The organism is Paenibacillus sp. MY03, from assembly GCF_002165585.1.
Lineage (GTDB): Bacteria > Bacillota > Bacilli > Paenibacillales > Paenibacillaceae > Pristimantibacillus > Pristimantibacillus agaridevorans.
Window position 1 is genome coordinate 1 of sequence record NZ_MXQD01000068.1, and the last position, 47,552, is coordinate 47,552.

The window sequence follows — 47,552 nt, forward strand, 5'->3', positions numbered from 1 at the left end:
AGCATGGGAACATTAATGCAACGCTAGTGGATTATCTGCATTCAAAAAGAAATAACGGATATCCCTTTGCATATAATACTTATTTATCATTAATTTGTCTCTAAAAGATAAATGACTGCTTAAATTCTCAAAACTTTCATTTAATAATTTCATTGAAAACAAAACATTTACAAAACCATATTCAAGCACATCCCCAATTGATCTATCTTGCATCTCAATAGTTTTTTCTAAATTAGTTAGCATATTGGGCATCACATTTTCCCAATGTTCTTTTTCATTAATCACAATTTCTATGGCAGATGTTTCTTGCTTTAATCCTTGTCCCTTCTTTCAGTTAAATAGCCTTCTTTTTATGTAAGCAATCTTGCTGTCTAAACAATAAACGCTACTTAATAGTTTAGGCTTTTAATGGGTATCTGGCAATTTAGAAATGTCATGGAAGTCGGGATGCCTGAATAAAAAAAGAAAGGCATCATGCCTTTCTTCACAAGCGTCGTGTCAGCTAACAAGCTAATATCTACATTATTCTTGGACACGTTTTTAGGTTAATACCCACTGCAACCTTACTTCAAAGCTAATTCGGTAATCACTTTCATCCCGTTTCTTCCTCTTTCAAGAATAAATCGTTTTTGAAACACCATAAATTGACCTCTGAGTTTGTTTATAACATCTTGACGATATGTACACAACCCGATGTCAATCATAGTAACCATCTTATTCAAACATGGTCATGCCAGGGTTAACTTCTCTAAAAAAACTTGTTGTCCTCATATCACTTGATAACCACTCAAATAGTACTATCTGCAATCTCTTCCAAAACGCCGCGAAGCCCTAAAATCATCTGCTCGTCACTTGGCAAGCGGACTAATCGACGCTTCTGCACGACGTTCTCGACATGCGCCACTAACAGATTGTTCGCAAACTGGCGATGGTTGTTGGATGCAAACATGTCCTTCAGCGTAGCTCCCGTCAACTCGTTCTTCAGCGACTCGACAACCTGTTCCACCTCGCTGCCGCTCAGCAAGTAATCCTCCGCAATCTGTTTAAACCGCTCCTCCATAATCCACAGCATCTTGTTGACGTCATCTTCTATAAACATGCCCAACAGGGAGTCCGATGCTTTGCCTGCGAGACTTCCACCTGCGAATGCGCCGGCCAATCCGCCGACAAGACCGCCGATGGCCGTTCCGATGAACGGAACGGCCGAGCCCAAGGCCGCACCAGCGGCTGCTCCGCCTACCCAGCCCGCCGTTCCACCGCTGACCGATGCAGCGGTGTTCGTCATATTCTTGAAGAGCTGAGCGCTGGAAATTCTTCCCCGGAATATATTCACCACATCGACTGAAGATAACACGACGAACGAAACGCCGGCGGTAATGGCGTTCGATCGAAGCAGCTTAGCCGCGCTTTTCATTGCAGCTGCTCCATAAATGTTCGTGCCGCTGCGGAACGCATTGACGAGCAGGGCCGATGCCTTGGGTCCCATGACCTTCACGATTGCTTCAGAGCTTACGACCAACGCGCTGTTTAATCCGGCCTTAGACAACTGGCTGGAGAGAACCGCAGTTATGAACGCCGTACCTCCTACCTTTAGTCCCGCGTGCGTCGCCGTCTTGATCGCCTTGTCGAAGTCTTCGCCGTTCCAGATGGCCACCGCGAACGAAATGGCAGCGCTGATGCCGAAAGCCGAGAGCGAGATGATTGCGCCGTTGACCGCATCGTAGACGATTGATTCGACCGTTCCGAAGCGGGCGATATTTCTAGCTTGCTCGTAGGTAAAGTGGCCTTTGCGAATAATGTTCTTGGCCTCGGCCAGATCGGTAACGCCTGGAACTTGTCCGTTCCGGATTCGATTCTCCATGGCCTGGATCGCGGCATCATACATATCCGAAGGCACTTCGATCTGCATCGGACCTTCCGGAGTCATGTATTTCATCTTACCGTTCTCGAAACATTGCTGGATGCATTTGGATCCGCTATTGCGATATTTGGTCTGGACCGGACCTTATTCACGACACGGTCGGCCCCGTGCTTGTCGTTGCCGTCTCCGACAAGTCGAGCATCCTTGCCTGTAAACTTATCAAACAGATGATTCGCCCGTTCCGCTGCAAATCCATGACCTCTTGCTGTGCCGAACTTGTCTTGCCCGTAGAGCGTGCTGGCATTGCTAACGTTTCCATACACCACTCCTGCCGCAAAACCTGTTGAGGTATTACTTGTCAGTTTAGACATATCGACCTTCTGAAGCCGCCTGCGATCCTCTTCGTCCAATTGCATCATTCCGCTTGCTATTTGGAGAAAGAGATGAATGTTGCGTTTACTCCATAACGTCGTGTCAATAGTATGGACGCTATTATTCCTTGTCGTAATCTTCAATACCGCTATGTCCGGAATCGGATTGTAATCCAGACCTTTAATCGAATGAAACGGCACTCTGAACTTTTTGTCCCGATTTTTCGGCGAATGAACATAGAGCGCTTGATCCGTCAGGAAGATACCCTCTGCCACATTCGACCAATCCGCAAGCATGCATATGACGTCAGATCGCTTCTCTTGAATTATGCCCGTCTTCATCAAAGCATCCATTAACTTGGAATTGCGTGTCTGATTATAAGAAAATCCCCAGGTCGGAGAAGACCATGCCTTGGACCTCACGAAAAATGAACTCGCCGCATCTATCTCATAGACGATACGTTCGAGAATGGCTTTGGAAAGCATCGCATGACCCCTCATAAAGAACTAATCCTTTTAACCTTTTGCTTATGCGATTGGCTGAAGCGATGTAAGGTGCGATAATTCCTCCTCCGCCGCAGCGAGCGCTTCCTTTATTTCATTCATATGCAGAAGGTGTTTCTCCAGGTTGTCTTTGTTGTTGTCATAGTCTCTGATGATCTTGTCCAACTGGTTCTTAAGATTGGCTGAGAATAGGTTGAGTTGCCCGTCGACGAATTTGACATAACGCTCATTGGATGTACGGATATTGGCAGAGAGCTCTTCGATCAGCTTATCAATATGATCGTGCACATATTGGTTGAGACTGTCCCGAATCGGCGCAAGCTCAATGCGATGGATCTCCCGCGCACTAGCCCGATTGCTGAATAAATTTTTGAACAATCCTACTACCCCGCCGACAATGGCTCCCGCGATATTGCCGATACCCGGCAATATAATGCCCGAACCAAAGCCGATGCCGGCTCCTTTGAGGACATCCTTCATCATGCTTCCTTGCTCCTGCGTCTGCTCTTCCCGATGCGATTCGATGTTCTCCTCATCAATGTAGATCTGATTGGTCATCGTATGTTCTAAATCGCCCATGCGGAATACTTGGAACTGAAGATTCATTTTTTTGCCGACTATCGCGTTGGCTTCTTCCGACAAGTCGGCGAAGGCTTTAACGAGCTTGTCATTGATTTCCCCTTGCGTATCCATGACCGATCGTTGGATCTTATCCGTTTCCCGGTTCAACATGACTTGAAGCGCGGACACGACGGTTTGTTGCATGGATTGAACCTGCTCGATCAAATAATTCTGGTCCGGGCCTTGGACGTACTCCCGCGACATGTAGGTATTCAGTATCTCTTTGGACTGAGGAACCAAGGTATCCAGAATCCCGTTAATACGCTGCTTCAAAGCATCTATTTCCTGTTTCGGAATGTCTTTCAGTCTTTCGCCTTCTTGGCGAAGCTGTTCGATTCGTTTCTTGCTCTCTTGAACGATCGTCAACAATTCCGCGTTATTGCGGGTCGATAGCTCAATTTGGGATTGGACGGCATTCCGGGAATTGCCAATGACCTGCTGCAGGCGGTCCACGGCATTATCGACCAGTTTGACGCTGGCTGTGCCGAAAATTCTGTCGATTATATTGCTCTCGACATGAAGTATGCCGCTGTCTTCCAGAAGCTTCGCGGCAAACTGCTCCGGTTTCGGAACAACGGTGAAAAATTCGCCATCCATCTCCACTTCCCTTGCATACTTGACTCCATAATCCTTTTTCATCGCTTCTTTGGCTTCATCGGTCGCCGTTCCGAGCATGACGCTGCGCGCAAGCTGGGCTTGCTTGGCCGAGAAAGCAAATACCTGAGGATCCTGGATAATGGGCGCATACATCCGAATCAAGCTCCGCACGCTCTCGATGACCTGTTCGACGGTGCCGTCTTTGGCCTGCAGGGTATCGATCTTATTGACCAGGAAATAAATCTTGTTCTGGTCTCGCGCGAGATCCTCCCGATTCTCGAAGATGTTCCTCAAGATCGTTGCGTTGGTGTCCGTCTTTAATACTTGAAAATCAAGCAGCATAATCAATGCGTCGGAATCCCTTAATTTCTCCAGGGCGACTCGTTGAAGTTCGGATACATCCACGTCCGTTACTTGCGCTTCGTTCGGTCCCGGCGTATCGACAAGAATAAAATTTTGCACCAAATCACGGTATTGCGTCTGTTCGAGGGCAAGCACGGGGCTTTCCACAAAATATTTCTCGATGTATGGGACTTCGTTTGTAGCGCGGGAGGCTCTGACATCCAAATGGAAGTTTTGCTCGAGCGTACGTTCGGCATCCGCGGCAATTTTGACGGAGCGGCCATCTTTATATACTTTAATTACTTCCTCTCCACGCTTCGCCGCATGCTTGATTTCGGTGATGGCAGCCGTACAAGCCTGAGTTTCATTGGGAAGCAGATCCCTGCCGAGCAATGCGTTAAACGTTGTGGACTTGCCGGCCTTCATGGCGGCGATGATCGATACGACATATCGGCGATCATACAAATTGCTGCGGGTTTGAACGAGTATGGCTTGGGCTCGCTCGTCGTGTTTGAGAAAATCGTCTTTCTTAATGAATGCTTCAAGCTTGTCAATCAATGAAATGAGTCCCTGAATCTGATCGAGTTTCATATGATCCCTCTTTCCGAGTGTTCCATCGTTTTTTTGCATTACGCCTGCTGATTATCATATTCCAGCGGTTTGAAATTCCGCTTCGACTTATGCCTTTGACGCCATTTTTTTCGCTCTTCGTTTTATTTATAAGAATCGAAGTCGTCCGTTCGACATAGACGGCGTGCATCGCGTTCTGCATGCACTCATTCCTTGTCAAGATTCCCGACGCTTGATTTTTCAAAGAAATTCCATTACCGCCATTGGCGTTGGCCGCGTTCTGCTCAAAGACAATTTGGACATCATCTTCCGCCAGGATGCCATCGCCGCCATTCTCGCTTATTCGATTATTCATGATTGACGCGACGGATTCCCCTGTTATATGAATACCTGTTGACCGGCTTTTGACAATGCTGTTTCCGTCAGCTCTCACATTCGCGTTGCCGCTGAGCAAGAAACCTTGTCCGTTCTCGCTGGCGGTATTGGACAAGAGCACCAGACTCGTTTGACCGTCGGCTCTCAGTCCGATTTGATTGACGCTAATCAGGTTGGAACGAATGACGCATTCTGCCTTGTCCTCGCTCAGAATTCCGATTTCGCTGCCAGACACCCGATTGTCGACGAGCTCGGGACATGCTTGCTCACCTATGTAGATGCCCGTCTTCGCATTGCCCGTCACAGTGTTCCCCTGGACGATACAAACACTGTTGCTCCCAAGCAGAAGTATGCCTCTCTCCATGTTCCGGGAAACCCGATTCTCTCGAATAATCGCGCCGGCACGACCGTGCGCTTTCATGCCAATCTCATTCTCTTGGATGCTGTTGCCGGTAAGAACGGGATGGCTGCTTCCCCTGCACATAATGCCGACAGCGTTGAACTCCATACTATTCTCCGTTGCCTCGCCGGCGCCCGAGTCCCCATAGAGCAAGCCAACTTTATTACGCATCAGCCTATTCCGTGCAAGCACAGGTGCAGCTTGATCGTAAATGGCGATACCCTGTGCGTTTCCGCTGCAGAAGCTCTCTTCGACCTGAAGTTTTCCGTTGCTTCGAATTCGAATACCGTCAGCCGAACAACTCGCAATATCCAATGAATGAAGCGAGCCGCTTGACCGTCCATTCAACTCCATACCCGTCGATCCACCTTGGATATGGATGGAGTGAAAGTTGACGGCAGCGTCCTCTTCGGCCAAGATGCCCGTGGCGCAGGAAGATAACTTAAGTTCCACCGCGGTGCATAACGAGCTTCCTGCGAGGGTAATAGCTGTGTCGGCGTGATAAGTAAAGCGCGAGCGATGGAGCGTCAACTCTGCCTCATCTGAACAACTTACTCCTTTATCGGTATGCGAGCATTCCCCGTTCTCGATCACGGCCGAGGACTTCTTGGAAATTACGTAACCGACCTTTCCTTGCCTAACGGCTCCACCATGGCTCTTCAGCAGCGCTTGATCGGTGACGGCCATTCCTGTTCCATTGTTTTCGCAGACTGTATTTTGAAGACTAGGCTTAGCAGCCCCGCTGACCATAACTCCAATGTTGTTGTTCGAACAGACGTTATTGCCGAGGTTTCCTGCCGCGCTTTCGCTAACGGCTATTCCGGCGGCCCGGTTGCCAGCGCACCGATTATTGAACAACTCCGCTTCAGACTGGCCTTGAAGTAAAATGCCGTTCTCGTTATTCTCGCATTGGTTCTGAGATAGCCTAGGCTGTGCCTTGTCTAGCACGACGATGCCCGCTAGACGGTTGTCCACGCACGTATTAAGGTCCATTTGCGATTCGCTTGAGCCGCCTATGGATATTCCTGCCTCGTTGCCCTCGAATCTATTGTTCGTTACCTCGGGCTTCGCGCTCTCTCTCACTTCAACTCCAAACCGACTATTATCTCTGAAAGTATTATTGTGGAGCTTCCCCGTGGCTTCGCCCTGCACGAGCATCCCCGTCTGGTTACTCCGGCATTCATTGCCATAAATGTCCGGATTTGCTTCATTCTCGAATTGGATTCCCACGGTATTGTCTTCGAATAGATTTTTCAAGATTTTCCCCATAGCTTGCCCTCTGACCACTATGCCCGCCTTCTGATTCTGGTGAAACTGATTGCTTGATACGTAGGCAGCCGACGTGCCGTCGGTTGCTAATCCGGTGGCATTAGCTTTGAATAAGACACTTTTTATGACCGGCATCGCCTCGTCCGTCACATGAACAGCGGAACTTGTATGGCCTGCGAGCTCGCAGTCCGTTATGGTCCCCCCTGCTTTCCCGGCGAATTGCACGCCTGTCCCGTTCCTTTCGAAGCGGGTGTCGTTTAATTTAACTGCACTGCCGCCGGATCCTGTTATCCCGCTCTGCTTGCATTCCGTCAAATGGCTACCGTATACCCGCAATTGGCAATGATCCGATGCCTCGATACCGACCGAAAAGCGATTGAAGGTGCAATTCCGAATCTCCGCTTCCAGATTTCCTTCCAGGCGTAAGCCTTTCTGCCCGTGCTCGCCTTCAAAGGTGCATTCGTTAAAGGTCGCGAAACGGCCTCGAAGACTTACCGCCGGGCCGGAAGAGTGAACGGTTAAACGAACCTTCTCCATGGAGAACAGCGCTTCTTCACTCGCTAAATTGAACGCGCCTTTGGACTCCAATCGAATGACCGTATCGTCCCCTGCTCCTCGTATGACGAGACCGTGCTTAAGCTCGTGCCTCATCTTGATCGTGAATGTTCCGGCAGGGAGTTGAATCCGTTCATCGGGGCCCGAGCTTTGGATCAAGGAATCCAACAGACCGTTTTCAGGCAGCTTGCCAGGCTCCATGTGCACTAGGGAAGCAGTGTGCCGCAAGAAGGTATTCGTCTGCCGTGCAGTGCTCATAAAAATCGATTTGGATCGGAGTTCGCTTTCGTATCTAGCCAGCTCGGCCTCGATTTCTTTTTGACATGCTTGAGTCCGAGTCATCGCTTGCTTAATTGAGCTTGCAATCAAGACAAGCAAAGCTTTAGGGTAGCGTTCGTATTTCGCTTGAATGATCTCATCTTTCAGTTTTCTATCATACTTCTTGAGCGCCTCTCCCATCGCAAGCTTGGCATGTTGTACGGCGCTAGCAATCGAATATGAATAATTCGTGTCCGTAAAAAATAGCAAAAAGCTTTTGGTATGCGCTTCAGTCACGACTTCATCGCGAAACTTCTGATTGTTCAATCGGAGCGCATCCGCACGGTACTCGCGGAGCATGTCAGGATGTACATTCAGCGATTCCGGCATGGCATCAAGACGCAGACGCTCGCCTAATTCCTGCTGGAGCGTCATTAACTCCCGATTCAGTTCTTGCGCTCTTCTCCCGAAAGCAGCTGCCGTTTCGCCAAAGAAATTGCCCTTGCCTGTCGTCGACAGCTCGCTTCTAAGCGAATTGTACAATTCTAATGGATATTTCGAGGCCATATCCTCATACCACGCGTCAAAAAGTTGAAGGGCTGCGCTCCTAGCAGATGACGAGACAGGGTAGGCAGCCCCGGAACTCATGGCGGGGGGGACGGGAATGGACGGTATGGTATATTCGCGCGCGCTAAGCGCGGTTTGCTTCATTGAGGCCTTTCGCGTTAAGTCTTCAAAATCCTGTGTGGCTTTCTCCAATGCGAATTTGATGTTCTCCAGTGCTTTAAGCTGACGAACAGCATGCTCAATCCGTTCTGCGATCTCCTTCGTGACTGAATGGGTTGCCTCTTGCAACTGACTCATTCTATCCGAATATAGGCGAAGGGTGGACGAGAGTCTATTGCCTGCTTCTCTCTCCGCTTCAAGCTCCATATAATCGTAAAGATGACCGAGCACTTTCTCTTCCAGTGCAGAAAATCCGCTTTGCATGAAAATCAGTGCAAGGTTCTTCTCAGGAACTGCTTTGACCGTGACGTGCTCCCCGTCGATCAGAACCGTCCGTTCCGGCATGTATGAAAGCATAAATGGCCTTTGCGACTCCGTCAGTTCCCCTTTTGCGGTCAGTCGGGCTAATAGAGCTTTCCTTGCGCTTATAGGATACATGGGGTTGCCTTTATATCCCCAAGCGCGCAGCGTTCCCCTCACGTCTTCAACGAACTGCTCAATGCTAGCGTCCTTGCTTTCATCCAAACGGTCTACTTTATTGAGCGCAAAGATAACATGCGGGACAAGGTCCGGACGCAATCGTTGGAGCGAGGACAGAATCTTTCTGTTTTCTTCTGCCCGGTAATACTGCGTATCGATTATGTATAGGACAACCTTTGCTCTTGAAAGCGATTGAAGAAAAATGGATTCGAAATGGGCTTTCGTCAACCCGCCATGCTCCATCTCGTTCATGCCGGGAGTATCGACGAGGTGAAACGGCATCGCTTTGGGAGCCCTGTCTCTGAGAGCATCCAATTCGTACCGCACCTCGTAGGTGTACGGCTCATGCCACGGATTTCTCCTGCTGTCGCGGACATCTTCGTGGAACCTCTCCGCGATCCGTTCACCCGATATATATTCCGTTCGGTCAGCGAAACGCTTGGCCACCTTCCCGTCATGCGGGGCATGAATGACGTCCGTTGTCGTTAATGTGCATGCTTCGGTCTCATTCGGCATGAGGTCGGTGCCTAGCAGCGCGTTAATAAAGGTAGACTTTCCGCTCTTCATCGCTCCGATAACAGCAACCGTAAAAGGATTGCTGCCCGGGGATTCCGGTTTCAGCTTGCCTGGATCAATCAAGTCGCACAGCGCTGGCTCCATATTTAGGCAATTGGCTAGTAAGTCGTGTATTCGATCGAGATGACCGGTATAGCCGAATGACATCTGTTATGCTTGCTCCCCTCAATCAAATCCGCTTTCCTCTAATAAAGCAGTCCGAGGAATTCGCCAAACGAATCGGCGACAAATTCATAGGTGTATTCTTTTTCATGATTCCAGAACACAACAACCGGCTCGCCTTGACGATACTGATAATATAGACATAAGTAGTTGCCTGCCGAGTCCCCCGCGAAAGGAATCATGTTCGTTCCAATTCGGCCGCTTAGCCAGGATGACACCGCAAACACGTTGATCGTGTATTCCTTGGTAACCGGCAGGAACGATTTAATAGCAGCCCCCGTTCTTAGGTCCGTGTTAAAACGGGTCGGGCGAGGCCTTGCCCCATGATGTTGTAATTGCACGTCTATATATAGAGTTGGCAACTGGACGTCAAAAAACGATTCAATGGCTTTCATATCCGACATGCTCGCCCTCTTTTTCTCATCAGACCATTGCATGCGCGCGATTCCCTCATCCCTATCTAGAATCGGATCCACCACCCCATAAGGACCGGCCTCCATCATGTCCGGACTGCATATGCATCTGCTCATCGACGAGTTCCATCTGACCAGGAACTTCGGAATGATGCCATACATAGCCATCCGGCGTTTCCCCGCGCAATATTTGAGTGAGTTCGGCTTCGTTGAATTCACCGGCAAATCCAGGCTCGTATTGAACGGATGCGGCGAGTTGATGATTCATATAAGCGAAATGCTCCGCATCGGATTCCAAGTACATGTCAGGGGGCAATTCACCTGCATATACGAACGGAAAATCCGGAAAGACGCCTTCAATGATGTCCCCGCTCGGCATCGTGACGACGACTGATTCGTAAGGCACTCCCGATTCAGGGTGCTCCATTCCCACCAGGTGGTTGTTAATCGTATCCACGTGGTGGATGTCTTCTGCCGCTGGTTCATTGACATCCGTAGGCATGACGGTTTCTGAATCGAGGGGAAGGGCATGAACCGGGTCGACAGGGCCGCTTTCCGGCGCAGCTGAATTCGCTGCATCCGAACCATCCAAAATTTCAAATAGACCGACTCCGATCGTACCGGCGACGGTAAGTTTAAGAAGGTTGGAAACTCCACGCCTTACCTTGGTCCGATCGTTTGATGCAATCCCCCGTTTGACCTCTGTTCCATCCTTGATCAGCTGTCGCACGCCATGCTCGGTATTTGAAATCGTTTCTTCGATTTGTTTTCTAATCGTTACCTTCCCGGAGGCAAGCTTCTCTTCATCGTGGTCAACCAGGCCGGCCCCGATCGTCAGCGCACCATCAGCCAGATTTCCAAACGATTCGAAAGTATACGCGGTCGACTGTTTAATCCTCTGGCCGAGTTCCCTTAGCGTTTCATTTTTTGCGAGATTCCCGATATTTTGAATAGAACCGCCTAAGACTTCCCCTACAGACTCTCCAAATATCTTGCCGGCCTTATTCAGAGACATGGCTATCCTCCTATCCATGGATTTGTTATTGATTAGGTATTTTACAGGAGATTTATAGTCATATTTTTAACCGCTAGCGGGTCTTTTGTTCAGTATTTAAACAGGACTATATTCCTTGTTTTCGACATGAGACATCAAATCCCTCCTAAAGGAGTGAATTATTCACATTCCCATAATTAATTCAAAATATCTAAAGAAATATAAATGATGATATAGCCGTCCAAGCATAATTAACATGTTGAGAGAAGAAAAAAGCACATTAACGCTGGAATATCCAATTATTCGCGATCCAGTTATTTGTGAAACTGAAGGGGCTGTCTCAAAAGTAAAGATCGTTCGCTTGATGAAATAGCTCACTTGTTGAATGAACGTCAAAAATGAAGAAATGGAGGTGCTAGAGTGTTATACCCCCCCCCCATTTCTAGCTTTAGGTCTATTACCGCCTTCTTGTGCATTTTGTGGGCGAGCGAAAGCCACCCGACCTTAACGCTTACATTAGGTAGGCCTCGAAGCAGGAAACGTCGGGATCCCCGATTATTTTTCATTTGTCCACGCCTATCAGCCCTTGGACCAACTCCATGGAAGAATGTGAACCCTTCGAAACAGGGATTTTAATAAAATAAATATGATTGTCCGATTAATGGCAGGATCAAGTAAAACAAAAACCGACTCTACGGAGCCGGTGTTTTTCATTTTCTAGAAAAATCTTTGATATAATGATTTCGAAGTTATATCATCAAAGGAGAAAATAATGAAATATTATGACCGTGTGTATCAACCGAAATCAATTAAAATAATTCCTATGACTAACAGAGAAGATATGGAGCCTGAATTTTCCAACAAGACGATTCCTGAATTACAAAAATTATTCTTCATCGATCGTCTTCCTTATGGCAAATATCGTTACCGTGAAAAAGCTGTCGCTGATATTGAAGGAACTCTGGTATTATTTCAATTTGCAAGTCACATTATTGCAGCCGGGATATTAGATAAACGTATTTCAGAAATAGACGATACTTACAATGGTTACTATCTTTTTTAACCGGACTCGATTGTAACATTTGATCCGATTGATAAATTTGAATTCCGTAAAGTGAGTCCAGATTTTCTACACTTCGGAAGTGTTATCAAAAATGTTGATACGGAACTATATCCTTCCCTTCTTGATTTATTGTATAGCAGAAACATCAAATACTGTTATCAGTTTTCGGATCAAGAAGACGATCACTATCAAACCGATGTTGAAAACGCAGTGGAAGGTCAAAACATCCTCGATGACGAACCTATTGATATCCCTGATGTCACCAGTCAGACTGTAACAAAGCTGCCGCGAAATTCAGCCGTAGGCAAACAAGTTTTGGAGAGTTCTTATTTTCAATGTGAATATGATGCGAACCATCGGTGGTTTATCAGTAGAGTGACAGGTGAAAATTATATCGAACTGCATCATCTAATTCCTATGGTGTTCCAAAGTCGCTTCTCTTATAGTCTAGATGTTCCATCCAACGTTGTTCCTCTTTGTCCCTTATGCCATAAAACACTTCATCATGGAACGGCTGACGAGAGAAATCCAATTATACGTAAATTGCATCAGAATAGAAAAGTGAAGCTTAAACTTCGCAAAATCCCTATAACAATTGATTCACTAATTTCTATGTATTGATATAAGGGGGGGTAACTGCTTTAAGTCCACGTTATGATCTATTTGTAATAGCAGCAAAAAAATTATAAAACCACTCAAAAACGAACTTATCAAGCTGAACAAATCATTGATTAAAAAAGCCGCCGTGACTGGCGGTGAGCATTATCAAACGTTTTATATATTTTCAAATACCTTTACTCTGCAGTAAAAGGTGTTCGGCTTCATTCTTTGTCTTTTCATTGCTTCAACAGCGGTCATTTGACCGCTTTTCCACACAGCATAAACCTCTGCAAATTCCGCATCTAGGGCTATCTTCGGTCTCCCGAACTTAACACCTCGCTTAGTGCTACATCAATTCCTTCGCCCTGCCGCTGCTTGATATTTCCACGCTCCAACTCGTAAAGCGCACCGAATACGGTCAGCATAAATGTCCCTTTGGTGTGCTGGTGTCGATCATTTCTTTAAGTGATACAATCTGTACACCTTTGGCATTCAAATCTATTACAATGGTCAAAAAGTCCAGCGTATTACGCGCTAGCCGAGAAATCGATTCGATTGTTTATACGACATCGCCTTCTCGTACAAACCCAATCATCGCTTTTAGCTACGGGCGATTACGATCTTTGTCGTATACTTTTTCGCTAAAGTATTTTCTATGCCATGTGGCTTTAATGCCTCCAGCTGCTGTTGTCATTTTAATCCAATACCGAAACCCTTACATAAACCACTTTCATATGAAAACTCATTAAATAATATTTCAAAACCTATTAATTATTTTTGACACATTTCAAAAATAACATTCTGAAATTTCAAAATACTAATTCAAGGCTTTTTTAACTATGTCAAAAAGTAGACTTTTTGTATCAGTAATTATATTTGAAAAGATGCATCAATGCGATACTCCCTCGTTGATAAATGACAATGCTGTAATATCGTTCTGATCCCAAAACCGTAACAGTATTAGGGTGACCATCACGTATTGACATGTATATTTATCCATGCTATATTCGTATCAACAAGACGGTCACCATCACGGACAAAGGAGTGGTGTTAAGATGAATATCTTTCAGATCAAGACTAAGCCAGAAGGCATAGACAGAACACGGGAAATGATTGGTGATGGTAAAACAGGCAGAGTGGAATTAGGTTGGGCTGAGACAGGCGATTTATTAGACGCGAGTAAAGACGACATCCGCGATAAGCTTGCTACTGCGCCGTTTAACTACACCGGACAGAGCTTAAACACGAACCTGGGCACCGTCAACTGCTTCGTCAACACAATCGTCGTAGGCGACCTAGGGCTTATTGTAGAAGGCGATAAAGTTCATGGTGGCATTCTAGGACCTTATGAGTTCAAAGATGGTTACCATACAAGATCCATCGAATGGAAGTTTATCATCTACAAGGACGACTTAAACCAGCACGTACGATCCTTCGTTGAGAACCGCACATCATGTACAAAATTCAAATTTCCATTTGAAGTATCGGAGCTTGAGCAATACTTGAATCAATCTCCCATCCCGTTTCCGAATAAGACGTTACAAGTGACGGTCAACGTAGATGAGCTTGTACAGAAATCCTTGGAGATTTTATCTGACGAGCTTCAATCCGGAGATCGCGACCGCCAAGTTAGTGCGGCGGTCGAAATTCTCCGCTTCCTAAGAAAATAACATTTAATGGAGGGATGTTATCATGCTGAATTCTATCGAGGAGAAGTAAATCTTTGATTTGCCACAAAGCCGTAAAAAGGATTATTCATGCTGACGGAAACAACTATCTGACCAAAATTACAATGAAATACGAGCTGAGTTGTTCTGACGAATTGATTCCGATTACGTGCAAACATCGAGCTGGAATCCTGGTTCCAATTGGCATGGTACTATATTTGAGCCTTTGTACCACGCAACAAATAAGAATGAAATCCATGCCGCCGTCTTCTTTGGATTAATCTTATGGCAGGGTTATGATTGATCATGATGATGTATGGTACTTTCACAAGAGTGAAAACATCAGAGGTGCCTTTTACTTCAACGGAGTATTTAGTGAGTCTTTTTTTACAAATACCCTGGCTCAGGAAGTGACACCGGGGTATTTGTAAGAACATTTTAGCGGATATATTCCAGCTCTACGAAACATTTCATGCTGAACGCCAAAGATGGTCACTTCGATTAGATAAGACAACCAAACGTCGCCTTGCATCTGTTTATTATCCGATATGTAGAACACCATGTATATCACAATCCAACTGTACGTATTCTTCTTCTAATAACGGTAGCATGTTGTTTCATTTATTATCATTAATTATTAAGTCCTAACTTATTCAAATAAATCTCTACAAGCTCCTTCAATTCAGAATCAACCAAACTCCGGGCCTCTATTCGATAGGCACTTCTTGCTGCTTCAAATGCTTCATTATATTCTATCTGTGAGTTATCTTTTGCTTCCTCTTTCTTTAATTTCATAATAAAATCACTTGGAGGATGTGCTTCTCTAATTAGACAAACTTCAATTGTATACTTTCTAATTTGATCAAAATCACTGAGGATCAACGAAGCAAACGGATCATCTAATAAATTCTCAATCTTATCATTACTCATATAAGAAGCATTATTTTCTTTTTCACTGACCTCATTAATTCCACATGACATCTTATATAGATAGGTATGAATCTTTTCAGATACAGGCATAATAAGATAGGCTAATTGTAAAACAATATTGACAGCAGTGCGATACCATAGAAGTTCATCTTTCATTAATATTTTTTCCACTTCTTCACCATTTTCTTCTTTCTTCAAAATGGTTTCTACATTATTTCCCAAGGGAATCCTGCAAAGAAAATTGATCAACTCAATTCTCCCAAAAATGTCCGGCAATAATAAGAGTAAACTTAAAACTTTAAACACATTATCTTTGTTATTAAAGTGATTCAAATTTGCTCTTGCAATAGATTTAATTAAATGAATATTATACTCCCTTTCAAATAAATAAATATTCAAACCTTTAATATCTGGATCAATTTGAATATTATATTCACGCCAAGTGTGAATATACTTAGCGATTTTATCCTTTTTAATTTTAGTCAGAGAAGTTTTTCTTTTAAGAACCGTATGCCCCTCACCATAATTTGCACTTACATATCCGATGAATGGCCAGATGTCATATTTAACAACAAATTTGTCATTTGAACCCTCTAGATCAAAGTAAGCACCCAGATTTCCATTTTTCTTTTTTAGATTTCTACTGTAGTTTGTAGGGCCCTGCACAAATTTGGTTTCTTTATTTTTCTCATTCTCTGGAACTAAACTAAATAATATATTTCTTGAATCTGTCATCAGCTTATTCTTTTTTATTTCATCAGCATGTTGGTAATTAATTCCGCAAGAAGTTTTGAATACAACGTACTCTTTTAAATACTCCTTGAACTCGTTAATTATTTTAAAGCTATACTCATCTGATAGATATCCAAATAATTTCCCATGTGGAAAGAATACATCAAGATCCTCCAAAATAATAGAAGCCATTTCAATTGTATTATGGTATGCTTCCTGTCCATCATATTGTTTGTACAGAGTGGGGAATTCCAACTTATCAATTATCTCCAGGTATTCTTCTGTGCTAACAATTTTCTGAATAAACTTCATTAGTACCTCCTACGAACGTATAGTTATGAGATTAATAAATATTGATAAGACAATTTGTCAAGTCAATGTTTATTTGAACTATTTCAAATGTACGTTTGGGAACTGAATATATCCTGCTGCCATGCCCTATCGAGGGAATTGAATATTTCGATGAAATAGAACCATATTTCGGTGGTGGGATCTATTTCACGAGGTGGCTCCCGTCAATCACTTAATGAGTCCTTCTCTTTTGCGCATTTAATTCGCACCTTTAATCTTTATTGTATTTGAGGAATCCACATTGATGTGAACGCCGATGGTGAAATACCCAATATAAACTTTATTTAGTGAGTTGAGCATTCATAACCATAAATCAACCGTGTATTCACTTGAAATGAATACAAGGCTGACTCAGATAATCTACACTTAGTTATTAAAAAACCTCAAGACATCCTCGGTTGTACTCAGTATTTTATGTTCCTCTACCTTCATTTTCCTGGCCAGAACCACGCTGTTAGCTGCCAATTTCTCGCCCGCAAGCGTCTGGTCGTAGGCATTTCTTGTCAAAAGATTTAATTCCTCATACTCATCATATATTTTTGCTAAGATCCCTCGATACTGCACATCTAGCGTTGCAATAGCCGAGTAGTATTTTTCGCGAATTTCAGCGGTAGAAACTTTCAAATCGTATGTCAGATCAGACATAAAAACAGACAGTTTTGATATGATTTCTGCGTAATGGTCAATCGCATATGCCACGGTAACAGACACAATGCCTGTAACAATGCCTCCTAGTACCCCTCCGATTAGATTTGCAAAAGGGGCAAAAGGGGTCGTTTTCAAATAAATAACAAACGATTCAGTCAGTATAACGCCTAAAGTAGTAGTTACCGATACAGCGATAATTTTAGACGCCTCTACTAATGCTTCTTTTTTCGAAATTCCTTTCAACGGATTAATTAAAAGCTTCACAGCCTTTATTAAGGCATGAACGCCTTCATTTAATACACGTACTACGTTCTTAGCTGTTGTTGCGAACGTATTAATGAACACAGTCAGGAGATTGCCTATAAAACCGCTAATAAACCCATCCGTAAAAGATATTAATATGGCCTTTGACTTGGCTAGCATATGTATCGAAATTTTTTTACAGGCTTCTTTGAAGCCAGCAATTTTTGCTTCTATAGAATTTAACGTTTGATAACGTTGAAAATATGCCTTCATCTCTATCATTAATGCCTCTTGGAGTTCGTAAATAAACAAACCAATTGCCTGCTTTTGTGCCATTGCAAAGCCTTGTGTAACGCCAGTCGAGGTCACATTTTTAATATAATATTTAGTTTCGGCTTTATTAATACTGGAATCGACATGCCTACGAGCCTCATCATGCTTCGTTCTTGCTCTTTCAACATCGATCCCGTAATATTCGGCATTAGTAACCGAAGAATCTTTTTTGTTATCTTTGTTCATCCATGTAATAAGGTCATGTTCGCCTTTCGACTGATTTAGGCTGCTGTCTGCCCATGCTAAATTTTTTTCATCGACAGCCATTGCCCCTCTTTCTTGATCGGACATGTATAACCTTGCTCTATCGTTGTGCTGGATCTCACTTGCGGAAACGATATGATCGCGATGCGCTCGACCATCCTTGGGAAGCGTCTTACCTGTATAATCGTCTTTAATGACTTCATTTTGTTGAAAGGCATTCTTTCTGTTTTTCGGGAAATCTTGTTCATACACTTTTTTTCGCATCTCTTGCGAGTAGTTTTTCGTAAACCGTTGCTCATCTACTTCATTGGCAAAAACAGCGCTATTCGCATTATGAAGTGTAGTAACATTCCCCCCTCTTTTGTAAATATCGAATATTGGCCCTAGGCCGAATTGTTGAATGATATTCGTCAATACAACGTCCTTGTATTGGATAAGCAATTCACGAATATAATTTTGATCATTATTTTGATTAATTATGTTCAAATCAGACCCATATTTAACATCTATAAACTCTGCAAAAGAAGACATTTGCTCCCTCCTTATTCTTGAGCGCCAATCGGCCTATTTAATAATTCCCCTGCCGAATGCGTGTTATTAATTAACACCATAAGAGAAGATAGCAATGCCGTATCTTTAGAAATTTGTTTCATATCATGATTGTATACCGTTGTTTGATCCACTACCTGATAACACATGCTATCCAACTCTTTTTTCGTTTTCACGATTAAAGAATTCGTTTTTTTGATTTCCTCAACTGTAGCTTTTAACATCTGCGTATGGGCCTTGATTTCTGTTGTTTTGTTAAATGCTTCCTCTGCGGCCTTTTTATTTTTACTACGCGCAAATAAACCGGCGCCAACAAGTGCTGTTCCGCCAATGACCCAGCCCACTGGCCCTGCAAGCGCAAGAAAGGTTGAACCAGCTGTCATGCCTCCGCCACCAGCTACAACTGCCCCTCCACCAAGCCATGCTAATGCAGCGTTCGTTGCAGCCGCACCACTTAATGCAGAAATGGCTGTACCTGTTGAGGCTGTTCCGAAAGTCATGGCTACAGCCATTGCCGCTGTTGGACCAAATGCTGCTACTCCAGCCCCAGCCGCTACACCTGCTGCTCCTAAACCAGTCGACGTTTTCGCCGTTTTATCGAATTCCGCTTTAATTTGGAAGATTGCATTTTCAAACTTTTTAAATTCGATTCTAATTTTTTCAATCTTTACAATAATATCCTCAGGCTTATTTTTCATGCTGTTTAAATAAGACCACGAATGATTAATTGTAGTTTTCAGCTTTTCCTTGTTATTTTGAAGAGTTTCGGATTCTTTCACTACCGATTTCATAGCTAGCTCGTGTGTGTGATAAGCGTATTCATATTCGACAATTGCTTCCTTCTTCAACTTTCCATTAAACATGTTTATCAACTCCACCTTCAACAGTTTAAAAAACATATCTATTAAGCAATTCGGTAGATCTCTTTCTAAGTTCTTCTCTTAATTCAATAGGTTCAAGTAATTCAATCTGTTCCCCTTGACTTAAAATCCACATCAAGCAGCCCTTACCGAATACTTCTGCCTTAATAACGGTCTCTTGTTCAAATTGCTCTATAATTTGAGCAGTTGGAAATCGATCCATGATAGATTCAAGTGAAGGACCGTTGTACTTGAACTTCAATGTTAATAATTGACCACCATACATAAATTGGACACGCTTCTTAAGTTCCCCGTCTTCATAACGTTGATAGGAAAACTTCCTGCCTATTGACTTCACTACTACAATTCGATCAATTCTGTAGAAAGCCGGAGTTTCATATTCACTATTTTCGATTTTTGCAATTAAATAAAAATAGAACTCCGAGAATACAATGGCTAGAGGGTATACAGTACGCTCTCTATCCCTTCCATCCATTTTCTTGTATGTAATCTTAATAATCTCCTTCTTCATAATGAACTGTCCCAAGTCCCAGATCATGCTCAGAAGAGGCTTTCCGTGCGACACTGGCTGATAATGATATTTTTCATTCAGAACAAGATCCCTGAATGCTTGCTGCTCCGACTTAGAAATAATAGAACATACCGAATCCAACACCCTATCCAATTCTACTTTGTTAAAAGCCCTGCTTTCGAGAAGAATCTTTACCAGTGCAAACACTTCGACGGCGGAAATTGTATTACTGCTATTGTTTTCGATTACGTAACCTTTTTGTCCATAGTCGTATACAACTGACTCTCCTATACAATAATCCGTAATATATGCTCTGATTTCATCTAAATCCCTTTGAACGGTTTTCGGGGACACTCCAAATTCGGTCGCCAAGTGCTCCTTTTTTAATACAGAGCCTTTCCTGAGTCTGTCATACAAGGATAGAACGCGGCTTGCTTTTCTGTCATCCAGCATTATAAGTCCTCGCTAGCTTTAATTATTATAGGCATATTGTACCATGACTAAGGATGTATGATAAGATTTATTCCCTGAACCTCTCCTATTCACTACATAAAATGTGTGAATAAACAGCCTTACACTTGATTCCCATATCCAAGGAGTATATTTCCCGCTTTTATAACCATCGCTTAATGGATAATTAAAGTATATCAGCCACAATGGACATATCCTGTACATATGGAAAAATGCACAATTTTGTATTCTCATATTTCGGCCTGAATGCAAGATCAAATCAAAAAGCCCTATCGACGATTCCCTTAGAATAGCAACTGAAATGGAGAATGACCGACTCGCTTAACTATCTACGCTTATGTATTGTATCAAGCTCGATTACCATAAAAATCATGGAACGTTACCCTTAAAAATCGCCTGTATCTGGAGATTGACGACACGGTTGACATTGAGATTGAGCCTCTACGGGCATGATCCACTGCAAAAGGCGAAGCCATGGGCTTCGCAGGGGCCACTTGGCCTATCATGCCCGCCCCTTCATGTAATGCTTGTCTACCTCTATTGGATATTATCATACTCTGAGCATGACGTTTTTTGGGGGTGATTTCCGATGATTAAACACAACGCCTAAACAGCAATGTTACCATTGCTGTTGCAAGACTCTCTATTGGTGGAGTGGCCCTCGCCTTCCCAAGCAGGGTTCCCATATGTTAAATTAATTCACCTATGCTCGGTCGCTGAACTGAATCGATCAGTCCTCTTTTTCCTTTATTGGTTCTAAATTCAATTTACGATAAACAGCAAGACATTCGTTCAAGTACTCAGCCTCAGCTTGAGTTAACTTTTCCAAAACCTCAGATTGAACACCCGTTGTATCCATTAAAACTTCTGTAAAAACCTCTTTTTCACCAATTTCCTGTTCTATAAAATCTACAATAATTTTCTTATAGGGAATTTCTTCAATAGCTTCATTTACTATTTGCTTCATGGAAGCATAATCAAATATTTCCTCGACTTTTTCTTTACTAAACTCAAATCCTTTCATTGAGAATATCTCGCTTAGCATCCAACTCCACTTATCTTTATTAATATTAAGGAAAGTAGCAAGCATTGTGGCAATTGTATCCGTCCATACAGGAAAAAATTCTTGTTGGGAAATCTCCATAATAACCCCAGTCAATGCTAACCTCACTGGGTCTCCACCAATCACTTCACATAAAACATGAGTAACATCGAAAGGTGGTGGATGCATTTTTCCATTCTGAAGATTACTCAAATACGCCTTATTCTTATTAAAACCTCTTTTTCGCATTTCATTTTCTATTTCAGTTAAACTCATCCTGGAGTTTTTAATGTACTCTTTTAAAAGTAAAGAATAGGGATTGCTCATTTCACACCTCAAAAGTTATTATTTTTTTACAACTTTCGTTATTGACTCACTACAATACTAATGATATTATATGATTTATAGAAAAAAAGTTGTAAAATTATTATAACAGAAAAAAAGGAGGAATGCAGTATTAATAATCCTAAAATTTGGGGAGAAGTTTGCCTGAAAGTATTAGCTCCAGCTTTAGTAGCACTTGGGGGTATCCTGCTGACAATAAAAAACGATAAAAACGATGAGTCTTAAGAGGAAAGAGTATAATGCTCCCATAGGCTGAGACACGGGAGCATTATACTCAGTCGAACTGGAGGGTTCTTGCAAAAAAACATCAACTCGACAAATTTGTCGAGTTGATGTTTTCATAAAATCCTTAACGTGACACAGATAATTCATTTTTAACTACTCCAGCAAATACAATATTCGGATTAGTTATTTCAAAAGATCCGTATAAGATTTCGAGCTGGGCTCTGAAATTTTTTATATTCGATCTGTGCACCTCAGCTGGCCAGATACCTGTTGAATTAATCTCGTGACCCGAAGTCAGGATATAGCAAACATCATTTTTAAAGACAATGAGCTCCCAAGATGAACGATCAAAAATAGAATCACTATAACTTTTATTCATTAATGCATAATCAGAGCCACTTACACTAACAGGGCTAAATTCGTCTGGCTTGAAATTAAATATTGCTCGTTTAAGAAAATCCGTATGATTTATGTTTTGATCATATGGAACAATTCTCATTTTTGAATAAATGCCATGAGAGGTCATGTATTCAGAAATAGGATTAAACTCGTACTCTTCTTCCGTAGGTGTTGCTTTTGCATCAATGCTATACATATCGGAAGGATCTATTTTATATTTAACCTCACTATACATGAATGTCCAAGCCTCGGGTACCTGCGCTTTAAATCCATCTGTTTCTAATGGATAATATCCTTCTATATAACCAGTGATTGGTGTAGAAGATATTGGTGCAACTTTTTCTGGAATAACTTCTTCTGAGATGAGCAGCGGAAAAAATCCAGAGTACATATTTCCGTCCCAAATCATTTCTCGTTTAAACCAAGGCTGATATACTACGATGATCCTATTTTCATTATCCCAAAAGACTTCTAAGCCTAAATTCTCCGTTACAAATCGGAGGGGGAGCATGGTGCGGCCGTTTAAGATGGTTGGACTTACTTCCAACTCATTTTCTATTCCGTTGACTACTGCGTTTTTCTTATCTATCCAAACGTCAACGGTATTACCATTGAGTTGGATCGTGACTTTCCGTTCCGTGTTGTCCCAACTTGCTGACCCACCTAGCGCTCCGATAAGGGCAGAAATAGGGAGTAAGGTACGTCCTTCCTGCACAATAGGCGTTACCTTGCCAGATGCATCGACTGGTGCTTCATAAATAGCCTCATAGTTGGAAAGCATCATACGAGGGTCATTGATTTTTAAATAGACCCCTTGATCGCTTAGCATTCCATCCGGACTTTGTGGTTTGGAAGCGTGTGTATTTACACGAATGACTCCTTGTTGCTCGTCCCATGCAACGGAAAGTCCAATATCGTAGATGAAGTAATCCAACGGCACACCTGTTGAAGCAGTGCCGATGACAACGGGTGTGGGATCGATTTCTATTGTACCAAACCAGTTACCGCCACAGCCACCATCCACATCTTCAAATACGTTAGCACTGGATGCGTTTGCATTCGCCTCGAAACATTTTCCTCCAAAAAGTACTCTTGCGCCGACAGAACCAGCTTCAATTGGATCATTAATGAACACTTTGAATCCTGCTGCCGCAAAAATTTCGCCAAATGGGAACATCTCAACTCCATTTGAAAGGACAGGCGATGGAACTTTACCGACTTCAACACCGTCAACTTGGATAGCCACTTGGGTATTGGCAATTGCAGGTGATGGAATTAAGAAAACGACAAAAGAAATGAAAACTATAAAAGACAGCAGCTTCTTCAACATGCTTGGCTCCTCTTTTCCAAATAGATTTTTTCTGAGCGTTAGAACCTGTCTAGATGATTACGCTCCTTTAACAAGTGAATTTTAAATACCACCAGCACAAAGCCGAAAAGATCCAGCAAGGGAATGAATAGAAGCGATGGCTTACTCATTATCACTCTATCTGGACCTATCTATTATAATTCTATGCCTTGTTCTTCTTTCCTGAAATCAAAAAACCAACCCCTGATAACAGTGCTGTTAACGCCCCAATGATAGCAGCAATACCAATGTCACCAAACATCATCCCTCCTAAAAGGAGACCGATCACACCCAGAACTAATAACAGAATACCAATAACCTTCATCGTTCATTCCTCCAACGTTTATTAATGAAGTTCAAATGCTAGTGCGCTAATTTTAGGAATGGTTATTTGTCCACCCATTGTAGATTGATAAGTCTCCAATCCTTTTGACAATCCCCAAACGGTAACGATATCATCTTCAAGAATACGGAGTTCATCTTTACTCCGCTTATAGGTAACGTAAATCGTATCCTCGTACCCATACTCTTTTTTTGTAATATCAATTCGATAGGCAACATTATTACCTGACTCCATGACTTGAATAACTCGACCTCTATAACCGACTTTCTTATCCTTGTACTCATTTGGATTACGCGCGAGATCTTTGTAAGGGTAAGTGGACGCTTCCAACTTGAATTGCGTGAGATCGAAAGGCTCTTCGGTTGGTTTGGTTGTTTGAATGTCATTGCCATTAGTCGTAGTAGTTGGTTCCTCATCACTGGCAAAGGTACCGATTAAATAAAATATTACGAAGAGGACACCGATTACGATAATGAAGGATTTCAGGCATCCTCCGCGTTTCTTCGGACCTATCGTTTGGGAACTAGACTCCAAATCCTCTACTCTTACGTTCTGCATTTGTACTTGATCTGCCGCAAGAGCTGATCCGCAGTTGTTACAAAATTTTGCCTGGTGATCGTTTAATGAATTGCATTTGGAACAGTTCAAATTTCCCCCTCCTATTTACCTATTTCATCCAAGCCGATTATAACTGCCATAGTCGAATAATGTCAACAATTATAGTTACTATAATAATTAGAAACAATAGTTCGTTGAGACGTTCTTCAATACCTACTATGGTTTCCATAGATACTTATGGCTACCGTAGGAGAGATGCATATGAATAAAATTTCAATTCTCATCGGTGATAAACTCCGCTCCCTTCGTCAGCAGCAGGGGCTAAGCCAAGAAAGTCTCGCTTTCAGAGCTGGTATTACACCTACATACTTAGGCCAGGTTGAACGTGCCGAGAAAAGCCCTACATTAGAAACACTTGAGAAAATTGTATCTTCCTTGGGCATATCATTCGAGGAATTATTCCGATTGGACTCTGATCTAACAAACAACGTTGACTATACCATTGCACAGAAAATTGCTATACAGCTTCATGGCCGGTCTCAAGAAGAGCAAGATTCACTGTATCAGATTATTAAGCAGTTAATTTCTTTTAGGGACCTAAAATAAGAATGTACAGCATTCCCGAAACACTGGTATGTTCCGTGTGATCAATGATCGCTATCTAGCATAGCGTCTACAGCTATAATATATAAATTAATATTTGAATCATGCGAAGCTACCAGTGTTCTTGTTATTCCGATACAAATGGAGTTTTTTGTTTAGCCTTTCTGTATGACTTGCAATTCCCCTTCATATAAATCCCCGCTCTTTTAAACTTACATATGTGCCACTGCCAATCACAACATGATCAAGCAACTCAATTCCAATAATTGTTCCTGATTCAATTAGACGTTGAGTAATCGCAATGTCTTCCGGACTCGGATCTGGATTACCGCTCGGATGATTATGTGCACATATAATTGATGCACAGCTTCTTTTTATGGCTGAACGGAACACTTCCCTTGGGTGAACAATGCAAGCATTTAAAGAACCGACCGATATAACTTCTTTTGCAATTACCCCGTTTTTTGTATTGAGAAATAGACAAACGAACTGTTCCTGCTTTAAATGCCGAAATTCCGGTTCTAGCAGCTTGTAAACGTCCTCGGGGGACCGAATTGTATTTATAGAAGGCAACGGCGCAGAAATGATTCGGGATAGCTTGAGCGTGGCTATAATTTGTCTGGCCCTTGCTTTCCCAACTCCTTCAATAGTAAGAAGTTCTTGCTCTGTTACATCAACTAGGTCAGCAAACGTAGGAAATCGGTGAAGTATTTCTTCGACGATATAACTCCCAGGCTTTTCGCGAAGCGAGTTGGTTAATAGTGATTTTAGATCGTCATGAGAATTCTTTCTCATCATAAAATTCTTTCCCTTCTAACTTAAATTGATTTATTTCGGTAAACAAAAAGAACCAACCCAAATGAAGCAGTTGGTGCATTTAATCGGGACCAGTCTCGTGGCAATTTAAGAAATAATAATATCCCCTATCTTGACCAAGTTTCCTCTCTTATTGTTTGCTACTCTTCGAGCACCTCCTCATAATGTCTTTAGCCCGGATATGTAATCATGATTATAATATAGATTTGAATATATGAATAATACGGCGCTCCTGGTTGGGCTTAAATAGGTAAAAAAGTTATTTCTATTAATTTTGGAAGGATTATGACGAAGCGTGACGAAATAGATTTATATATATGCGAATAGGTCTTTCGAACTGAATGTCATTTACGTGTAATTTCTGATTCAAATTTTTAATAGTTAAAGTGGAATATTAAGAATGACCGAACTCAACGCAGACAGGGCATCAGTAGACTTTGAATTAAACCAGGAGGAGAGAACGCATTGTTAACTTACAAAGAACAGCTTAAGGAAGCACAAGCAAGAGGGCATAACCAACATGTAGCAACTAAAATTCTTGATGCTTTGGCAAAGTTAAAAACAGAAGATAGCGAGAATTCATCGAGAAGATGGATATGGGAGTTAATGCAAAACTCCAAAGACGCTGTTAATATCACTAAGAAAGTTCGAGTCAAAATAAATTCTCATTTGAGTCAAGATGATGGTTTTATTGAGTTTAAACATAATGGCGAACCATTTACTACTGACAACATAACTTTTTTGATTGAACAAGTCTCTTCTAAAGATAGAGAAAGTGTTGATGGAGAGGTACTCAAAACCACAGGTAAATTTGGAACTGGATTTTTAACTACACACTTACTTTCAGAAAAAGTAGAGATTGAAGGAGTTATAAAGGAACCACATCAACCACATAAACAATTTAATATTCTTCTTGATAGAAGCGGACAAACCCCAAGTAAGTTGATTGAAGCAGTTAATTATTCAATGGCACAGCTTGATCAGTTAGATGAGCAAGATCCATTCTCAGACTATGATGAAAATGAGTTCAATACAGTATTTCGTTACAGGTTAGATGAGTATGGACTAAAAGTAGCGAAATTAGGTCTGGAGGATTTGAATATCTCCATAGCATACGCTTTGGTCTTTTCTCCCAATATTGAGTCAATAACAATTAATGAAGACATTCACTACGAGTTGGATATTAGTCACACAGAGGAATTAATCAGTTTTTTCAAGATATTCAAGATAAACAAAATAGAAAAGCATAAGAAAACCGTATTCTTCATCGCTTGTCTTACTAGAGATTCCATATCTGTCGCAACAGAAATTATCTACATAGATAATAAAATACACCTAAAAGAATTAGAACCTTCTTTACCACGACTTTTCTGTGATTTCCCTTTAATTGGAACTGAGGGTTTCCCTTTTCCGATCGTACTGAATAGTCCCATATTTAACCCAACTGAACCGAGAGATGGTATTCGTCTGACGGATCAAGCAACTCTTGAAATCAAACAAAACAAAGAGATTATGGTGAAAGCGACAGAGCTTTATGCCATATTCTTAGAATATGCTTCATCTAATAATTGGCTAAGCATTCATCAGCTTGCTAAGTTTCCCGAATTGCAGGAGAAGACATGGCTATCAAAAAAATGGATAGAAGCAGAAGTTACACACATCATACAAAAAAAAATACAAACAATACCCATCGTCGATACTGAAGATGGAAATAGATTAGCAATTGAAGGGGAAAACCTTCAGATTTATTTTCCGTGGTCTAAAGATTCAACTGTAAGAGAAGAGATTTGGGATTTAGCGAATTTTTGGAATCCTAATCTCTTACCTAAAAAGTCAGATATCCATTGTTGGTCTCAAATAGAATGGTTACGCCGTTATAAACTTACTACTGATACGTTTACTGAAGCTATTCACAAGCAGGCTGAACTATCTAAACTAGATAAAATCTTTAAAGGTAAAATAAGTGCACTAAATTGGTTGAATACTTACTATAAGTTATTAAGCAAGAGTGAAGCATCTCTCCACAAAATTCTTATGGATGAATATGCTGTTATACCTAACCAAAACGGGGTTTTCAAAAAGAGATCTGAACTATTGCAGGATATTGATATTGATGAAGAAATTAAAAATGTAATGCACATTTTAGATGTAAATATTCGAGACTATTTGTTACACAAAGAAGTAACAACCGAAAAAATCACTTACCTTCCTAAGATGCAATCAGATGTTATTGAACAAATGAATAAAATTTTAAGAGAAGGTAATGAAACCAAAATAAGTAAAGCAAATGATTATCTGGTTACTTTGTTTTCCTCAGATGAAAGTTTCCCGTTAAAACGTTTAACAATCTATAATTTATGTATGACTATTTGGCCTGATGATATTCAGGAGAAGAAGAGTATCGTTAATTGGTCTGAGGAGGTCTGGGATGAAACTGATCGTAAACAAATGCGGTGGATAGCCTCAAAAATTGCTGAACAAATGAACATCGAAGCCTTTACTAGGAAGTTTAACTTTAGTGATAGATTCGAATCCATTAAATGGCTAGATAATTTTATAGAATTCCTGAATAAGAATGGATTTGAAAATATAATTAATTCATCCAAGACAGCAATATTCCCAAATCAAAACGGTGTTTTCTTAACTAAAGAAGAACTGTTTCTTGATAATGGAGAAATCGAAGAAGTACTGAAAGATATATTAGCTACCCTGGGACATGATGTTCGAGATGAATTACTTGATGCCAATATTTTTTTAGATTTGCCTGGAAGCAGAACGAGAAATCAAGAATATGTTGCAGAAGAAATCCTAAAATTAATAGAACCACGAATTTCTGAATACCCAAAGTCGGAAGATACAAAGTCATTGCTCAATAACCTTCAAATTTGGTTTAGACACAATAAAGATAAGGCAGAATTATTATTTGGAGATCTATACAAAAACAAATATAGGCTTTACGATGATGAAACACTCTCAGAGAACATGCAACAGGTAGAAAACTATAAAGGAATTATGAAGGAATTTGGTATTAGCGATCTTCAAGAATTAAGGCAAAGACTAATACAAAAAGAAACCCTAGAAATCTATCAACAGCGGGAGGAGATAACTCAAGAAACATTAGCGAGCCTTGGAGTAACTTCTCTTGAAGAATTAGAAGAGGCTCTGAAGGACAACAACTTTGCTGCAAAATTTATTCATACTTCTACACCTACCGTGGAAATGTTCAAATATGCACAAAGTTTAATAGGCAGGGCGAAGACTAGAGTAATTGAGCATCTCAAGAATAATTCAAACTACGATTGTACTGAGATCGAAGAGCTGGCCGGAACAGTTTTAGGTGGGATCAAAAAACAAGGGCTTGATATACATGTAGTAGTAAGACCTTCAGATAATGGAGAAGTTATAGTTTATTACCGTTCCGAAAAAGACACTTTAGACTACGCCAACGCAGAATTATGGATCGACAATGGGGAAGATGAACCAAGACATTTAACGTTTGGGAAAATCCTCAAAAAAACCGGGATCAACAGAATACCCGTTTAAATCTTAAGATAACTTTTCTATAAAAGAGAGATAGGATTCTAGAAAAGGGACCTATCTCTTTTTTTACGTCACAAGTGTATGCATACCATTAGTTTCTATCATATCATAGTGAATGAGGGAATAGAGATGAATATATCTGACGAAGTTACCCATTTAATTGGATCCTTAGAATCGGAAAAACTAGAATATAAGGCAGTCTTACCTCCTTCAAGAAGTATCGCTCAGTTGATTAGCGGTTTTGCTAATACAAATGGAGGCTTTATAATTTTAGGAGTAGCAGAGAATCGTCCTGGCGATATTGAGATAGTTGGTTTAAGCGAGGATTTTCATGTTAACAGTATAGTACATAAAGCTATAGATCTTCTTTCACCGTCACCTCAAGTACACTATCAATACGTTATATATAGAGGAAAAACAATTTACGCAATTAAGATCGAGCACTCCACAGTTCCTATTAGTATAGAAAATAAAATTTATATAAGAAATAGCGATGGATTTAATATAATTAGCAATCAAGTTGAAGTTCAATTTAAAGCAAACGGGTATATGCGAATTAAAGAGATAGCTGCCCAATTAGAAAGCTATAATGAAAGAGCGACGAATGCGAAGAGTCGCTATATTGAACATTATCAAAGTTTATTAAAACTTTTCGATGACTTAAGTGAAACGTTATATCCTCATGGAGCAGAAAATTCAACTGACAAACGAGAAGGGAAAGTACTATTACGAATACTATTTTCTTCATTCGTTGACAATTTTGAAGTGTATTTGTCTGATTTACTTTATGAGATTTTCCTTGCAAAGCCTGATGTCTTAAAGTCTAAAGAGCAGGTTACTGTAGAAGAGGTTCTGAAATGTTCTGATATTCAAGAATTTGTTGAATACTTAGCTAAGAAAAAAATAGGTAAACTCCAAAAGGGAAGTGTAAAAGGATTCATTGCTGATAATAAGCAAATAAGCCAGTTAAATGTTATAGATAAAGAGTCTCAGGAAGAAATCGAAAAAGTGCTACAGATAAGGCACCTATACTCGCATAGAAATGGTATAGTAGATGAAAAGTTTCTCCAATATTTTGTTGGGCAGTTCATACTAAACGAAGAACATTCTATGTCTGCTTCAGAGATTTGTGATATACTTTGTTACCTAGCTGCAATCGTTGAAAAAATCGACTTAGCTGCAATGGAACGCTATAGACTGGCGTAAGAAGGTATGCACTAAAGCGGATAGCTTCTTGTCGCCGCTAACTGTATTTAAACTAGCCAAATTACCTTAATAATCTTGTGCGTTAGCCATCAAAAGTCTGAAGCCGAAAATGATACCATGATTGACAGGGGCCTTTACGGGCTTGATAGGTTAAAAGCCTCTGCGACGTCTGCCACTTCGTTATTTTGCAGTAAATCATATCCGTCCATACATGAAAGCCTTGTTTACCTCGCTAAAATTCTAGAAGGAAGATCATGTTAATTTTTGAAGGAATTTCTGATGATTAAACTCCACGCTCACTTCTACTACTCTATGAAAGATGAGCGGTAGACAAGTCCTAACTAAGTTATCAAGGACTTTCTTATAATCTATTCCTAACGCACTCGGGCTGTATTCGTTAAAATAAGTTGATCCATAAAATGGACTCTTACACTATCATTGAACTGTGCCCCGTATGATAGACACTTTGAAAAAAGTGCCCATCTTACGGTTTTTTGTGTTTTAATCAAACTTTTGAAATGAATGTAGGCTGGTTTTCAGCTTGAAATCATAGGGTCTACGACGCCTATGAGGTGTTTGCATCTTTGTAAAACGTATATGCCTCCCTAGGTGAAGCAGGTTTGCTGACGGAGCGTAGGGAGAAAGGTTCTTCAGGAAGTCCCTCTGAAGGTGAACGATCTGCGAAGGATATACTCAGACGTGCGGCAATGCGTATTAGGCTACTTTAGGCCAATTACGAACTTCTAAAAAAGCAAGAAGCGCTTGAAAGATACAACAATAGGTTTCACTTTCAGCTTAATAAACAATGTTTGGGAATTATGGATAAACGGATAAAATCCATGTCTGGCTACTTTATTGGAGTCATTAATGTATTTCTAAACGCGGCTTAAAGACACTATTGAATTAAAATGAAAATAATTACATATATTACCATTACTGAGATTACATTATTATAGACTCTAGAATTTACCTCCTATAAAAGCGTAATACCTATCAGTATGAGGGGGAACACCCCTTAATTGACAGGTATAACTCAACTTGTATTCATTCTGTTATAAGTGCATCATGAATCCAACTACCCAATAATCACCCTAACACGAATGCAATTTCACACCTCTAAGTCTCTCTCCTCAAAAGGTATCAAGAGCGAATATTTGCCCTCAATCACATCATGCATGATAATGTCAATTTCCCCAACCAAGGACACGTATTCTACCAACTTATTAATTAAGTGAAGTAAACTGATAATGTCATCGCGTGAAAAAGCACAGTGAGTATAATCGTAGGAATTAAATTTCATCCAGACATTCTTAATGATGTCATAACCTGCAATATTGATGCGTTGAACTTCAAGTGGGCATGGAATCTCTATTTTTATAGTTCCGTCAGAAATAATAACTGTTTCATTCTCTTCATCAAAAATCTGATCAGTAAGTTTCAATTTAAAATTTTCTGGTATCTCTGCTTGGATAGCTTCAACATCAAACCTCATTCGGTTTTCTGGGATGTAATCTCGCTTCTCGAGTTCTGCCACTCTGCGTCCAAGCGCACTTAGTTGACCAAATACTTCAGCATTATTTACAATTGGAATTCGTGGCCGTAAATCAGCGCGGTTTACCGTAAACAATGCTCCTTCGAATTCATCTAAGTATACTTGAGAACAAAGAATAGCAAATGTATAGAACACTACCTCAGTTGCCACAACATTAGTTGTGACTCCTAATAGTTTTGATAAGCTAGCACACAGTTCAGCATGAATATTGTTGCCAATAACAGTATTCCTAGTACCGTTTACAGGATACTGATTAAGGTATATGTAAGAATTCCCTCTTCGGCATAAATCATTATCAGGATAATACCAACAAAATGAGGCAAATTGCTTTAACATATCTTTTTGGTCTTTAGGAGAATGAGAAAGTGCAAAACCGATAGTTCCCTTAGTATTAAACGCCGCGCTGATTTCGGGCCGTCTTCGTGTTCCACCGCCTCCAATTCGACTAAATCGATGTAATAGGTCCTGCCAAAGGAAAGCTTTCGTAGGTAAAAATGGCCTAAAAGCATAATCGACAATGTTCGCATCAAGCAACGCATCGACGGCTCTCGTGTTTCCATATTCATTCAATTGATCAGCAAAGTAGGTTGTCTCCACGGCTTTTGGTGGCTTGTCTTGATCTGCCATCCATTCTTCCGCAGCTGTAACCCCACGTTGCATAATTTCTTTGCTCCGCCGTTTAAGCATAGGTGCTTTCAAGTGCGTGAAGATACTCGTTGGAGCCAATTTTATACCGGAACAATGTTGCTGAAAAATCGCAATTTCATCTGCCTCGGCGCTTACCGGCCAATATGATGAATAAAGTTCTTCATTAAATGGTATCGATGGACTAAGACCATAATTAGCCTCGTCGATGGCATGTTCAGTAAACATCTCAATTACATCTTCTGCACTCTGCTCAAGCAATTCTGTTTTTTCTTTTTTTGCAAAGCGCGACAGATCAAAATACATGTATTTCGTCATTCCAACGGCTTCTCCGTAACGCCGTGTTGCAAAAAGTATCGCTCGTCCTTGTTGGGTATTAAACAAGCTGTCGGATCGAATACCGGCCCGTGCGTCGGCATCTACTGATACTACCCACACACTGGAAAAATGCTCGATAATGAACTTTCTTGCAAATTTATACGAATCGACTTCTAGAAAACTAGATGGCACGATTAATGCCAAAACTGAATGATTTTGAGACGAATCTAATTTCTCACACGCCCAACGTAAAAACTGTAAATAAGGGTTGTTAATTTGTTTTTGTGTATTCTGGCGACTACGCCGGTTCTGTACTGGTGGTCTAAAATCGTCCATGAGATTCAAGATTACTGAAAAATCATTACCTGCGTTGATCTTCGATGAATCAGAGGACGGTGGATTTCCAATAATAAGTGTTATCGGTCTTGAAGCAATTTCATATGCTCTATTTAGCTCATACCCTTCAACAGTTTCGGTATTTACAGGAATACCAAAAAGAGAGTTGCTTAAGGTGTTGGCAAGTAATAACTCATTTTGGATACTCGCTTTATTATTTTCTATGTTGAGCGTCGCCATTCTATAATTTGCAAGCATATATGGCGCTGGTAATATTTCAATACCGCACAACAAGTACGCTCCTTTTTGATTATCGTTCCTTCTTATACTCTCGAGAAAAGATCCTGTTCCACAACACGGGTCAATAATTATGTTCCCGTCTGAAAAGATACTATGTCCATCAAAAGTACGTCTTACAATCATATCTGTTAACCTGACTATAAAGTCAGATAGTTCAATAGGAGTATAGAAAGCACCATAATCAAAACGAGAACGCGCATCGAATTTAGATAGAAAGAGTTCAAACAGTTTATGGTAATCAGGACGCTGACGTTGTTGTTCAGTCATGTGAACGAACGATAAGAACCTTATACACTCATCAGTCCATGTTAGGATAAAACTACTATCGTTTCCAGAATCATTTATATAGTGAATAATAGTAAGAAACGGGCGAAGTGCCTGCCCTTCAACGATTTCTCGTGATAGGTACTCTCTAATTTTCCTTTCCTTTTCTACAGCCGAATCAGCATCAGTACATTCAACTCGATGTGCAAATAAAATCGTGAACATAATAACTTGCGCAGCAAAATCCGCAAATATACCATCGTCACGCATATTCTGATCGTTATGGTTATAAACCAGTTGCTTCAATCCATCCAATAAAATGATTGAGTTTCTTTCTTCATCATCCATTGCCTCGTCTAACTGAATTCCCGAAAATCGAAGTATTTCATCAGACAAATTACGTGTTCTAAGCGCTACTTGCTCAACTAATGTTCCTTCGTCATAATATTGAGGCGATGGTTCTGAAAAAAACGAACGCATCATGTGCTCAAACTGTGGATTTGGATTAAGTCGAGACCAATCGGGACGATCCATAGCTTCCTTACTAATTATTGAAACAACTTGTGGCCTCATACCATCAGTAAATGAGTAAAAAAAATCAATACCATCGGTAATTATTAACTTATGGCCTAATGAGAGATAACGATTGAATTGTTCTTCGTACGGAGTAATATCAAAAGCATTCTGGCTCAAGCCTTTTGCTTCAATATATCCGTATACGCCCAACGTATTCCTGTCATGCATACGCCAATCAGGTCTACCCATACGAGCCTGATTCTTAGGTTCGAGTACAACTACGATATTCGGATTCCCGTTAAGCTCTGCAGCCAATTCTCTAAACATAGAATCCAAAGGAGGTCTGAATGAAAGCTCCGCAGTGTGTTGGTTTCCTGTAATAGCGTCTCGATAATCCTGTTGAAGGCTTGTCAAATATCTTTTAATGATGGCTTGATACGACAAAGTCTCTCACTTCTTTTCTATGGTAATATTCGATTATGCTTTTACCAATAATTTTTGCCAACTTAGGAGGAACTGCATTCCCTATCTGACGGGCAATCTCGACTTTGGAACCGGAAAAGATAAAATCGACTGGAAAAGTTTGTAACAAAGCTCCTTCGCAAAGCGATATGCTCCTTAATTGTTCTGGATGTCCGAACATTCCACGCGTAAAACTATCAAAACGTGCTGTAATTGTAGGAGCCACGTCATCCCACAACATTCTACCATAAACATTTCGATGACCAATAATTGAGCTGTCTATCCGATGACAATCAGCTAGTAACTCGTCCGGAAGATGATCGCGCCCCTGACCTTGTTTGAGCACCATGAGGCGTTTAATATTTTTATCGGATAGTCGATCTCTCCTGTGCAGAGGATACTCTGAATGAGGAGTTCCATCCTGGGGAGGCTCAGGAAGGAACTCTATTGTCTCTCGTACTGTATGCCGTTCGCCTGTTGGTTTTGGAAAAGTATATTCCGTTCCAATATCTTTTCTTTCTCCGACCAATATAATGCGCTTCCTACGCTGCGGAATGCCATAGTCTTCTGCATTTATGAGTTGCTTGTGCACAATATATCCGATATTTTCCATATCACTTATCAATTTTGATAGGATTGTATTACCGCGTTTACCTTGTATGCCTGATACATTCTCCATTACAAAAAACATTGGTCTAACCTCGTCAATAAGACTTCCGTATTCAAGAACGAGATCATTCCTATTGTCATTATCTTCACCGATACGCTGTACTGAAAACCCTTGACATGGTGGCCCACCAGCAAGTAAGAATAGTTCTCCTTGCTTTAAGCCTATATCATTTAGTAAGCGTCCTCCAAGCATATTTCTTATGTCTTCACACATAGCTGGGTGGGAAAAGTACTTTTTATTTTTATCGATTGTCTCAATACATTTCGGTTCAATGTCAAAACTAAGAAGCACTTCTAAACCAGCCTCTTGAAGACCTAATGACAAGCCCCCCGCACCTGAAAAGCTGTCAACACAAGTTAACCGCATTTTTTAGCCTCCTTGTGCTTTTTATACCTGCAATAACACTCGAGTACGAATTACTTACGGGCAAATCTACAGTTTGGATACCCGCGCTTAATTGAGCTTCCGTTGGTTCGCAAGAAAGAAGTTCGATCAATATGCTTGACGCAATACCACAAGAAAGCAAAGGTGGTACTGCTTCTCCAATTTGACGGTAAATGTCATCGAATTTTCCTTCAAATAAAAAACCGTCCGGGAAGCTTTGTAATCTAGCTGCCTCTCTTGCAGTTAGTCCTCTATCTTGTACAGGATGCGTAAATCGCCCACTCGCTGGATTTCGAGCATAATGAGTTATTGTAATTGAAGGTTTGTCCCACCTAAGTCTTCCGTAAACATCCGAAAATCCTTTCACACGTGTTAAGCACTCAGGGCCAATTCCTTCAGGTAATTTCCCACCGTCATGAGGGACTTGCCTAATTACTTCGAGAGTACTGGCCTTGTGAGCCACTGCCTTATGCATCCAATCTTCTGCTGAGGCTTTACCCGCTTCCACCGGACTTAAGGATGCTATAGCATCTCGCACGGTTCTATATGAGTCCGGTGCATAGATGCCCGCAGGCAATAGGAATTCCTTTTTCATACCAATAATAATCGAACGAAAGCGTTCCTGTGGAACTCCGAATTCTGCCGCATTGTAAATATGTTGCTTTACAGTATAGCCTGCGTCAAAAAAAGCTGCTCTTGCCTTGCTAAAGTATTTCCAGTACTTGTTAGACAAAAATTCAGGAACGTTCTCCATGATAAATACATCGGGATTCACTTCTGAAACAATACGAGAAAATGCAATAACTAGGTTGTTCCTATTATCATCTTCTTCATCCCATCGTGTTTTCCTATGAGAAGAAAAGCCTTGGCATGGGGCACACCCAATCAATATCGTTGGGAGTTTAGGGTCAAAATTTATACTCTCTAGAAAGCTTTGAATGCTTTCACTACTACGAGATATCTTTAAAATATCTTTATTAATTAATGGAGTACCATAATTTTTACTGTAAGAAGCTGCTGATATAGAATTAATGTCGCATCCTCCCAGGAAGCGAAAAACTGGAGAAATGCGATTTATTGCCGCAAAGCCGAGTGAAGTCCCCCCAGCACCACTAAAAAAGTCGAGCACTTGAATAGGGTTTGATTTCGATGCTCCCATCTTTATAGGTTCAAACGAACTCAGAGCTTCTTCGCTCGCAGCGAATAGTGCGGACCTATAGTTTCTATAATCATTTGAACCAAAGTCCATTGAAGTAACGGATCTCAGAAAGTCCTGTAAACGTTTCATACCAACACCTCCAAAAACTCATTTCTAATTATACTATAACTAAGATAAACAATGCAGCGTTGATCTCATACAGCTTGCAGTTTATATATACAAATAGCTAGTTTTACTCGTAATTATAACACAAAATTCAGTATAAGAACAAATGTTCCTATTTCCCAGTTAGTTAAGTCACATCTACTTTTTCAGAACGTCTAATTCAGAAAACGAGTTGTCATCGTAAAAATCCCCATTTGATATTTATTGTTATCTTCACTTGTAGACGTGTTGTCTACAAATGAAATAAAAATTAGAAATCAGAAATGCTGATGTCTACAAACCGTCTACAATTTCTGCTCACAGAAAAACCCAGCCCTCATGCGGACTGGGTTTTCATGGTGGAGGCGAGGGGATTTGAACCCCTGTCCGAAGATCACGCCACACGGCTTTCTACGGGTGTAGTCACGAATTTGATGTCACCTGAGCAGACGCTTCGTAACCAGCTTCCGTTCAGGTCAGCCTGATTGTCTTCTTCAGCACACCCCAGGCGGAGATGTGACAGCGTATCCCACTAAAGTTGGGCCCTCATCCCGGTACATGGGCGATACAGAGCGAGAGCACGTGTGCAGGTTATTAAGCTGCTACAGCGTAGTTTGTTTGTTGTTTGCCGTTTAATAGGCTTTAGCGTTGATGAAGCAGACGACTCCCTGCTACCCGCTGGCTCGCGCTCGTCCAATCCCCGTCGAATCCATAAACGCCCCCGATGCGGCATAAACGTCACCCTGCCAGCCACTTCGCATCAAGCGAATAACTAGACAGCCAACGATTAGCACAGATCACTGGGACTCCAGGATTAACGATGAGGCGACTACTACGAGTCGTTCATCCAGAACTTCATGTCTTGCGACTTGCCAGTCTTGCTCGTTGCTACAAACTTAGTATACCACGCATCCATACAGAATGCTCGGAATTGTTGCTGGCAACGCTGGTCTTAACAACCATGTAAAGCTGTTCCTCGGCTTAACGAGCCACCTTCTGCTTCTCCCTAAGCGCACGCTGAATGTCGCGCTGCGCATCGCGTTTGGCTGCGGTGTCGCGTTTGTCGAACTGCTTCTTGCCTTTGCCCAAGCCGATTAGCAGTTTGGCATAACCGTTCCGAACATAGATCTTGAGCGGCACGATCGCGTAACCGTCGCGTTTGACCAAACCCAGCAGCTTATGAATCTGCTCCTTGTGCAGCAGCAGCTTGCGAGCCCGAGTAGGATCAGTCGGATTATGCATATTGCCTTGCTCGAACGGACTGATATGCATATTGTGGATGAACATCTCGCCGTCGCGGATCGTCGCGAATGCATCTCCGATATTCGCCCTGCCGTTCCGGAGCGACTTGATCTCCGTGCCCATCAGCACCATGCCCGCTTCGAAAGTCTCCTCGATGAAGTAGTCATGGGATGCCTTCTTGTTCTGGGCAAGCACCTTGCCGTCGTTTTTCTTAGCGCCCATGCCATTCACCTCGTTTTCGGTCAGCATCTCCAGCCATAGGCTTGCTGGTGTTTTTCATTGTAACAACTTTGTATAGGGAAATCAAGGATACTGCGTAGTACCATTCAGCTTAAAAGATCTTCTACCGATGACGCCCTGCATAAGTCCCATAAAAACCAACCAAAAACGAGAAAGACCGTCCTCAACCGGATGGTCAAGGACGGTCTCATCGGAATTAAGCTATTACAGCTTAACTACGTTTTCAGCTTGAGGACCGCGGTTGCCTTCAACTACGTTGAACTCAACGCGTTGGCCTTCTTCAAGAGTTTTGAAGCCTTCGCCAACGATTGCGGAGAAGTGTACGAAAACGTCGTTTCCGCCTTCAACTTCGATGAAGCCGAAACCTTTCTCAGCGTTGAACCATTTAACTGTACCTTGTTGCATGTGGAATTACCTCCAAAAAGTGTATTAATATGCGCCTGTTTCGTTATTAAACAAAAAATTCACACATTGGAAAGGGTTTCATGACTCTAATGACACCCTTTTCAATATGTGAATTCAGGTTCATATCATCGATTCGATTGCCTTTAGTTTATAATACCCGCCGCCAAAAAGCAAGCGACAAGTCTAAATATATTTTCCCAGTTCATCCAGCCGACAGCGCGCTCCGGCATCACGGGCACTACGCCCCTCCAACACCGCGTAATTGCCCGTAATACTGAGCATTACCGTCTTATTATATCCTCTGCTTCCTTATCTTATACTGGACTATTTGCGATTTTTGCGAACGAATGCAGCTGTCGCGTTGCCGCCGCTTTTCTTCTTCCGCTTGCTCTTTACCGGACTGCCTGCGCTCGGGGCAGCCTCGCCGCCATTCCCGCCAGCCTTCCCGGCGTTGAAAACGCCGCTCGTCGACGTATTCTTGCGACGACCGCCGCCTCCGCCGCTCGGACCGCGGCCGTTGCCTGCTCTGCCCTTGCCGCCTCCCGGCTTGCCACGACCACCGCCGCCGCCTCGTTGGCGGCTGTTGCTATAAAAGAAGCCGTCGTCGTCGCCACCATGCCCGCCGTCGCCTCCGTCATCCCGGCCGCTGCGACGCTCAGGCAGTTCGCCCGACGGAATCGGCATTCCCCACATGTCCTTGCGGTTCTTGCCGCCAGCTGACAAGTTGATGCCGCCGCCTTCGGCGCCCTGCTCTCTCGAGGCTCTCGAGCCGCGTCCTTCGCGAGCTCCCTCCCGCGCATCGGAAGCGCCGCCCGCACCCTCGCGGGTGCCCGCTCCGTCCTCGCCTTCGCGGTATTCCATCCAACGGTTCTCCGCGTCGAATGCTCCGCCGCCGTTCACCCAAGGATTGGCTCCGCCCGATCCGCCTTGATCCGAACTGAAACCGGAACCGCCACGCCCGCGTTTGCCGCGCGCTTCTTGCCCCGCTCCGGCACCGTTCGCAGCGCCGCCACCGCGTCCTCTGCCTTGTGCGTTCTGCCATGTCCCCGAGCCAGCACCTACATCACGGCCTCTGCCGCCCTGCGTCGCTCCTCCCGGACCACGTCCGCCTGCTCCATTGCCACCGCGGCCTCGACCGCCTACAGCACCGGCGCGTTCGCCATTCCCGGCTCCTCGGCCAGCGCCTCCGCGCCCGCTATCGCCGCGGCCGCCGCCGGCACCGCGTCCGCCACCGCGCCCATCATCGCTTCGCTTGCCGAAGCCGCCGCGTTTACCCCCACGTCCGCCTCCTGCGCCGAAGCCAGCGTCGGCTACGCCCTTGTAGCTGCCCCGGGGTTTCATGTCGACGAGCTCGAAGTCGATGTTGTACTCATCCATATCCACGCGAGACACGCGGATCTTCACTTCATCTCCGATTCGGTATACTCGGGAGGTGCGTTCGCCGATCAGTACCATATGAAGCTCGTGGAAGTGGTAGTAGTCGTCAGACATATCGCTCAGCCTGATCAGACCCTCTACCGTGTTCTCCAGCTCGATGAACATGCCGAAGCTTGTCACGCTGCTGATAATTCCGTCGAACTCCTCGCCGACCTTATCCAGCATGTACTCGCACTTTTTCAGCCGGTCCGTGTCCCTCTCCGCATCTACGGCGAGACGTTCCCGCTCCGAGGAATGCTGCGCGATGTCCGGCATACGCGCCGTCAGCGCCTCATGCCGCGCCTCCGTCAGCGCCCCGCCGCCTTCGAGCACCTCGCGAATGATGCGATGGATGACCAGATCGGGATAACGTCTGATCGGCGACGTAAAGTGCGAATAAAACTCCGCGGCCAGACCGAAGTGGCCCAGACTCTCCGGATCGTATTTCGCCTGCTTCATGGAGCGCAGCATCATCGTCGAGATAACCGTCGCTTCCTTCGTCCCCTGAATCTCCTCAAGCAGCGTCTGCAAGGCGCGAGGATGAACGGAGTTGCCCTTGCCGCCCTTGACGACGTAACCGAAGTTCGCCGCGAACTGCATGAACGTCATCAGCTTATCCTGGTCGGGATCCTCGTGGATCCGGTACAGGAACGGCACGCGCAGCCAGTGGAAATGCTCCGACACCGTCTCGTTCGCGACGAGCATGAACTCCTCGATGATTTGCTCCGCAACGGAGCGTTCGCGCTTGACGATGTCGATTGCCTTGCCGTTCTCGTCCACGAGAACCTTCGACTCCACGAAGTCGAAATCGATCGCGCCGCGCTTCATGCGCTTGGACCGCAGCCGCATCGCGAGCTGTTCCATCAGAGCGAACATGTCGAGCAATCCGGCATAACGCTCCTTCAGCTCTGTCTCCGGCTCTTCTTCGCTAGCCGTCAGCAACCTTCGCACATTGGAATACGTCATCCGCTCCGTCGTCCGAATGACGCTCGTAAACACATCGTGACTCACGCGCTTCAACGTCTTTGCGTCAAATTCCATATGGCAAGACAACGTCAGCCGGTCTACCTGCGGGTTCAACGAGCAGATGCCATTGGACAGCCTGTGCGGCAGCATCGGAATCACGCGGTCCACGAGGTACACGCTGGTGCCTCTGCGGAACGCTTCCTGATCCAGCGCAGACTTCTCCCGCACATAGTAACCGACATCGGCAATATGGACGCCCAGCAGGTAGTTGCCATTCTCAAGCACCTTTACATGTACGGCGTCGTCAAGATCCTTGGCATCTTCGCCGTCGATCGTGACGATGACTTCGTCGCGCAGGTCCCTGCGCCCCTGATCGCGAATCTCTTCCTCTGTAATCTTATCCGGAGCCGCTTCGGCCTCCGCCATTACATCATCCGGAAAACCTTCCGGCAGCTGGTGCTTGCGAATGATCGACAAGATGTCGACGCCGGGATCGTTTTTGTGTCCCAAAATTTCGACGATCTCGCCCTCAGCCGCCGAGCGCCCTTCCGGATACGAGATGATGCGTACGACGACCTTCTGTCCCGTGACCGCGCCCTTGAATTCACCCTTCGCGATAAAAATATCCCGGTTAATCCGTTTGTCGTCCGGGATAACGAAGGCATATACCTCGTGGTTCTCGAACGTGCCCACAACCTGCGTGACAGCACGCTGCACGATGCGAGCAACCTCGCCTTCCATGCGGCCGCCGCCCTCGCTTTTTGCCGTAATGCGGACGAGGACGATGTCTCCGTTCATGGCGCTTTTCAGATCATTGGCGTGAATGTATACGTCGGGATGATCCTTCTCGTCCGCGATCAGGAAAGCAAAGCCCTTGGCATGAGCCTGAATCTTGCCTCGAAGCAGGTTCATCCGCTCCGGCACCCCGTAACGCTCGGTACGCGTCCGGAGCACCTTGCCCTCTTCCTCCAATTTATTGAGCAGCTTCAGGAATTCCTTGAATTCCGCCGCTCCCTCTATGCCGAAGTGCGCCTCCAGCTCTTGGTACGTCATCGGCTTGTAAGCCGTCTCTCTCATAAAATCAAGCAGTTCCTGCTCGCGTTCCACCATGGATGGCCTTCCCCTCGTGAACCGCCGCTTCTCGCCAGACTAGCAGGTCGCTAACTGCGCATACGGCCGGTTGATAGATAAGTCATATACCATGTAGTATACACGAAATAGGAGCCAATCAATCTTTCATGCAGAATATTTTGCCAAGCGGCGCCTTTGTCATGTCAGTTGCGACCTATTGCAGTTGCGCTAGCAGCCTGCCCCGGATATCGCCAAGCGTATGCTCCCGCACCAGCTCCCCGTCCACGAATACATCCTCCAGCAGATCGACCTCCGGGAACGCCTCGTATTGCTCTCTGCTGAGGTTATCCACATAGGTTATGACGCCTTCTTTTTCAACGACGCGTACAAGCCCCGTTTGCGACTTTTTCATCTTGTTGCTGTCCGTTTTTGGATCTTTGAAAATAAGTCTCTCCTCGCCGTTTACCACCGTAAACGTCGACTTCAGCGCGAAGCCGAACGTATCCCGCGTATTATACTGGTACGTGAACGAGCCGATGCCGTAGACCATGTTGGTCGACGCGAACCCTTTGGCCGCCAGCTTCTCGCAGATCTCCCTGCAACGGTCGATGGTGATGGCGTCGCCGTAGATGGCGCCGATGTGGCTGTCGAGCTGCTTGTAGCCCTTCTCCGTAACCGTGCCTCCGAAAATTTCCCACAGCAGCTCGATTACGCCCTTACGCTCGAACTCGTCTTCGCCATCCGGGTCGCCGCAAAGGATAAGCACGGGATCGCCGCTGTCCGGACGAATGACGACTTTGCCGTCGCGGCTAAGAATATCTTCTTTTAGCCCCCGAATGACGACGTCGATGACGCTCCACAGATCCCATGTGTCCGATACGATCGACACGAAGCCATTCGGGTACACTTCCTTGATCAGATAGCGGTACGATGCCATCTCGTCGCGGCCGTGCGCGCACATGACGCTGTGCTCCGTTGCCGGAATCGATGTGCCGACCAGCTCCGCCTCGATATTCGCGCCGTAATAATTTTCCAGGTAAAGAATCGCGGGGATGGTGTCCGTTCCCGTGAACGACAGCAGGTGGCCCGCCCCGCTGCCCATCGCCGCCTCAAGCGAGCCCATGCCTCGCATCGAGAAGTCATGCCCCTGGAAAGGGACGAACGACGTATCGCCATTCGTGCGGAGCGCGTATTCCTCCAGGATTTGACGATATTCGAACGCAAGCGTCGCGCTGTTGGCAGGCATCCACAGCTGGCACGACATCAGCGTCTCCAGGTAGTTCGTCAGCCAGAAGAACTCCGGCTTCGTATTCTCGATCGTCAGCATCGGCACCTTGATCGGCACCGGCGTGCCTTCCTTCACCGTTTTGATCCGGATCGGCAGGTATCCCAGATCGTGAAGCTCCGCGATGTGGCTGGCATCCGGATCCGCGATACCCAGCGCGTGGCGGATCACCCGGGCGTACTCCTCGACAACCGCCGTTTTGGGCCGCCCGAAGAAATGTTCGTCGAAGTAAGCGATCAGATATTCCTTAATAAAAGCTTGGAAACCGAACGCGATTACATGCTCCACGTCCGCGAGGCGGCTCGTTCTCGCCGTCCAGGTCGAGTAGACGAGCTCCGTTCCCTTCGGATATTGGTTTTTGTGGCTTACCTTATAGAAGTCGCACAACAGCGTTGCCGGGTATACGAATTTGTCAGTCATGATAAAATCCCTCCGATTTCAGTTATACGAATACGTTCCGTTCCTTGCGCCGCGTCCAGAATCGTGTCGGTCGTGAACACCTTGTCGACGAGCCCGCTCCCCAGCATATCCCCTTTGAAAACAGCATCTTCGCAATGGCCGACCAGCAAGTAAACTTCCGAGGCCCCGGCCTCTCTTAACCGCTCCGCGCTCCGGAGGAACGTGCCCCCGTAGGAGCACAGATCGTCGACGATAATGGCTTTAAACTCCGTTGTGTCGATGTCTCCCACAAGCTCCAGACTGCGAATTTCGCCGGTGTCGAAGTCCCGCGACTTAAAGCCCACCAATTGCTTGAAGCCCTTCACCTTGCCGTAACGTTTCTGCGCCCCCGCATCGGGGAAAAACAAGAAGTCTCGCGAAGCGTCGAAGCCCGTCTCTTCCATCACCCGTGCCAGCAGCAAGGACGTCGGATATTCTGCCTTGCTCCGGTCTAGCAGCGCGGTCGTTACGTCGGAATGCGGCTCCACCACCGTAATCTCCTCAAAGCCGAGTCCGTTCAGGAAGGACGACGTATGCTTCAGCGTGAAGACGGAGTCTCCTTCCGTCCGATCCATTCTGCTGTAAGGCATATATCGAATGAGCAAGGATACCTTACTCCGCATCTCGTCCAGGTGTTTCTTAACGAACATCAGCTTGATGAGGTCGCCATCGTTCCCGTATTTAAAGTCGAGCAGATTGTTCTCTCTAGCCAATCCTTTGATCTCTCCGCCGTCCACCAGCGTCTCCCCGTTCGGGAACGTCCTGAACGTCAGCTGCACTCCGTTTAACGCGATCATGTAGGTACACCCTCCAACAACTTCTATTTGATATTATCATATTGACTATATCAATAATTGTCAACCATCTCCCTGCAAAATAGGCTAATCGCCTTATCCAAGGTAGTCCGTTTGGGCTAAAGTACAATAAAAACGGCTAGCCGCCTCTTCCTTCCGAGCAGAAAAAAGCACCCTGACGGGCGCTTCTATCGCTCAGATGTGCAAGGCTGTCCTTCTGACGGGCAATGACCATCTAAGCAACTTTTTTCTATATTTCGGCCCTATAACGGCACGGCACCTACAACATTACCTTCTGCCCGAGCTTGGCGCTTCGAACAGCACCGAACACCATGTTCACGCTTTTAATATTGTCCAGGCTATCCGTTTCTGCCGGACGTCCTTCCTCAAGAGCGGCGAACATTTCGTCCAGGCAACCTGGATGACCTTCCGCACCGTGCCACGTATTTTCGCTTTCGATACGAAACTGCTCCCTAATGAAACCGTCGGGCTTGTCCGGGTTTGCCCTTTCGCCGTACGGCATGGATTGGCCGTCCCAGCGCACGCTTCCTTCGCTGCCCGTAATCCGCCAGTCCGCTTCCCAAGATGTGTTCAGGCCCTCCGCGCACCACGACCCCCGATAAGTATACACCGACCCGTCGCTCATCTCGAAGATGCAGACGGCGGATGCGTTGCCTTTGTACCATGAACCCGGAGGGTTGTATTCATGACAGTAGACGGATACGGGATCCGCTCCGCTGATGAACCGGGCTTGGTCGAACGTATGGATGGCCATATCGACGATGAGCGGACTTTCCATGGCATCCCGGAAACCGCCAAAGTGAGCGCCGATAAAGAAGTCCGCATGAAGCGAGCCTACCTGTCCGATGCTGCCCGATCGCAGCACCTCCCGCAACGCCCGAATTTGCTTTAGATAACGGCGATTCTGCATAATGGCGTACCGCTTGCCGGTCGCCTGGCTAAGCTCCACGATCTCCAGCGCGTCTTCGTAAGACTCCGCCATAGGCTTCTCGCCGAACACATCACAGCCAGCGCGCAACGCTGTCGTCACGATCTCCTTATGGCTAGCCGGGATCGTCACGTCGAATACAAGATTCGCCTCCGTCACCGCCAACGCTTCGCCAAGACTCGTAAAGACAGGCACATCCAGCCCCCGCTTCGCCGCCATCGCCTTGGCCGCCTCCTCATAGATATCGACAAAGCCAACAATTTCGGCATTCTCCCGCTGAGCCGCGTAATCCAGCCCCGTACGACGGATTGTAACTCGCTGCTAACCGAGCGTCGTTGCACAGTCGTGGCCAGGCCATTGGAGTCGTTACGAGTGGTATCGTAAGGGCTATTTACCATAGGGGGCGTTATGTTGGATTTCGCAGTGCAGGCGGTTCACGTCATTGAGGTAATGCGTAGTAGTAATAACAACTCAAATATTTGGTTTCAACCTTTGTTTTCCCTCTTTTCTTGAATTCCGGAAGACTCTCGTGCTTTGGATTCTTCGAGAATTCCGAAAAATATTCCTGGGTATAATCTAACTTTACGGTACACGGTCTAGCAAAATGTATAGCGTCATTCATTCTGCAGCGAAGCATTGCAATTCTTGCTCCTCCGTTTGGAAGTTCATCTTTACGTATGATCGCGGCATAGTGGTCAGATTGTAATTTAGGGAAGCCCCAAGAGTATCCATATAAATCCTCTATCCCCAAGTATTCCATAAACGGTTTTGAATCGCCCTGCAAATAAAATTCCATGTTGGCTTCACATAAAATTTCGCCTTGATTGCAATTAGGATGATCACCTTCGATTTGAAACCAATGCGCAATAATCGCACCTGGACGATCGACCGCACAGACCTCTAGCGTTTCATTAGGAATCGTCAAATGACCTCGTCTATAATCGACATATAAGTAACCGGTATTTTCAGGGATTGGACTTAGCTGTTGTTCCCATTGAATATCCGTATATCCAATTAAATCTGTGTTCGTAGGGTTCTCCAGTTCAATTCTAATCGACTTTTTAAACGGCATAGGAATTCTAAAATTATGCGAGTACATGATCTTCGAAAAATATACCGTATCGTAATATTCCGCACTAAATTCAATATCACATAAAAAATCAACAAAAGGGATTTGAATCGATGGCCGTTCTTCATTGTCATACCATACTCTAAAGATGATGTCTTTCATTGCTTTTTCATCTCTTGGCAATACATTGTTTATATCCGTTAACACCCTGCGATCCACTAGCGTTGCATCAAAGCTTACACTTC

General features: G+C 43.9%; 32 protein-coding genes, 1 other RNA gene and 1 pseudogene. 5 read left to right on the forward strand and 29 right to left on the reverse strand.

Translation table 11 applies throughout. The features are described from left to right. Window positions 1-12: 12 nt before the first annotated feature. The 8 genes and pseudogenes from B1748_RS36620 to B1748_RS38190 form a co-directional block, all read right to left on the reverse strand. Complete coding sequence (locus tag B1748_RS36620; protein WP_143810436.1) at window positions 13-252, reverse strand: hypothetical protein; 240 nt, start codon at window positions 250-252, stop codon at window positions 13-15. A 535-nt stretch (window positions 253-787) separates the two neighbouring features. Next, window positions 788-1,936 carry a hypothetical protein gene (locus B1748_RS33105; protein WP_218781685.1) on the reverse strand — a complete coding sequence of 383 codons (1,149 nt, stop codon included), beginning with the start codon at window positions 1,934-1,936 and terminating at the stop codon, window positions 788-790. Continuing rightward, window positions 1,933-2,718 carry a hypothetical protein gene (locus B1748_RS33110; RefSeq protein WP_087572247.1) on the reverse strand — a complete coding sequence of 262 codons (786 nt, stop codon included), beginning with the start codon at window positions 2,716-2,718 and terminating at the stop codon, window positions 1,933-1,935. Before B1748_RS33110 ends, B1748_RS33105 begins: the two co-directional genes overlap by 4 nt. Before the next feature lie 42 nt (window positions 2,719-2,760). Then, the gene (locus B1748_RS33115; RefSeq protein WP_179215950.1) at window positions 2,761-4,887 is read right to left on the reverse strand and encodes a dynamin family protein; all 2,127 of its coding nucleotides are present in this window, start codon (window positions 4,885-4,887) and stop codon (window positions 2,761-2,763) included. Next, window positions 4,847-9,652, reverse strand: a complete 4,806-nt coding sequence (locus B1748_RS33120) for a right-handed parallel beta-helix repeat-containing protein (protein WP_087572249.1) — start codon at window positions 9,650-9,652, stop codon at window positions 4,847-4,849. The genes B1748_RS33115 and B1748_RS33120 overlap by 41 nt, the downstream gene beginning before the upstream one ends. Window positions 9,653-9,690: 38 nt before the next feature. Further along, window positions 9,691-10,071: an SMI1/KNR4 family protein gene (locus B1748_RS33125; RefSeq protein WP_179215951.1), complete on the reverse strand. Its 381-nt coding sequence runs from the start codon at window positions 10,069-10,071 to the stop codon at window positions 9,691-9,693. A gap of 52 nt (window positions 10,072-10,123) precedes the next feature. After that, window positions 10,124-11,095 carry an HNH endonuclease gene (locus tag B1748_RS33130; protein WP_179215952.1) on the reverse strand — a complete coding sequence of 324 codons (972 nt, stop codon included), beginning with the start codon at window positions 11,093-11,095 and terminating at the stop codon, window positions 10,124-10,126. A 371-nt stretch (window positions 11,096-11,466) separates the two neighbouring features. Then, a pseudogene (locus B1748_RS38190) lies at window positions 11,467-11,646 on the reverse strand (hypothetical protein); the annotation flags it as partial. Window positions 11,647-11,846: 200 nt separating this feature from the next. Here B1748_RS38190 and B1748_RS33140 point away from each other — a divergent pair. Beyond that, window positions 11,847-12,137 carry a hypothetical protein gene (locus B1748_RS33140; RefSeq protein WP_087572252.1) on the forward strand — a complete coding sequence of 97 codons (291 nt, stop codon included), beginning with the start codon at window positions 11,847-11,849 and terminating at the stop codon, window positions 12,135-12,137. Between the two features lie 1,018 nt (window positions 12,138-13,155). Here the strand turns inward: B1748_RS33140 and B1748_RS38155 are convergent. Further along, on the reverse strand, window positions 13,156-13,293 hold the full coding sequence (locus B1748_RS38155; protein ID WP_087572253.1) for a recombinase family protein: 138 nt from the start codon (window positions 13,291-13,293) through the stop codon (window positions 13,156-13,158). Between the two features lie 499 nt (window positions 13,294-13,792). On the opposite strand from B1748_RS38155, the gene B1748_RS33150 reads away from it, so the two are divergent. Then, on the forward strand, window positions 13,793-14,407 hold the full coding sequence (locus B1748_RS33150) for a hypothetical protein (RefSeq protein WP_087572254.1): 615 nt from the start codon (window positions 13,793-13,795) through the stop codon (window positions 14,405-14,407). Window positions 14,408-15,034: 627 nt separating this feature from the next. Here B1748_RS33150 and B1748_RS33155 read toward each other — a convergent pair. The 8 genes from B1748_RS33155 to B1748_RS33185 form a co-directional block, all read right to left on the reverse strand. After that, window positions 15,035-16,378, reverse strand: coding sequence for a hypothetical protein (locus B1748_RS33155; RefSeq protein WP_087572255.1), 1,344 nt, complete (start codon window positions 16,376-16,378; stop codon window positions 15,035-15,037). A 405-nt stretch (window positions 16,379-16,783) separates the two neighbouring features. Next, entirely contained in the window at window positions 16,784-18,376 is a 1,593-nt protein-coding gene (locus tag B1748_RS33160) for an ECF transporter S component (RefSeq protein ID WP_087572256.1), read from the reverse strand. Window positions 18,377-18,387: 11 nt separating this feature from the next. Next, window positions 18,388-19,257: a DNA polymerase III subunit gamma/tau gene (locus B1748_RS33165; RefSeq protein WP_143810439.1), complete on the reverse strand. Its 870-nt coding sequence runs from the start codon at window positions 19,255-19,257 to the stop codon at window positions 18,388-18,390. A 25-nt stretch (window positions 19,258-19,282) separates the two neighbouring features. Beyond that, window positions 19,283-20,239 (reverse strand): helix-turn-helix transcriptional regulator, encoded by a 957-nt coding sequence (locus tag B1748_RS33170; protein WP_087572258.1) that lies wholly within the window; start codon window positions 20,237-20,239, stop codon window positions 19,283-19,285. 748 nt (window positions 20,240-20,987) lie between these two features. Next, complete coding sequence (locus tag B1748_RS33175; protein WP_087572259.1) at window positions 20,988-21,626, reverse strand: hypothetical protein; 639 nt, start codon at window positions 21,624-21,626, stop codon at window positions 20,988-20,990. Window positions 21,627-21,993: 367 nt separating this feature from the next. Continuing rightward, complete coding sequence (locus B1748_RS33180) at window positions 21,994-23,598, reverse strand: stalk domain-containing protein (RefSeq protein WP_087572260.1); 1,605 nt, start codon at window positions 23,596-23,598, stop codon at window positions 21,994-21,996. A gap of 181 nt (window positions 23,599-23,779) precedes the next feature. Then, complete coding sequence (locus B1748_RS37095; RefSeq protein WP_179215954.1) at window positions 23,780-23,941, reverse strand: hypothetical protein; 162 nt, start codon at window positions 23,939-23,941, stop codon at window positions 23,780-23,782. A 21-nt stretch (window positions 23,942-23,962) separates the two neighbouring features. After that, window positions 23,963-24,607 (reverse strand): zinc ribbon domain-containing protein, encoded by a 645-nt coding sequence (locus tag B1748_RS33185; RefSeq protein ID WP_087572261.1) that lies wholly within the window; start codon window positions 24,605-24,607, stop codon window positions 23,963-23,965. Between the two features lie 171 nt (window positions 24,608-24,778). Here B1748_RS33185 and B1748_RS33190 point away from each other — a divergent pair, with 171 nt between their 5' ends. Further along, window positions 24,779-25,123 (forward strand): helix-turn-helix domain-containing protein, encoded by a 345-nt coding sequence (locus B1748_RS33190; protein ID WP_179215955.1) that lies wholly within the window; start codon window positions 24,779-24,781, stop codon window positions 25,121-25,123. Window positions 25,124-25,306: 183 nt separating this feature from the next. Here B1748_RS33190 and radC read toward each other — a convergent pair whose 3' ends face one another. Beyond that, window positions 25,307-25,918 (reverse strand): RadC family protein, encoded by a 612-nt coding sequence (radC, locus tag B1748_RS33195; protein ID WP_256976099.1) that lies wholly within the window; start codon window positions 25,916-25,918, stop codon window positions 25,307-25,309. 483 nt (window positions 25,919-26,401) lie between these two features. On the opposite strand from radC, the gene B1748_RS33200 reads away from it, so the two are divergent. Both B1748_RS33200 and B1748_RS33205 read left to right on the forward strand, forming a co-directional pair. After that, entirely contained in the window at window positions 26,402-29,479 is a 3,078-nt protein-coding gene (locus tag B1748_RS33200; RefSeq protein ID WP_087572263.1) for a sacsin N-terminal ATP-binding-like domain-containing protein, read from the forward strand. Window positions 29,480-29,605: 126 nt separating this feature from the next. Continuing rightward, window positions 29,606-30,682: an AlbA family DNA-binding domain-containing protein gene (locus tag B1748_RS33205; RefSeq protein ID WP_087572264.1), complete on the forward strand. Its 1,077-nt coding sequence runs from the start codon at window positions 29,606-29,608 to the stop codon at window positions 30,680-30,682. 1,108 nt (window positions 30,683-31,790) lie between these two features. Here the strand turns inward: B1748_RS33205 and B1748_RS33210 are convergent. The 11 genes from B1748_RS33210 to B1748_RS33260 all read right to left on the reverse strand — a co-directional run. Continuing rightward, complete coding sequence (locus B1748_RS33210; protein ID WP_087572265.1) at window positions 31,791-35,057, reverse strand: type ISP restriction/modification enzyme; 3,267 nt, start codon at window positions 35,055-35,057, stop codon at window positions 31,791-31,793. Next, window positions 35,035-36,111, reverse strand: coding sequence for a DNA cytosine methyltransferase (locus B1748_RS33215; RefSeq protein WP_087572266.1), 1,077 nt, complete (start codon window positions 36,109-36,111; stop codon window positions 35,035-35,037). The genes B1748_RS33210 and B1748_RS33215 overlap by 23 nt, the downstream gene beginning before the upstream one ends. Beyond that, the gene (locus B1748_RS33220) at window positions 36,092-37,417 is read right to left on the reverse strand and encodes a DNA cytosine methyltransferase (protein WP_087572267.1); all 1,326 of its coding nucleotides are present in this window, start codon (window positions 37,415-37,417) and stop codon (window positions 36,092-36,094) included. The genes B1748_RS33215 and B1748_RS33220 overlap by 20 nt, the downstream gene beginning before the upstream one ends. A 372-nt stretch (window positions 37,418-37,789) precedes the next feature. Beyond that, window positions 37,790-38,155, reverse strand: a transfer-messenger RNA (tmRNA) gene (ssrA, locus tag B1748_RS33225). Between the two features lie 258 nt (window positions 38,156-38,413). Beyond that, a complete protein-coding gene (gene smpB, locus B1748_RS33230) occupies window positions 38,414-38,896 on the reverse strand; it encodes an SsrA-binding protein SmpB (RefSeq protein WP_087572268.1) in 483 nt (160 codons plus the stop codon). Between the two features lie 222 nt (window positions 38,897-39,118). After that, window positions 39,119-39,319 (reverse strand): cold-shock protein, encoded by a 201-nt coding sequence (locus tag B1748_RS33235; RefSeq protein ID WP_068678946.1) that lies wholly within the window; start codon window positions 39,317-39,319, stop codon window positions 39,119-39,121. A 324-nt stretch (window positions 39,320-39,643) separates the two neighbouring features. After that, window positions 39,644-42,811, reverse strand: coding sequence for a ribonuclease R (gene rnr / locus B1748_RS33240; RefSeq protein ID WP_179215956.1), 3,168 nt, complete (start codon window positions 42,809-42,811; stop codon window positions 39,644-39,646). Window positions 42,812-42,986: 175 nt separating this feature from the next. Further along, window positions 42,987-44,477 (reverse strand): nicotinate phosphoribosyltransferase, encoded by a 1,491-nt coding sequence (locus B1748_RS33245; RefSeq protein ID WP_087572269.1) that lies wholly within the window; start codon window positions 44,475-44,477, stop codon window positions 42,987-42,989. Beyond that, window positions 44,474-45,292, reverse strand: a complete 819-nt coding sequence (locus B1748_RS33250) for a ribose-phosphate diphosphokinase (protein WP_087572270.1) — start codon at window positions 45,290-45,292, stop codon at window positions 44,474-44,476. Before B1748_RS33250 ends, B1748_RS33245 begins: the two co-directional genes overlap by 4 nt. A 277-nt stretch (window positions 45,293-45,569) precedes the next feature. Next, window positions 45,570-46,547 (reverse strand): Gfo/Idh/MocA family protein, encoded by a 978-nt coding sequence (locus tag B1748_RS33255; RefSeq protein WP_256976100.1) that lies wholly within the window; start codon window positions 46,545-46,547, stop codon window positions 45,570-45,572. 130 nt (window positions 46,548-46,677) lie between these two features. Then, on the reverse strand, window positions 46,678-47,552 hold an 875-nt coding region (locus tag B1748_RS33260), incomplete at its 5' end, for a DUF2961 domain-containing protein (protein WP_143810441.1).

Excerpts from the sequence above, each read along its gene's own strand:
- B1748_RS33160 (WP_087572256.1), bottom strand. The coding sequence starts at position 18,376 with ATGTCTTCTTTTGCAGAGTTTATAGATGTTAAATATGGGTCTGATTTG.
- B1748_RS37095 (WP_179215954.1), bottom strand. The coding sequence starts at position 23,941 with ATGAAGGTTATTGGTATTCTGTTATTAGTTCTGGGTGTGATCGGTCTC.
- B1748_RS33115 (WP_179215950.1), bottom strand. The coding sequence starts at position 4,887 with ATGAAACTCGATCAGATTCAGGGACTCATTTCATTGATTGACAAGCTT.
- B1748_RS33140 (WP_087572252.1), top strand. The coding sequence starts at position 11,847 with ATGAAATATTATGACCGTGTGTATCAACCGAAATCAATTAAAATAATT.
- B1748_RS33175 (WP_087572259.1), bottom strand. The coding sequence starts at position 21,626 with ATGAGCAATCCCTATTCTTTACTTTTAAAAGAGTACATTAAAAACTCC.
- B1748_RS33190 (WP_179215955.1), top strand. The coding sequence starts at position 24,779 with ATGAATAAAATTTCAATTCTCATCGGTGATAAACTCCGCTCCCTTCGT.
- B1748_RS33155 (WP_087572255.1), bottom strand. The coding sequence starts at position 16,378 with ATGAAGTTTATTCAGAAAATTGTTAGCACAGAAGAATACCTGGAGATA.
- rnr (WP_179215956.1), bottom strand. The coding sequence starts at position 42,811 with ATGGTGGAACGCGAGCAGGAACTGCTTGATTTTATGAGAGAGACGGCT.
- B1748_RS33165 (WP_143810439.1), bottom strand. The coding sequence starts at position 19,257 with ATGTTTAATGGAAAGTTGAAGAAGGAAGCAATTGTCGAATATGAATAC.
- radC (WP_256976099.1), bottom strand. The coding sequence starts at position 25,918 with ATGATGAGAAAGAATTCTCATGACGATCTAAAATCACTATTAACCAAC.
- B1748_RS33215 (WP_087572266.1), bottom strand. The coding sequence starts at position 36,111 with ATGCGGTTAACTTGTGTTGACAGCTTTTCAGGTGCGGGGGGCTTGTCA.
- B1748_RS33205 (WP_087572264.1), top strand. The coding sequence starts at position 29,606 with ATGAATATATCTGACGAAGTTACCCATTTAATTGGATCCTTAGAATCG.
- smpB (WP_087572268.1), bottom strand. The coding sequence starts at position 38,896 with ATGGGCGCTAAGAAAAACGACGGCAAGGTGCTTGCCCAGAACAAGAAG.
- B1748_RS33180 (WP_087572260.1), bottom strand. The coding sequence starts at position 23,598 with ATGTTGAAGAAGCTGCTGTCTTTTATAGTTTTCATTTCTTTTGTCGTT.
- B1748_RS33120 (WP_087572249.1), bottom strand. The coding sequence starts at position 9,652 with ATGTCATTCGGCTATACCGGTCATCTCGATCGAATACACGACTTACTA.
- B1748_RS33105 (WP_218781685.1), bottom strand. The coding sequence starts at position 1,936 with ATGAAATACATGACTCCGGAAGGTCCGATGCAGATCGAAGTGCCTTCG.
- B1748_RS33245 (WP_087572269.1), bottom strand. The coding sequence starts at position 44,477 with ATGACTGACAAATTCGTATACCCGGCAACGCTGTTGTGCGACTTCTAT.
- B1748_RS33220 (WP_087572267.1), bottom strand. The coding sequence starts at position 37,417 with ATGAAACGTTTACAGGACTTTCTGAGATCCGTTACTTCAATGGACTTT.
- B1748_RS33250 (WP_087572270.1), bottom strand. The coding sequence starts at position 45,292 with ATGATCGCGTTAAACGGAGTGCAGCTGACGTTCAGGACGTTCCCGAAC.
- B1748_RS33110 (WP_087572247.1), bottom strand. The coding sequence starts at position 2,718 with ATGCTTTCCAAAGCCATTCTCGAACGTATCGTCTATGAGATAGATGCG.
- B1748_RS36620 (WP_143810436.1), bottom strand. The coding sequence starts at position 252 with ATGCCCAATATGCTAACTAATTTAGAAAAAACTATTGAGATGCAAGAT.
- B1748_RS33125 (WP_179215951.1), bottom strand. The coding sequence starts at position 10,071 with ATGTCGGATATGAAAGCCATTGAATCGTTTTTTGACGTCCAGTTGCCA.
- B1748_RS33130 (WP_179215952.1), bottom strand. The coding sequence starts at position 11,095 with ATGTCTCTGAATAAGGCCGGCAAGATATTTGGAGAGTCTGTAGGGGAA.
- B1748_RS33235 (WP_068678946.1), bottom strand. The coding sequence starts at position 39,319 with ATGCAACAAGGTACAGTTAAATGGTTCAACGCTGAGAAAGGTTTCGGC.
- B1748_RS33150 (WP_087572254.1), top strand. The coding sequence starts at position 13,793 with ATGAATATCTTTCAGATCAAGACTAAGCCAGAAGGCATAGACAGAACA.
- B1748_RS33170 (WP_087572258.1), bottom strand. The coding sequence starts at position 20,239 with ATGCTGGATGACAGAAAAGCAAGCCGCGTTCTATCCTTGTATGACAGA.